Raw genomic sequence first — 56,314 nt, 5'->3', positions numbered from 1 at the left:
GCCGATCCTGCTCACCATTACCTCGTTCCTGGGCGGTGCCTACCTGGTGATGGACACCACCGCGGGCGAGCGTGAGCGGCAGTCACTGGAGCCGTTGCTGGCCACCCCGGCCCGGCGCAGCGCCATCGTCAGCGGCAAGATCGCCGCCGCCTGCGTGGTGGGCGTGGTGTCGCTGCTGCTCACGCTGGCGGCGTTCAAGCTCAGCGCGCAGCTGTCCACCGGTGCGGCGGCGCGGCAGCTCAACATGGGCCTGCTGTCGATGCTGCAGATGTTGTTCGTGATGATGCCGATCCTGTTCATCGGGACCTCGCTGCTGACCTTCCTCTCGGCAGCGGCCAAGAGCATGAAAGAGGCGCAGAGCCACATGACCTGGCTGATGCTGCTGCCGATGCTGCCCGGTTACGCGTTGATGGTGTACCCGGTGAAGTCCGAGCTGTGGCAGCTGGCGGTACCGTTCCTGGCGCAGAACCAGATGCTGCTGAAGATCATCCGCCACGAACCGATCAGCCCGCAGATGTGGGCGGTGTACCTGGTGGCAGGCTTCGGCCTGGCCGCACTGCTGTGGTTCGCCGCCGTACGCCGTTACCACCAGGAGCGCCTCGCGATCTCCGGTTGATTTCCGGGCGGCTGTGTACCGACCAACGGTCGGTACCTACCGCCACGGCAGCCGGTAGGTATCGACCGTTGGTCGATACGGCGGCAACAAAAAACCCCGGATCGCTCCGGGGTTTTTCTTTTTGCCCATCAATCGTGGATCAACCGCCCGGCGCGAACGACAGCGTGCGGCGGGTGGTGACCGGGGCGCTGACCGGTTCGAACTTCCAGCGCTTGACCGCGTTGAGCGCCTCGCGGTCGAAGATGCGTGCCGGGGTGGCGCGCAGCACGCGCGAGCTGGTGACAGAACCGTCGGTGCCCACGGTGATCTCCACCAGCACTTCGCCCGAGGTACCGGCGCGCAGTGCGTCGGTCGGGTAGCGCGGCGCCGGGGTGCTGATCGGACGCAGGGCGGCTGCGGCGGCCGGTGCGGCGGTGGGCTGGCGGGCAGCAGCGGCCTGGGCGGCAGCGGCAGCCTGCTGCCGCTGTTCGGCTTCGCGGCGGGCCGCTGCCTGGCGCTCGGTGTCCTGGCGCTCGCTTTCGCGGCGGGCGGCATCCTGCTGCGCGGCGATCTGCTTGGCCGCTTCAGCTTCGGTGGCCTGCTGCTGGCGCTGCTGGTCGGCCAGCAGCTTGACCTTGTTCTCAGCGTCCTTCTTGACCTTGTCGGTCTCTTCCTGGGTGCGCTTGAGGGCGGTCTGCATGCCGTTGGTGATGCCCGACTTCAGGCGCGGCAGCGCCGGTGCGGTGGGGTCCACCTTCTCGATCAGCGCCACCAGGCGCTGGCCTTCGGTGAAGTCCTCGCGGGTCAGGCTCTGCTCGGCGGCAATCAGCGTGTACGGCAGCAGGTCCGACAACGCGCTCTTGATCGAGGCATCGTCCGGGGTCTTCTCGCGCAGCGCCAGGTAGTACTCCATGGCGTTGTCGCCGGCCGGGCCGTACATGCGGTTCTCGCGCAGGGCCTTGCTGGCGAGGTCACGCAGTTCCTCGGTCCCCATTGACTGGACCTTGGCCGAAACCGCCGGAGCCGGCGGCGCGGCGGCAGGTGCTGCGGCCGTGGCAGCCGGTGCGGTCGGCGCGGCCGGAGCCGTTTCGTCCTTGCCCGAGCAGGCGGCCAGAGCCACCACCAGGGTCAGCGGCACCAGCAGGCGCGCCTTGGCGTTCGTGTTGACGTGCGACATCCAACTCCCCTTTGAAGAACGACGATACGTAAGGCCTGATGCGGTCAGGCCGACCGAAGCCCCGGTACGTTTCCCAGCGTCCGGCGCGGTGCAGCAGGTGCCCAATCTAGCATCCCCGCGCCCTGCTTTGCAGGGCCGGGGCGGGCAGGGCGGGCGCTTAGTGCGCCAGCGACTTGCTCGGGGTGTGGGCCATCAGCTTGTCGGTGTAGGCAATGCCGATGGCCGACAGGATGAATGCGGCGTGGATGATGGTCTGCCACATCACCCCGCTGCCGGTCATGGTGGAGCACTTGAACGAGGCTTCCACGGCCGGGCCGTACTTGGCCACGGCATCCAGCACCGCGGTGACGTACTCCGGGCTGTTGCACGCCGGCAGGCCGTCCAGGTTGCCGGCGCCGATGAAGGTCTTGAGCAGGTGGATCGAGGAGATGCCGATGATCGACAGCGCCAGCTTCACCTTCAGCACGCTGGCATTGACGTGGCTCAGCCACTCCGGCTGGTCAGGGTGGTTTTCCAGGCGCAGGCGCGAAACGAAGGTCTCGTAGCCGCCCACGATCACCATCACCAGCAGGTTGGAGATCATCACCACGTCGATCAGGCCCAGCACCAGCAGCATGATTTCCTGCTCGCCCATGGTGTTGGCCTTGTGGACCAGGTGCCACAGCTCCTTGCCGAACAGGAACACGTAGACGCACTGCGCCAGGATCAGGCCCAGGTACAGCGGCAGCTGCAGCCAGCGCGAGGCGAAGATCAGGGACGACAGGGGGCTGATGGGCTTTTCGGTCGAGCTCATGCTGGGATGCTGCGTTGCGGGGGACGCCGCAGAGTAGCGGGCCGGCATGACCCTGCCAAGCCAGCTGACGCACTAGACTCGGGATTCCTGAACCGCTGGGTCCTGTCATGATCGATCTGTACTACTGGCCTACCCCGAACGGCCACAAAGTCACCCTGCTGCTGGAAGAGCTGGGCCTGCCGTACACCATCAAGCCGGTGAACATCGGCAGCGGCGACCAGTTCAAGCCCGAATTCCTCGCTATTTCCCCCAACAACAAGATGCCGGCGCTGGTCGACCACCAGCCCACCGACGGGGGCGCGCCGCAGAGCGTGTTCGAGTCCGGGGCGATCCTGCTGTACCTGGCCGAGAAGACGGGGAAATTCCTGCCGGCCGACACCCGCGGCCGGGTGGCGGTGCTGGAATGGCTGTTCTGGCAGATGGCCGGGCTGGGCCCGATGAGCGGCCAGATGGGCCATTTCAACGTGTATGCGCCCGAGCAGATTCCGTATGCCATCGAGCGCTACGGCAACGAAGTGCGCCGCCTGCACGGGGTGATGGACAAGCGCCTGGCCAGCAGCGCCTACCTGGGCGGCGACGACTACAGCATCGCCGACATGGCCAGCTACCCCTGGATCGGTGCGTACGACAAGCTGCCGGTCGATTTCGCCGCGTTCCCGAACCTGAAGCGCTGGCACGACGCCATTGCCGCGCGCCCGGCGACCCAGCGGGCCTACGCGCTGAAGCATCAGGTCAACCCGGATGCCGGCAAGCCGCTGTCCGACGAAGAGCGCAAGCACCTGTTCGGCCAGCGGTAAACCAGGCGGCATCGCCGCCGATCTGCCCCCCGGCACCCGCCCCCCGGTTTTGGTTAGGATGGTCCGCTCCCAACCCGCCCCACCGGACCGGGAACGCCCAGCCGCCGCCGGAAGATTCCATGCGCCACTTTGTTGCCTCGCTCGCCCTCATGCTCGCCTCGACCACCATCGCCCACGCCGAAAAGCTCACCCTGGATGCCATCACCGGACCGCTGCCGCTGTCCGGCCCGACCCTGATGAAGCCCAAGGTGGCGCCGGATGGCTCACGCGTGAGCTTCCTGCGCGGCAAAGAGGCCGACCGCAACCAGCTGGACCTGTGGGCGTATGACATCGCCAGCGGCCAGACCCGCCTGCTGGTCGATTCCAAGGTAGTGCTGCCCGGCGATGAAACCCTGAGCGATGCCGAAAAGGCCCGCCGCGAGCGCCAGCGCATTGCCGCCATGACCGGCATCGTGGATTACCAGTGGTCGCCCGACGCGCGCACCCTGCTGTTCCCGCTGGGCGGCGAACTGTATCTGTACGACCTGGACAAGCAGGGCCAGGCCGCCGTGCGCCAGCTCACCCACGGTGAGGGCTTCGCCACCGATGCCAAGCTGTCGCCCAAGGGCGGCTTCGTCAGCTTCGTGCGCGACCGCAACCTGTGGGTGATCGACCTGGCCAGCGGTCGCCAGATCCAGCTCACCCGCGATGGCAGCGAGACCATCGGCAATGGCGTGGCCGAATTCGTCGCCGACGAGGAAATGGACCGCCACACCGGTTACTGGTGGGCGCCGGACGACTCGGCCATCGCCTTCGCCCGGATCGACGAATCGCCAGTGCCGGTGCAGAAGCGCTATGAGATGTACGCCGACCGCACCGAGATGATCGAACAGCGCTACCCGGCCGCCGGCGACCACAACGTCACCGTCAAGCTGGGCGTGATCGCCCCGCGCGCCGATGCCGCCGCGCGCTGGGTCGATCTGGGCCGCAACGCGGACATCTACCTGGCCCGCGTCGATTGGCGCGACCCGCAGCACCTCACCTTCCAGCGCCAGTCGCGCGACCAGAAGACCCTGGAACTGATCCAGGCCGACCTGGCCAGCGGCAAGCAGCGCACCCTGGTCACTGAAACGTCGCCGACCTGGGTGCCGCTGCACAACAGCCTGCATTTCCTCAAGCAGGGCGGTTTCCTGTGGTCGTCCGAGCGCAGCGGTTTCCAGCACCTGTACCGCGTGTCCGATGACGGCAAGAGCGTGACCGCACTCACCAGCGGCAACTGGCCGGTGGACGAACTGCTGGCCGTGGACGAAGACGCCGGCAAGGTCTACTTCCGCGCCGGGGTGGATTCCTCGCGCGAAAGCCAGTTGTACGCCGTGCCGCTGCAGGGCGGGGCGCTGCAGCGCCTGTCCAGCGAACCGGGCATGCACAGCGCCAGCTTCGCGAAGAACGCCAGCGTGTACGTGGACAGCTGGTCCAACACCACCACGCCGCCGCAGATCGCGCTGCACCGTGCCAATGGCGAAAAGATCGCCACGCTGGTGGAGAACAACCTGGAAGATCCCAGCCACCCGTACGCGCGCTACCTGGATGCGCAGCGCCCGGTGGAGTTCGGCACCCTCACCGCGGCCGACGGCCGCACCGCGCTGAACTACAGCCTGATCAAGCCCGCTGGCTTCGACCCGGCCAAGCGCTACCCGGTGGTGGTGTACGTCTATGGCGGCCCGGCCAGCCAGACCGTCACCGAAAGCTGGCCCGGCCGTGGCGACCACCTGTTCAACCAGTACCTGGCCCAGCAGGGCTATGTGGTGTTCTCGCTGGACAACCGCGGCACCCCGCGCCGTGGCCGCGATTTCGGCGGTGCGCTGTACGGGGTGCAGGGCACGGTGGAAGTGGCCGACCAGCTCAAGGGCGTCGACTGGCTCAAGCAGCAGCCGTGGGTGGACCCGGCGCGCATCGGGGTGCAGGGCTGGTCCAACGGCGGCTACATGACCCTGATGCTGCTGGCCAAGGCGTCGGACCAGTACGCCTGCGGCGTGGCCGGCGCGCCGGTTACCGACTGGGGCCTGTACGACACCCATTACACCGAACGCTACATGGACCTGCCGGCGCGCAACGCCAAGGGCTATGAAGAAGCGCGGGTGCTGGCCCACATCGACGGCCTGCGCTCGCGCCTGCTGCTGATCCACGGCATGGCCGACGACAACGTGCTGTTCACCAATTCCACCGAATTGATGAGCGCGCTGCAGAAGCGCGGCCAGCCGTTCGAGCTGATGACCTACCCGGGCGCCAAGCACGGCCTGTCGGGCAGCAACGCGCTGCACCGTTACCGCCTGGCCGAGGATTTCCTGGCCCGCTGCCTCAAGCCGTAACGCACGCTTCCGGGAGCCCCACCTGGCGCCGTCCGTGCCGGTGGGGCGCGGGCGGGGGCCCGCCGGGCGGCGGCCATGACCTCCGGCCGATTGCCGCTGCCTCCCCGAGTGCGTAGGGTCGCAGGCACCCGCTCACTGGAGTCCTGCATGAAGCCGCTTGCCCTTGCCGTCGCGTTGGCCCTTTCCGTCCCCGCCGCGCTCAGTGCGCCGCCGGCCTTCGCTGCCGCTCCTGCCGCCACCAAGGCCCCGGCCAGTGCGGCCTGGGTGACCCGCAGCAACGAACTGGCGCAGATCCTGCTCGACGCGCAGGGCCCGTTCCAGCCGGAAGAGACCGGCTTCTTCGGCGTGCCGGGCTACGACGACAAGGTGGCCGATTTCGGGCCGGACAACGCCAAGCGCTACCGCGCCGCGATGGCCAAGGCGCGCGACCAGCTCAAGGCCAAGCTGGCCACCGAGCGCGACCCGAACGTGCGCCAGGACCTGGCGATCATGATCGCCGCCGCCGACGAGAACATCGAAGGCAGCGAACTCAACGAAAAGTACCTGCTGCCGTGGAGCGATACCCCGCAGACGGTGTTCAGCGGCATCAACCTGCTGCTGTCCGACCAGGTGCCGGCCGAGCGCCGCGCCAAGGCGCTGGACCGCCTGAAGGCCTATGCCGGCCTGGCCCCGGGCAGCACCGCCATCACCACGCTGTCGCGCCAGCGCTATGAAGAGCGCCTGGCCGACAAGACGCTGCTGCAGCCGACGAAGATCGAGGTCGAGCAGTCGCTGGCCAACGTCGATACCTACATCACCGGCATCGAAAAGCTGTTCGACAAGTACAAGGTCGCCGGCGCCGACGAGGCGCTGAAGACCATCGCCACCCAGCTGCGCGAGTACCGCGACTGGACGAAGAGCGAGGTGCTGCCCAAGGCACGTGCCGATGCGCGCCTGCCCGAGCCGCTGTACGCCTTCCAGCTCAAGCGCGTGGGCATCGACATCGACCCCAAGCTGCTGATGCAGCGGGCGCAGCTGGAGTTCATGGAAACCCGTTCGGCGATGCGCCAGCTGGCGCCGCTGGTGGTCAAGGCCAAGGGCCTGAAGGTGGCCGACCCGACCGACCCGGTGGCGGTGATCCGCGCGCTGAAGGGTGACAAGATCGCCAACGACCAGCTGGAGCACCACTACCGCGGCGTGATCGATGCGATCGACCCGATCATCCGCGCCCAGAAGATCGTGGACGTGCCGCAGCGCCCGATGCAGATGCGGCTGGGCTCGGCCGCCGAAAGCGCTGCCTCGCCGGCCCCGCACTTCCTGCCGGCGCCGCTGGTGGGCAACACCGGCCAGCAGGGCACCTTCGTGCTGCCGCTGGGCAACCCGGCCGCCGGCGACAAGGCCGCGCAGTACGACGACTTCAACTTCGGCTCGGCCGCGTGGACGCTGAGCGCGCACGAAGGGCGCCCGGGCCATGAGCTGCAGTTCACCGCGATGGTGGAGCGCGGCGTGTCGCTGGCGCGCACCATGTTCGCGTTCAATTCGGTCAACGTGGAAGGCTGGGCGCTGTATGCCGAAGCCGAAATGGTGCCGTACGAGCCGCTGGACGGGCAGTTGATCGCCCTGCAGTTCCGCCTGCTGCGCGCCGCGCGCGCGATGCTGGACCCGATGCTCAACCTGGGCCTGATCGACCGTGCCAAGGCCGAGCGCGTGCTGATCGACGAAGTGGGCCTGTCGCAGGCGATGGCCACCCAGGAACTGGACCGCTACATGGTGCGGTCGCCGGGCCAGGCGGGCAGCTACTTCTACGGCTACACCCGGATCCTGGAACTGCGCATGCAGACCGAACTGGCACTGGGGGCGAAGTTCGACCGCCTGGCGTTCAACAACTTCCTGCTCGACCAGGGCCTGCTGCCGCCGAACCAGCTGGCCAAGGCGGTCAACGAGGTCTTCATCCCGCGGTACACGGCAAAGTAATCAACTCCGCGTGGGCCACGACCAACGGTCGTGGCCTACCGACCATTCGAACCGACCATTCGAACCGACCATTCGAACCGACCATTCGATCGGCTGTTGGGTAGGTCACGACCGTTGGTCGTGACCCGCTTTCACCGGGTCGGCGTGATCGTCTGCACCGGCAGGCGGTCCGCCGGTGGCGGGTTGGGAACCCAGATTGCCACGCCGGCCGCGCGCTTCTGCGTGGTCGGAATGCCGATGCCCACGCCGCCGCCACTATGCGAACCGTAGCTGCCGCCGCCTACGGACAGGCCGCCGCCTGAGCTGCTGGACTCCACGCCCATCAGGATCACCCCGTTGGCACCGAGCGCGGCCGCTTCCTTCTTCAGCCGCATCACCGCCGCATCGGTCTGGCCCTGGGTGCCGAAGCCTGCCGCACTGGTGGACTCCAGCTGGGCGATTTCAATCGAACCCGGCGGTGGCGTGGAATAGATCTGCACCAGCGCCGGATCGGTCGGTGCACGGCTCTGGCCCAGCATCACCTTGGAGGTGCTGGCGCAGCCGGTCACGGCCAGCAGCACGCCGAGCAGCGGAAGGAGTCGAATGTTCATGGGTTCACCCTTGTTCGGCCTGGTCGGCCTGCGCCTGGATCATCCGGGCCGGCCACTGAATCGGCGCCAACCCCGTTCTGGCGAACGTTAACACCGCCGGGGTGAGCCTGCCGCATCCCGATCTTGCCGCCGCCATCACGCGCCACTGGCACGGGGGTCGCTACGCTGCCGCCAGCATTTTCAGGTTAGGGGAGCGGGGCATGGGATTGATCAGTTTGTTGTGGGGCGTCGTGGCCCTGTTGTGGATGATCCTGGCCCTGATCCCGCTGCTGGGCTGGGGCAACTGGTTCCTGATCCCCTTCGCCGCAGTCGGTGCGGTCATCGGCGCGCTCGGCATCCTGTTCACCCACCCGACCAAACGCGGCCGCGCGTGGACCGGCCTGCTGCTCAACGCGGTCGTGGTGGTGGTGGGCATCGTGCGCCTGTCCATCGGCGGCGGGATCCTCTGACTGCGACACCCCGTCGCACCTGCCGGGTTGCCGCACCCGAGGGCGTAGAATGACCGCCCCATGATCATTCGTCCCCGCCCTCACGGCTGGCAGCTGCTGTACATCCTGCGCGGCTCCATCGTGCCTGCCATCGCGCCGAAGGTGGCCGCCATCTTCGTGCTGGCCGTCGCGGTCGCCACCTTCGCCGAACTGGCCCACCCGCCGGGCATCGAGCGCGTGTCGGTGGCGCCGTTCACGCTGCTGGGCCTGGTGCTGTCCATCTTCCTGAGCTTCCGCAACAACGCCTGCTTCGACCGCTGGTGGGAAGGGCGCAAGCTGTGGGGCCAGCTCATCTATGAATCGCGCAGCCTGGCGCGGCTGTGCAGCACGCTGCTGGCCGGACAGCCGGCACGCGCCGACCGCATCTGCCGCCTGGCCATCGCCTTCGCGCATGCACTGGCCGCACGCCTGCGCGGGCAGGACGCCGCGCTGGCCGGGCTGCCCTGGGTACCCGAGGCCGACCGCGAGCGCTACGCGCAGCGCCAGAACGTGCCGGACCAGCTGCTGGCGATGATCGCGGTGGAAACCACCGCCGCGCTGCGCGCCGGTGAGATCGACAGCATCCTGTATGCCCAGTTCGAAACCCGCCTGCATGCGCTGTCCAGCATCCAGGCCGGCTGCGAGCGCATCCTGCTGACCCCGCTGCCGTTCGCCTACACCCTGCTGCTGCACCGCTGCGCGTGGATGTTCTGCGTGCTGCTGCCGTTCGGCCTGGCCAGCTCGCTGGGCTGGGCGACCCCGGTGGTGTCGGCGGTGCTGGCCTATGCCTTCTTCGGGCTGGACCAGCTGGGCGAGGAAATGGAGGAACCGTTCGGGCTGGAACCCAACGACCTGCCGCTGGATGCGATGGTCCGCACCATCGAAATCGACCTGCTCGACAGCCTGGGCGTGCGCCCGCTGCCGGAACCCCTGCAACCGCAGCGCTACCTGCTGCAGTAACCGAATACCGTCTGGAGCATCCCATGGCCCACCCCGACTATCGCCCCCGCCGCATGCGCCACGACGAGTTCTCGCGCCGGCTGATGCGCGAAAACACGCTGACCACCGACGACCTGATCTACCCGGTGTTCGTGCACGAGCTGGCCGGCCGAGCGCCGGTCGCTTCGATGCCGGGCGTGGAACGGCTGTCGATCGATGAGCTGCTGAAAGTGGCCGAGGAAGCGCTGGAACTGGGCATCCCGGTGATCGACCTGTTCCCGGTGATCGACCCGGCCGGCAAGAGCCTGGATGCAGCCGCCGCGTGGGACGAGAACGGCCTGGCACAGCGGGCGATCCGCGCGCTGAAATCGCGCTTCCCCGAGCTGGGGGTGATGACCGACGTAGCGCTGGATCCGTACACCACCCACGGCCAGGACGGGATCATCGACGACAAGGGCTACGTGCTCAACGACATCACCGTGGCCGCGCTGGTCAAGCAGTCGCTCTCGCACGCCGAAGCCGGCGTGGACATCATTTCGCCGTCGGACATGATGGATGGCCGGATCGGCGCGATCCGCCGCGCGCTGGACGCCCAGAACCACGTCAACGTGCGCATCATGGCGTACTCGGCCAAGTATGCCTCGGCGTTCTACGGCCCGTTCCGCGACGCGGTGGGCAGCTCGGCCAGCCTCGGCAAGGCCGACAAGAAGACCTACCAGATGGACCCGGCCAACGGCGACGAGGCCATGCGCGAAATCGCGCTGGACCTGGAAGAGGGCGCGGACATGGTGATGGTCAAGCCGGGCATGCCCTACCTGGACCTGGTGCGCCGGGTGAAGCAGCAGTTCGGCGTGCCCACCTTTGCGTACCAGGTCAGTGGCGAGTACGCGATGATGAAAGCGGCCTTCGCCAACGGCTGGCTGGACGAACGCGCCTGCGTGCTGGAGTCGCTGATCGGCTTCAAGCGGGCCGGTGCCGATGGCGTGCTGACCTATTTCGCACCGCAGGTGGCGCGTTGGCTGCGCGAACGCTGACAATACGCGTCAACACGCAGACAGGAGCAGGATGATGCAGACGATGGGATGGGTGCAGTGGCTGACCTGGGGCACCGGCGTGCTGGTGTTCGCGGTGGTGATCGGCCTGGTCATCCGCGGCGTGCTGCGTGCCGCCCGCCGCGCGCCCGAGCAACCCTCGGCCGCCGCCCGCCTGGCCCGCGAAGCCAACCTGCCGCCGGCCGTGCAGGCCCAGCTGGCCGCGCTGAACCAGCGCAAGGACAACGGCGAGATCAGCGAAACCGAGTACGAGCAGCAGCGCGCCGCCTTGCTGCGCGCGTACTGAAGGAAAAGCGTACCGACCAACGGTCGGTACCTACCATCCTTACCGGCAGCCAGCCACCGTTGGTGTGCGCAACCTGTACAGGTCCAACCCGCCGGCCTTCGGCGACTTTGCCTGCCCAGCCACCACCAGCTCGCTCGGCTTGGATGCATCCACCACCGGCGCGCCGGTCTGCCCGTCGGCGGTATTGAACGACAGCCCCAGCGGCACCGCCGCCGCGCCGTAGTCGCAGCCCACCTGCCACACCTGCGAATGCCCACCCGCCACGCGGGTGAACACAAGCGCCCCGCCATTGCCCAGCCAATCACCGCCCAGCTCGTCGGCCGCGCTGTTGAGCGGCGCCGGCAACGGCGTCGCCGCGTTGAACCCGCGGCCCTGCGCGGTCGCCACGAACAGGTCGAACCCACCCTGGGTGCCCTTGCCATTGCGCGCGAACAGCAGCACCTGCCCATCCGGCCGCAGCGCCGGGCGGCGCTCGTCGGCCGCCGTGTTGACCGTCACCGGCATCGCCAGCACGGTGCCGAAGCTGCCGTCCTCGCGGATCATCACCCCATACAGGTCGAACCCACCGCGCCCGCTGCCGCCGTTGGAGGCGAAGTACAGCCAGGCCCCGTCGTGGCTGAAGAACGGATCCACCTCATCCCCGGCAGTGTTGAGCGCCAGCGGCGCCGGATCCTGCCAGCGCCCGTCGCGCAGCGTGGCCTGCCACAGGTCCCAGCCGCCGGCGCCGCCGGGCCGGTCGCTGGCCCAGATGATGCGCTTGCCATCCGGCGCGATGGTCGCCTGGGCCTCGTTGGCCTTGGTCGACACCACCCCCATGCCTTCGATGCCGAACTCGGAAAGCGCCATCGCGCCCGGTGCGGAGAGTAAACTCAGGCTCAGCGCGAGCAGAGACAAGGGAGTGCGCATAGTCGCTTCCATTGGGGTTTGCGTTTCAATCCAGGCCCGGAGTTTAAGACACCCATGACCGCCCGTTACGCCGTATTCGGCCAGCCCATCGCCCACTCGCAGTCGCCGCACATCCATGCCGCGTTCGCCCGCCAGGAGGGCATCGCGCTGGATTACCGCGCCATTGAAGCGGCACCGGCCGATTTCCCGGCGGCGCTGGAGGCGTTCGCCGCCGACGGTGGCGTCGGTGCCAATGTCACCGCGCCGCTGAAGGAAATCGCCTTCGGGCTGTGCAAGACCTTTACCTCCCGCGCCATGCTGGCCCAGTCGGTCAACACGCTGCTGCGCAAGGGTGACGGCTGGCACGGCGACACCACCGATGGCGTGGGCCTGGTGCGCGACCTCACCGACCGCCACAGCCTGGACCTGCGCGGCCGCCGCGTGCTGCTGCTGGGTGCCGGTGGTTCGGCGCGCAGCGTGGCCCCGGCGCTGCTGGATGCCGGCATCCGCGAACTGGTGGTGGTCAACCGTACGCCCGAGCGTGCCGACGAGCTGAGCGATGCGATCGGCGAGCCCGGCCGCGTGCTGACACAGTACTGGGACCGCATGGACGAACTCGGCGACTTCGAGCTGATCGTCAACGCCACCTCTGCGGGCCGTGACCGCAATGAAGAGTTCAAGCTGCCGCTGTCACTGGTCAACAGCATGACCACCGCCGTGGACCTGAATTATGGCGAGGCCTCCTTTGCGTTCCTGGCCTGGGCCCGCGCGGCACAGTGCCGCAACATCGTCGACGGCCTCGGCATGCTGGTCGAACAAGCCGCCACCAGCTTCCAGCAATGGCACGAAGTGCGCCCGGAAACCGATCCGGTCTACGCCGAACTGCGCGCCCGCAACGCCCTGGCGGGTGAAGAGTGAGCAGCAGCATGGATCTGCTGCTCAGCCTGCTGGGCATGGTCGCGATGCGCCTGCCGGTGCTGATCGCGCTGGCGGTGTCGCTGGTGTGGGTGGTGGATACCCCGCGCGGTGCCATCCGCAGTGTCGCCCTGTGGGCGCTGGGCCTGCTGCTGGCCGGCACCCTGGGCGGGCTGGCGCTGAACATCGTCCCGACCTGGCTGGTCCAGACCGGCGACTACGGCAACGTACAGATGCTGTCGTACTGGCTGCGCGGCGGCCACTTCGCGTTGGGCCTGGTGGATGCCCTGGCCACGGTGCTGCTGGTGTGGGCGATGACCCGTGCGCTGCGCAACCGCGCCGCCCCGGCGGCCTGACCGGGCGACCCCGGTCACGGATCTGAACCGGCGCGGAAAAATCCGCGCCGGTCCGGGCCCCGGAGCATGAGAAAATACCCGCCTGATCCAGGCAGGACCTCCCCGTCGTGACCGAAAAAGTTGAAGCCCCGCGTGCGCTGAACGACGAGCTCAAGACCGTCATCCGCGATGCCTACGCCAAGCTGCAGGCCAATACCCCCGGCTTCAGCACGCGGCGTTCGCAGAGCCAGATGATCGGCGTGGTCTCGCGTGCGCTGTCGCAGAGCGGCGGGGTAGGGGTGGTCGAGGCCCCCACCGGCGTGGGTAAGAGCCTGGGCTACCTCACCGCCGGCGTGCCGATTGCGCTGGCCACCAAGAAAAAGCTGGTGATCAGCACCGGCACCGTGGCGCTGCAGTCGCAGCTGGTCGAGCGCGACATTCCCAACTTCCTCAAGGCCACCGGCCTGGAGGCCACCGTGGCGCTGGCCAAGGGCCGCACCCGCTACCTGTGCACGCGCAATGCCGCTGAAGCGCATGGCGATGGCGCGCAGGAAGGCATGTTCGAGGACGAACAGCCGCTGTTCGACCGCCCGCTGGCGCCGATTGAAATGGACCTGGCGCAGAAGCTGAGCAAGGATTTCGTCGAAGGGCGCTGGAACGGCGACCTGGACAACGCGCCCGACACCATCAGCCCCTCGCTGCGCTCGCGCATCACCACCCCGGCCTCCGGCTGTGCCGGGCGCAAGTGCGCCTACTCCGCCCAGTGCGCCGTGCTGCGCGCGCGCAACACCGTGCGCGACGCCCAGATCGTGGTCACCAATCACGCGTTGCTGCTGTCGGCCCTGTCCATTGGCGAAAGCGACAACGGTCAGCCGCTGATCGCCCCGCCCTCGGACATGCTGCTGGTGCTCGACGAAGGCCACCACATCGGCAACGTGGCCATCGACCAGGGCGCGGCCAGCCTGGCCCTGGATGAGATGGCCAAGCGCACCGGCCGCCTGCAGATCCTCATCGCCGCCGCCTACCGCGCGGTGGACAAGGACAAGCTGGGCAACCTGCTGCCCAACGAAGCCATCGACGTGGCCGCGCGGGTCAGCAAGCAGCTGCGCGCGTTCCGCGATGTGATCGACCGCAGCTGGCAACCGGACCCGACCGCGCAGGAGCCGATGTGGCGCGCGCCGAACGGGCGGCTGCCGGACATCTGGATGGCCGATATCGAGGCGCTGGCTGATGACACCCGCGCGCTGTTCAACTGGGCCCACGCCGCGCAGTCGCAGGTGGCCAAGGGCAAGCCCGAAGACGCCGCGCGCGAGCGCCTGCAGCGCACGCTGGGCATGGCGCTGGAAATGATCGAACAGCAGCACAACCTGTGGACCGCCTGGCGCCGCGAAGACAAGGAAGGCCAGCCGCCGTTCGCGCGCTGGGTGACGCTGTCGCGCGATGGCGACCTGATCCTGCACGGCTCGCCCGTGTCGGCCGCCAACGTGCTGCGCAAGCTGTTGTGGGATGAAGTGGATTCCGTGGTGATGACCTCGGCCACCCTCACCGGCGGTGGTGATTTCCAGGCGCTGGCGATCGACAACGGCATTCCCAACGAAGCAGAGATGGTCTCGCTCGCGTCCCCGTTCGACCTGCCCAACCAGGCCGAGCTGATCGTGCCCAACTTCCCGGTCACCCCGGACGACCGCGACCGGCACCCGAAGGAAGTGGCCAAGTACCTGGTCAAGGAACTGGACTGGAGCAAGGGCAGCATCGTGCTGTTCACCTCGCGCTGGAAGATGGAAAAGGTGGCCGAACTGATGCCCGCCGCGCAGCGCAAGCAGGTGCTGGTGCAGGGCGAAACGGCCAAGCAGAAGATGATCGACGAACACCTGCGGCGCACCTCGGCAGGCGAGGGGTCGGTGTTGTTCGGGCTGAACTCGTTCGGCGAAGGCCTCGATCTGCCCGGTGAAGCCTGCACCACGGTGGTGATCACCCAGGTACCGTTCGCGGTGCCGACCGATCCGCAGACCTCCACCCTGAGCGAATGGTTCGAAAGCCGCGGGTTGAACGCCTTCAACCTGATCGCCATCCCGCACGCGCTGCGTACGCTGACCCAGTTCGCCGGCCGCCTGATCCGCACCTCCACCGACACCGGCCGCGTGATCATCCTCGACTCGCGCCTGATCAGCCGCCGTTACGGCAAGCGCATCATCGATGCGTTGCCGCCGTTCAAGCGCGTCATCGGCTGACGAGCACCCCGTGGGACACGCATGGCGTGTCGCTACGCACCTTCGCCGGGCGTGGGGGATGCTGATCGCGACGGCGCGTAGGGACACGCCATGCGTGTCCAGCGCAGTGTCAGCTATGCGCGACGCATCGGCAGGCGCTGCCCATCGCTCAGGCTGCGCCACAGCCACTCCGCCGGGCCGAAGTAGTACCGTCGCAGCCACCACGCACTCAGCCACAGCTGCAGCGGAAACACGATGGCCGCCACCAGCAGCACCGGCCACAGGCCCTGCGATGGCCCGATACCGAGCCCGAACCCGGCAAACAGCGGCACGCACACCAGGCTCTGCAGCAGGTAGTTGCTCAAGGTCATGCGCCCGGCCGGCACCAGCACGCGCAACCCGCGCTCGGCCCACGGCCGCAGGTACAGCAGCGCGAACCCGCAGGCGATGGCGATGCCCAGCGCCAGCGGCGCCACCCGGTAGCTCACCCGCAGCAGATAGCCCGGTACCCCATCGCGCAGCAGCGGCCAGTGCGCCTTCAGCGCGGGCGCAGCGGCCTCGATGCACAGGAACACCACGCCAACCATCGCGCCGCCAACGCACAGGCCCCACAGCAGCGGCAGGTGCTGTTCGGGCCGCTGCAACAGCCCCCGGCGCCCCGCCCAGTAGCCCAGCAGGAAGCGGCCCAGCACGAACAGCAGCAGGGCCCAGTTGGTCAGCCGCACCCAGCCGCCCAGCACCAGGTTCTGCCACCACGCCTGCCAGAGCGTGCCGCCGGACAGCGCATCCAGCGCATTCCCATACATCTGCGTGCGCGGCGTCAGCGTCAGCACCCACTCGCGCATCCACGGGGCCAGCAGCGGTGGCAGGAACAGCGCCGCCACCAGGCCGGCCACCAGCAACCCGCGGTTGCCCAGGTGCCGGAACAGCGGCAGCAGCAAGCCCACCACGGCATAGGTCAGCAGGATGTCGCCCCACCACAGCACCGTGGCATGCAGCAGCCCGATCAGGGCCAACGCCCCCATCCGGCGCAGATGCGGAACCAGCCCAGGGCGCATTTCCATCTGCATGGCAAAGCCCATGCCGAACAGCAGCGAGAAGATCGTCACCGCCTTCATATCCACCAGCCACCCCATTCCGGTGCGCACCGCATGATCCAGCGCGGCACTCGGCAGCGCCTGCTGCGCGGCCTCATCCAGCAAGGCATCCAGCGAATAGAACCGCAGGTTGACCAGGAACACGCCCAGCAGCGCGAACCCGCGCAGCGCATCGATCAGCGGTTGGCGCGGGGGTCGCGGCGGCGCATCGGTCAACAATTGGCGGGGTGCCCCCATGGCGTAGAGCCACGCCATACGTGGCTGCGTATCAACAGGCCCCCAGTAGAGCCGGGCCCAGCCCGGCTGTCCAGCTACAGCTTGCCCACATCCCGCACCGCGCCCTTGTCCGCGCTGGTCGCCAACAATGCGTAGGCCTTGAGCGCCCCGGTCACCTTGCGCGGCCGCGCCTCCCGTGGCTTCCACCCCAACGCATCCTGCTCCGCACGCCGCGTCGCCAAGGTAGCGGCATCCACCAGCACATCAATCCGCCGCGCCGGAATGTCGATCCGGATCCGGTCGCCATCACGCACCAATCCAATCGTGCCGCCCGCTGCCGCTTCCGGTGACGCATGCCCGATCGACAGCCCGGACGTACCACCCGAAAACCGTCCATCGGTCAGCAGCGCACACTGCTTGCCCAGCCCCTTCGATTTCAGGTAGCTGGTCGGGTACAGCATCTCCTGCATGCCCGGCCCGCCACGCGGGCCCTCATAGCGGATCACCACCACGTCGCCGGCCTGCACCTCGTCGGCCAGGATGCCCTGCACGGCCGCGTCCTGGCTTTCGAACACCTTCGCATTGCCTTCGAACACGTGGATGGACTCATCCACGCCGGCGGTCTTCACCACGCAGCCATCCTCGGCCAGGTTGCCCCGCAGCACCGCCAGCCCACCTTCGGCCGAGTACGCGTTCGCTACATCGCGGATGCACCCCTCGGCGCGGTCCAGGTCCAACGAAGGCCAGCGCGTCGCCTGGCTGAAAGCCACCTGGGTCGGAATGCCGGCAGGGCCGGCACTGAAGAATTCATGCACGCCCGCGTCGTTTGTCACCGCTACATCCCAGCGCGCAATGGCATCGGCCAGGGTGCGGCTGTGCACGGTCGGCACATCGACATGCAGCAGCCCGCCGCGTGCCAGTGACCCGAGGATCGCGAACACGCCACCGGCGCGGTGCACATCCTCCATGTGGTACTTCGGCGTATTCGGCGCCACCTTGCACAACTGCGGCACCCGTCGTGACAGCGCGTCGATAGCATGCAGATCGAAGTCCACTTCGGCTTCCTGCGCGGCCGCCAGCAGATGCAGGATGGTGTTGGTGGAACCGCCCATGGCGATATCCAGCGTCATCGCATTCTCGAATGCCGCACGCGTGGCGATCCCGCGCGGCAGCGCGCTGGCATCTTCGCCGCCATACCAGCGGTGGCACAGCTCCACCACCAGCCGACCGGCACGGCGGAACAGCTGCTCGCGGTCGGCGTGGGTGGCCAGGGTCGACCCGTTGCCTGGCAGCGACAGGCCCAGCGCTTCGGTCAGGCAGTTCATCGAGTTCGCGGTGAACATGCCCGAACACGACCCGCAGGTAGGACAGGCGCTGCGTTCGTACTCGGCCACCTTTTCATCGGAGGCGCTGGCATCTGCGGCGATCACCATTGCATCCACCAGGTCCAGCTTGTGCTCGGCCAGCCGGGTCTTGCCCGCTTCCATCGGCCCACCGGAAACGAACACCACCGGGATGTTCAACCGCAACGCGGCCATCAGCATGCCGGGGGTGATCTTGTCGCAGTTGGAAATGCACACCAGCGCATCGGCGCAGTGCGCGTTGACCATGTACTCCACCGAGTCGGCGATGATCTCGCGGCTGGGCAGCGAATACAGCATGCCGTCGTGGCCCATGGCGATGCCGTCATCCACCGCGATGGTGTTGAACTCCTTGGCCACCCCGCCGACCTGTTCGATCTCGCGCGCCACCAATTGGCCCAGGTCCTTGAGGTGCACGTGGCCGGGCACGAACTGGGTAAAAGAATTGGCGATGGCGATGATCGGCTTGTGGAAGTCCGCATCGGTCATGCCGGTGGCGCGCCACAGGGCGCGGGCGCCGGCCATGTTGCGGCCGGCGGTGGAGGTACGGGAGCGGTATTCAGGCATGGGGGCTGGCAGGATCTGGCGGGCCGTGGGGGCGCGTTGCCACTCGATTCTGCCCAAAAATTCCGGTTGCTGTTGCAACCGTCGGGATTGCCGATCCTGAAACGCCGTTCATCTTTCCCACTTTGCCGGTTTTGGTTGTTGGCGGCTATCAGGCATGATTGAGGGGATACCGAAAGGGGGGCACACCGCCATGAAACGTTCCAGGACCACCGCACTGCTGCTGATGAGCGCCGCACCGCTGCTGTTCACCGCCTGCCAGAAGGATCAGGCCGTGCAGGTGCAGGAGGGGCTGTACACCTCGGTGCAGGCCTGTACCGACGCCACCGGTGACCCGTCCGCGTGCCGCACGGCATTCGCCGAAGCGCAGAAGCAGTCCGCCGACGCCGCCCCCAAGTACGCCTCGCGTGCCGAATGCGAAGCCGAGTACAACGCCGAGCAGTGCGTGGAACAGAAGACCTCCACCGGCCACTCGTTCATCGGCCCGATGATGATGGGCTTCTTCATGTCGCAGATGCTCAGCAACCGTGGCGCCGGCCTGGCGCAGGCCCCGGCCGCGAGCCCGGCCTACCAGGACAAAGCGAAGGGCTGGGCACGCCCGGCCCCGGGCGGCAGCGGCGGGCTGAACACCGCCAGCGGCATCGGCGCCGGCAAGGCCGGCCTGGCACCGGTCACCAGTACCCCGAACCGCGCCGTCACCGCCAGCCGTGGCGGCTTCGGCAACACCAGCAGCAGCCGCAGCAGCTACGGCGGTTGATGCAATGAAGCGTGTGCGAATCGACGAGCGCAGCCAGTGGCGCGCGCGTGCCGCCGAGTCCGGTTTCCGCTTCCACACCATCGACGGCCTGCCGTACTGGGATGAAACCGCGTACTACGCCTTCACCCTGCGCCAGATCGAGCAGGACATCGAAGACCCCAGCGCCGAGCTGCATGCAATGGCGATGGAACTGGTGGACGAGGTGGTGCGCAGCGAACAGCTGATGGACCAGCTGGCGATTCCGCCCGCGTTCCGCGACTGGATCGCCGACAGCTGGCGCCGCGGCGAGCCGCACCTGTACGGACGGCTGGACTTCGCCTATGACGGCACCGGTCCGGCCAAGCTCTACGAGCTCAATTACGACACGCCGACTTCGCTGTTCGAGGCCTCGTTCTTCCAGTGGCAGTGGCTGGAAGACCAGCGCAACCAGAATCGCCTGCCGCCGCACGCCGACCAGTTCAACGCCATCCACGAGGCGCTGGTGGAGCGCTTCGGGCAGCTGTCGGCGCAGTTGCCGCCGCCACTGTACTTCAGTGCCGTGGGCAACTCCGAAGAAGACCAGGGCACCGTGGCCTACCTGCGCGACTGCGCGGCCCAGGCCGGGCTGCGTGGCGAAGCGATCGCAATCGAAGACATCGGCCTGTCCGAAGACGGGCGCTTCACCGCGCTCGATGACACGGTGATTGGCAGCCTGTTCAAGCTGTACCCGCTGGAAGACCTGATGACCGAATCGTTCGGGCAGGCGCTGCCGGGTTCGGGCGTGCAGCTGCTGGAACCGGCGTGGAAGGCGATCCTGAGCAACAAGGGCGTGCTGCCGCTGCTGTGGCAGCGCCACCGTGGCCACCCGAACCTGCTGGCGGCCGAGTTCGATGACGGCAGCGCGCTGCCGGCCGGCTGGGTGCGCAAGCCGCTGTTCTCGCGCGAAGGTGCCAACGTGGCCATGCATTTGGCGGACGGCAGCTGGCAGGAGAGTGAAGGCCCCTACAACGGCCCGGCGATCCGCCAGGCCGCGCATCCGCTCACGTCGTTCGACGGCGGTTACCCGCTGATCGGCAGCTGGATCGTGGGCGACCAGGCCTGTGGCATGGGCATCCGCGAAGATGACAGCCGGATCACCCGCGACAGCGCCCGGTTCGTCCCGCACGCGATCATTGACGAAGCCCCGACGCGGATTTACGTCTGACGGGTTACCGGCGTCACGACCAACGGTCGTGACCTACCGGCGCACACCAACCGTTCAACCCGGTCGCGTAACGTGGCCGGTAGGTATCGACCGTTGGTCGATACGTGCCTACAGCAACCCGTCGCGTTTGACGGCGAGGTACCGCTCCACCAGCGCCCCGGGCAGCGCATCGGCCGTCACGTCCAGCACCATCACCCGGTGGCTGCGCAGTGCTTCATGCGCGTCGTTGCGCTGCTGCAGGTAACGCGCGATGGCACCGGCCTGGGTCGCGTCCTGCAGCGTCTCCACTTCCTGCTCCAGCGCCACGTCCAGCTCGCGCTCGCGCAGGCTGGCCACGCACACCAGGTGTTGCCGCTGCAGCAGGCGTACCGCCACCAGCAGGTCTTCGATGTCCTCATCGCGCACGTTGGTGACCAGCATCACCAGCGAGCGCCGGCGCTGGCGCAGGCTGAGTTCGGTGGCAGCAGCCAGATAGTCGGTGGCCACCGGCTGCGCCTGCAGGTCGTAGCTCGCGCGCAGCAGCGCGTCGATCGCGCCCATGCCGCGCTGGGGTGCCACCCAGCGGCTCTCGCCACCACTGGCGAACAGGCCCACGCCATCGCCCTGGCGCAGCGCCAGGTAGGACACCACCAGCGCCGCGTTGAGCACATGGTCGAAGTGCGACAGCCCGCCTTCGCTGGCCATCATGCGGCGGCCGGTGTCGATCATCAGCACCAGCTGCTGGTTCTTTTCATCCTGGTACTCACGCGAGATCAGCTTGCGTGCGCGCGAGGTGGCTTTCCAGTCGATCTGGCGCAGGCTGTCGCCGATGCGGTACTCACGCATCTGGTGGAAATCGGTGCCCTCGCCACGGCGGCGCTTGAGGTGCGCACCGACCAGGCGCGAGGCCTGTTCGGCACTGAACAACGCGAAGCGGGTGAGCGGGGCGAAGTTGGGGTACACGCGCACGGTCAGCGCCGGCGGCAGCAGGCGGCGCTGACGCCACAACCGCCACGGTGCGTGCAGGCGAAGGTGCACGCCGTCGAACACGAAGCGGCCGCGCGCGGTCGGGGTCAACGTGTACTCCACGCTGCTGGCCACCAACGGCTTGAGCGTCAATGCACGCGGCAGGCCCTGCAGCGACCACGCTCCCGGCACCAGGTCGAACACCTCCACGCGTTGGCGGCGGCTGGACTCGAAGCGCAGCGTGGTGCGCCGCTCGACGTTCAACGCCAGCGCCTCCGGCAGTTCGCGCTGCACCGTGGGCGAAGGCTGCGCGCGCAGCCGCAGCAGATCCACCAGGGCCAGCACCGCGATCGCCGCTGCGGACGCCCACCACGCCGACACCGGCAGCAGCCCGAACGCCACCGGCAGCCCGAGCAGCGCCCAGCCGACCAGCAGTATCAGCAGCAGCGGGCCTGGCCTCATTTGCGCGGGGCTTCCACCTTGGCCAGCAACGCGGTCAACGCATCGTCGGCCGACTGGCCTTCGATCTGCAGTTCCGGGGCCAGCGCAATACGGTGGCGCAGTGCCGGGCGGGCGATCTCGCGCACGTCATCGGGGGTGACGAAGTCGCGGCCGGCAAGCACCGCCTGCGCACGCGCCGCACGCACCAGCGCGATGCTGCCGCGCGGGCCGGCGCCGAGCGCGATGCCAGGGAACTGGCGGGTGGCCGCCACGATGCGCACCGCGTAGTCCACCACTTCCGGATCCACCGTGATCGCCGCGGTCGCCTGCTGCAACGCGATCACCTCGGCGGCGTTGAGCACGCGCGGTACCTGCGACAGGTCAAAGTCGGCCGCGCTGCGGCCGGTGGTGATTGCATCGACCATCCGCTTCTCGTCCTCCAGCGCCGGGTAATCGATGATGACCTTGAGCAGGAAGCGGTCCAGCTGGGCTTCGGGCAGCGGGTAGGTGCCTTCCTGTTCGACCGGGTTCTGCGTGGCCAGCGCCAGGAACGGCGGGGTCAGCGCGAACGCCTTGCCTTCGATGGTGACCTGGCCTTCCTGCATCACTTCCAGCAGGGCCGACTGGGTCTTGGCCGGGGCGCGGTTGATTTCATCGGCCAGCAGCAGGTTGGTGAACACCGGGCCGCGGCGGATCTTGAAGCTCTCCGATTTCGGGTCGTACACCGCGTGGCCGCTGACGTCGCTGGGCATCAGGTCCGGGGTGAACTGCACGCGGCCGTAGTCCAGCTCCAGTGCCTGCGCCAGGGCGCGCACCAGCAGGGTCTTGCCCAGCCCGGGCACGCCTTCGATCAGCACATGGCCACCGGCCAGCAGCGCGATCAGGATCTGGTCGAGCACCTCGGGCTGGCCGATGAAAGCGCGGCCGACGGCGTCGCGCACGGCATCGACGCGTTCAACCAGGCTCTGCCCGGTCAGCGCGGGCGGGGACAACGGCGGCGGAGCGGAGTGGTCGGTCATAGCAGGTTTCTCATCTGGATCAGCAGGCGGATGCGCTCACGCAGGGCCACCACATCCTTCGATGGCGGCACCTGCAAAGCGGTCTGGACACGGGAATGCGGCCACTGCAGCAGGCTGGCGATGGCGTGCACCTGCGCCTCGCCGCTGAGCGCGGCAGCGGTGGGTGCGCGCCGCCGCAGCCGGGCCAGGAAGGCGCGGCGGGTGGCGTCGTACAACAGCGGTGCCTTGCCATAGCGCAGCAGGTGCTCGCCACTGGCACGCACGTGTTCGAGCAGCGAACGGCGTTCTGTGGCGGGTGCCGGCAGCAGGCTGCCCAGCCGCTGCGCGCGTTGCCACAGCCATGCCAGCAGGGCCAGCAGCAGGGGCACCCACACCGGCCAGCCCTGGTAGAAGATGCGTGACCACAGCGTGGGCGGGCGTGAGCCGTAGATCAGCCACACCGTGCCTTCGGCGTAGTTCGGGTCGAGCACATGGCGGGTCAGGTCGCGGTGCGCGAGGTCGTGCAGGCCGTCGGCCAGGCTGCCCTTGGGATCCTCGGCGTTGAAGATCCTCGGCGTGCCCTTGAGGAACTCCATGTCCGACAGCACGTCCACGCTTCCTTCGCCCTTGCGCAGCCGCGCGAACACCAGGCCCTCGTCATCGCCCCATTCGCGTTCGACACGCACGCCGTCAGGCACGTCCACGCCGAAACGGCGGCCACTGCAGAACTCGGAATGGCCCGGGTCGTCGGCAATGTGGAAGGCCTTGCAGTTGCTCTCGTAGTACTCGGTATCCACGCCCAGCGCGTCCAGCAGCGGCCCCTGCGCGGCGTCTTCGTCCTTGAACGGCGGCGGCGTGCGCAGCAGCAGGTGGCCGCCGCGTTCCACCCACGCCAGCAGCGCCTGCGCGGTGGGGGCGGGCACATCGGCGGTGTCCTGCAGCAACAGCACGGTATCGGCCGGCTTGAGCTGCATGCGCGGCAGGTCGAGGCGCGGGCTGGAATGCACGGTGATGCCGTCGGCACGCAGCGCCTGGCCCAGCACGTACAGCGGGTTGTAGCTGGCCTCGCCCTGCGGCGGCAGGTGCTCGGTATGGACCACGCGTTCATGGCTGCGCAGGAACAGGATCGCCAATGGCACGCCCACCACCAGCAGCACGGCCAGCACCACCAACCAGCGCAGACGGGCACTCATGCGCGCCACCGGAACTGGGTCTGCAGGGTGGTGGCCAGATCGTCGAACGCGTCCGGCTCGGGCAGGCGGCCGGCGTACGCGGCGTACTGCCAGACCCGCACGATGCGGGCGAACAGGGTGCGGTCAGCCTCGACCGGCATGCGCCGCGAGGCGCGCAGGCACTGTGCTTCGGTCGCGCCCGGTGGCAGCACCACCTCGGCGCGTTCGCTCATCGATTCCACGCTGGCCCGGTACAGCAGCGCCAGCGCCTGGCGCGGCCGGCCCTGCTGCCACAGGTCGCGCGCGCGCGCGGCGGGATCCGGCGGAATCACTTCGGGCAGTTCCACCGCTTCCTCGACCACCGGATCGGTGGCCTTGCGCCGCCTCACCCCGGTGCCGCGCAGCCAGCGCAGCCACCACGGCGCGGTGGCGATCAGCCCCAGCACCAGCAAACCGACCAGGCCCCACAGGATCCATTCGGCAATCTGCGCGGGCAGGCGCGGGCCGCGCCCGAGCGTATTGCGGTTCTTGTCCGCATCGTCCTTCTTCTTGTTCTTCTCGGCCTCGCTCAGGGTGCGCTCCCAGCGTTTCACTTCGCGGGTAGGCGCCACCAGGGGATCTTCGTACGCGCGCTGCACGGCCTGGCGGAAGCCGGCGGTGTCGGGCGTGCCACCGAAGATCACGGCCGGAGTGTTCGACGGATCGTCGGCGGGTACTGCATCAGCCGCTTCTTCTTCCTCATCACCAGCATCGTCATCCATGCCAGTGGGCGCAGCGCAGCTCGGCGCCTGCGCAGGTTCTTCCGCATGCAGCCCACTCATCGGCCAGCACAGCACCAGCGCCAATACCAGCAGCGGCGCGGCCTGCTGCAGCCGATCACGCATGCGCCGGAACGCGATCTCCACGTCCCAGGCTTCCATTTCCGTGCGGCGGTTGAGATACAGCGCGAAGCCGGCGCCGGCGTAAAACGGCCCGATCAACGTGGCGGCGAGCCAGAACAGGGCATTCACCCCCAGCTGTGCCCACGCCGGCATGGTTTCGCTGACCATTTCCCACGCCGCGCGCCAGGAATCGGACAGCAGTTCCAGCGGCACGAACAGGAAGATCGCCGCGATGCCGCCGCTGACAATTACCAGCTCGAACACCATGCACATCAGGGTGAGCAGCACGGCATGCCCGAACGTGCCGCTGAGCACGGCGCGGCGGCGCACGCTGCGCTGCGAGGCATCGCTGCCTTCCAGCAGGTTCACCGGCAGCAGCAGCGAGCGGAACGGGCTGAAGCGGCGCCAGCCCAGGTAGCCCCAGAACCCGCTCCAGCCCCAGTGCCGCTGCGCGCGCAGGGTCTGCAACGGACGTGGTTCGTCGCCGAACACGCCGCGTGAGATCACATACAGCGCGATCCGGTCCGATACCGGCTTGAGCCACCACATCAGCAGCCAGGCCCAGCCGAACGCATCGGCCCACCATGCAGCGGCATTGATCACGGCGAACAACGGCAGCGACACCGCGATCAGCGGCAGCCAGATCGCCCGCGCGTGCCGGCGCACCAGGGCGGTGCCCAGCTCCATCGCTTCCCATTCGGAGCGCGCGCGCAGGGCGACGTTGAGCTGGTCAATCCGCATGACCGCCCCCCCGACCACCGCGCCACAGCCACACGAACACCAGCGTCCACAGCACTGCGGCCACGCTGTACTTGCCCCAGGCCGGGATCGCGGCGATGGACGACCAGAACGCTTCGATGAAGGCGGCGATCAGCAGCATCGCGGCGATGCCCAGGCAGAGTTTTGCGCCAATCACCCCGCCCTCGACGAGTGCATCGATGCGTCGGCGGCGGCCTGGCGCCAGCAGCTTCATGCCCAGCTGCAGGCCGGCACCGCCGGCGATGACGATCGCAGTGAGCTCGAACGCGCCATGGCCGCAGACGAAACGCCAGAACGGGTCGCCATGGCCGATGTGCTGCAGGTGGCCGGCCGCCGCACCGATGGTGAGCCCGTTGAACAGCAGCACCAGCACCGTGCCCAGGCCGGCCAGCAGCCCGCTGGCGAACGTACGCAGGCCGATGCTGATGTTGTTCATGATGTAGTAGCCGAACATCATCCAGTCCGTGCCGCTGTCGCGGCCCAGGTTCGGCGATGCCGGGTTGTACATGCGCTCCAGCGAGGCGATCGCGCCGTTGTCCATCAGCATGTGGATCACGTCCGGGTGCCACTGGATGACCGCGAAGCTGCCCACCAGCGGCAGCACGAACAGCGCGGTGGCCACCCACATGCTGCGCGCCTGGCTGCGCACCAGCTGCGGGAAATCGGCCAGCAGGAACTCCAGCGCGCGGCGCCAGCGCGGCGGCGGCGTGCGGTACAGCAGGCCATGGCCCTGCTGCATCAGCAGCTGCAGGCGTGCCACCAGCTGCGGGCTGTAGCCGCGCTTGCGCGCAAGCGCGAGCTGCTGGCACAGCCGGCGGTAGTGCTGCGGAATGTCTTCATCGTTGAGCGCGGACGCATCGGGCGAACGTCCCGCATGCCGTGGCCGGTCGCCGCGCAGCGCCAGCCAACGTTCCAGCGCCTGCCATTCGGCCTGGTAGCGGGCAACGAACTGTTCCTGCCTCATCGGCGCCCCAGCAGCCAGTTGGCCATGGCATACAGGCGCAGCACGCCCACCTGGCCCTGGCCACCGCTGATCGGCGCGGCCACTGCGGCCAGCTCCTGCTGGCGCGGGCCGGACAGGCGCGGCGCACGTTCGGCGAAGGCAATGATCGCCGCCTGTTCGGCCGGCTGCAGCGGCTGCGGCGGGGCCAGCACGGTATCGATGGCCACGCTGGCCGACCACGGCCGGCCGCTGTCATGCACCACTACGGTGCCGGCCACCAGGTCGCCCAGGCGCCGGCCATTGCGGTCGAACAGGCTCGACAGCAGCCCCAGCGCATAGCCGAACGGCAGCATGTCCACGGTGCGCAGCAGGTTGCGGGTGATGGAGGCCATCCAGCCGATCGGTGCGCCGTCCTGGGCCACCACGCGCAGGCTCATCACCCGCTTGCCCAGGGTGCGGCCCCAGCAGGCCTCCTGCACGATGGTGTACGCCCACATCAGCAGGAACATCAGGCCCAGGTAGAGGCCCTGGCCGAATTCGCCCAGCAGGGTGAGCGGAATGCTCAGCAGCATCAGCGCCGCCACGCGGATCATGAAGTCGATGGCCCAGGCCAGCGCACGCGGCACCGGGCCGGCTGCCGGCAGGTGCAGCGGCACGCCTTCGGGCGTGATCACTTCACGGTAGGTGTCCAGCATGGGTGCGCTCATGCGCACGCGTCCCTCCGGACGGCTGCCAACGGCATGCGGTTCTCGACTGCTTCCTGGGTCGGAGACCGACTTTACCGTGTGCGGGGTCACATCCCCAAGTACTTGTCCTTCAACCGCACGTAGTGGTCGGCCGAGTAGTGCAGCGACTCGATCTCCTGATCGCTGAGCGTACGCACCGGTCGGGCCGGGTTGCCCACCCACAGCTCGCCTTCGCCCACCACCTTGCCCGGCCCGATCACCGCGCCGGCGCCGACAAAGCTGTGCCGGCTCACGGTGGCGCCATCGAGGATGCACGCCCCCATCCCGATCAGACTGTACTCGCCGATGGTGCAGGCATGGATGATGGTGCCGTGGCCGACGGTGACGCCCTCACCGATCAGGGTCGGGTAACCGCCCTTGTTGTAGGGGCTGTGGTGGCTGACATGGATGATGGTGCCATCCTGGATGTTGCTGCGCGCGCCGATCCGCACATGGTTGACGTCGCCGCGGATCACCGTGCCCGGCCACACCGACACATCGTCCCCGAGCACCACGTCACCGATGATCGTGCAGGCCGGGTCGATCCAGGCGCGCTCGCCAACGACGGGGAAGGTATCGAGGAAGGGACGAAGGGGGGACATGGTGACGCTCCACAAGGCAGGCCACCATGATACCGCCGTGGTTACGCCACCCGGCTGCGCCGGGCGCGTTCCAGGTGCACCAGCAGCAGCGAGATCGCCGCCGGGGTCATGCCCGGGATGCGCTGGGCCTGGCCGATGGTCTGCGGGCGCACCCGCTCCAGCTTCTGCTGCACTTCGGCCGACAGCCCGCGCACGCTGGCGTAATCGAACGCCGCATCGATGGCGGTGTTCTCATGGCGCTGCTGGCGTTCGATCTCCTCGCGCTGGCGGTCCAGGTAGCCGGCGTACTTCACTCCGATCTCAACCTGCTCGGCCACCTTCGCATCCGCCACGCCCGGGCCCAGCGAGGGCACCTGCATCAGCTTGGCGTAATCCAGTTCCGGGCGCTTGATCAGGTCCAGCACGTTGGTTTCGCGGCTGACCGCCACGCCCAGCGTGGCGTCCACTTCGCGGCCCAGCGCGTTGGCCGGGGTGGCCCACAGCGCACGCAGGCGCGCCGATTCCTGCGCCACCGCCTCCTGCTTGGCCTGGAAGGCGGCCCAGCGCCGGTCGTCGACCACGCCCAGCTCACGGCCGATGCCGGTCAGGCGCACGTCGGCGTTGTCTTCGCGCAGCTGCAGCCGGTACTCGGCGCGGCTGGTGAACATGCGGTACGGCTCGGTGGTGCCATGGGTGATCAGGTCATCCACCAGCACGCCCAGGTAGGCCTCGTCGCGGCGCGGGCACCAGCCCGCCTCGTCGCGCACGCGGCGGGCGGCGTTGAGGCCGGCCAGCAGGCCCTGCGCGGCGGCCTCTTCATAGCCGGTGGTGCCGTTGATCTGCCCGGCGAAGAACAGCCCGGACACCGCCTTGGTTTCCAGCGTGTTGTTCAACCCGCGCGGGTCGAAGAAGTCGTATTCGATGGCGTAGCCCGGCCGCGTGATGTGCGCGTTCTCGAAGCCACGGATGCTGCGCACCAGCGCCAGCTGTACATCGAACGGCAGCGAGGTGGAAATGCCGTTGGGGTAGATCTCCACCACGTCCAGCCCTTCGGGCTCGACGAAGATCTGGTGGCTCGCCTTCTCGGCAAAGCGCACCACCTTGTCTTCGATGGACGGGCAGTAGCGCGGGCCGATGCCTTCGACCTGGCCGCTGTACAGCGGCGAGCGGTGCAGCGCGCTGCGGATGATCTCGTGGGTGTGCTCGCTGGTGTGGGTGATCCAGCAGCTCACCTGGGCCGGGTGCTCGGCCACGCTGCCCAGGAAGGACATCACCGGGCGCGGGTCGTCGCCGGGCTGCTCGTCCATCACGCTGTAGTCCAGCGAGCGGCCATCGATGCGCGGCGGGGTGCCGGTCTTGAGCCGGTCGATCGCGAACGGGCGCTCGCGCAGGCGCGCGGCCAGCGTGGTGGCCGGCGGGTCGCCCATGCGGCCGGCGGCGTACTGGGTCTGGCCGACGTGGATCTTGCCGGCCAGGAAGGTGCCGGCGGTAAGCACCACGGCCGGGGCGTTGAACTGCAGCCCGGTCTGGGTGATCACGCCACGCACGGCGTCACCTTCGATGACCAGGTCATCCACGGCGGCCTGGAACACGGTCAGGTTGGGCTGCGCCTCGACCATCGCCCGGATGGCCATCCGGTACAGGTTGCGGTCGGCCTGGCAGCGGGTCGCGCGCACGGCCGGGCCCTTGGAGGCATTGAGCGTGCGCCACTGGATGCCGGCGCGGTCGGCGGCATGCGCCATGGCGCCGCCCAGGGCATCGATTTCCTTGACCAGATGGCCCTTGCCGATCCCGCCGATGGCCGGGTTGCAGCTCATCGCGCCGATGGTTTCCACGTTGTGGGTCAGCAGCAGGGTGCGTACGCCGCTGCGGGCAGCTGCCAGCGCGGCTTCGGTGCCGGCATGGCCGCCGCCGATCACGATGACGTCGTAGCCGTAGAAAGAATCGGTCATGGGGTGCTCTGGGGCAGGGCCGGTACGGCCCGGAACCGCCCTGGGACAGGGCGCGGTGGTCATTTTAGCGCCGTTCGCGCCGGGTCCGTGAACGGGGGCCTGCAAAAAAATTCGCACGCAACCCTAAAGTTGGCACGTTCTCTGCAGATAACCCAATAGCACCCAGGATGGCAGGCGCCGAAAGGCGCTACGGATCGGAATTGGAACAGGGGCCGATCCATGCGCATCCCGGGGAAGCAGAAGGGCCGGCAGTCGGGGGACTGTCGGCCCTGTTTTTATCCCCCGGAAGACAAAAGGCCCCGCCATTGGCGGGGCCTTCTGCGTTGTAGGTGCCGACATCCGACAGGGCCGGAACAGGGGGGATCCAGATGTTCCTGTCGGATATCGACATAGAGCTCAATGTGACGCCGTATGTCGTTTTTGTCACTTTTCGACCGAGGCCGTCACTGCCCGGCTAGATTGAACTGCCAGGCGGGTGAAAATCAAGCGTTCTCAATTCTCATTTGTGCGCTGGTTCAACTTATTCATATTTCGCCAGGGAGAGCCATTGCTGCGCTGGGCCGGCGGGCTGGGCCGGGACTGCGGCGCGCTCACCGGGCGCTGCTGCTGCTGAGGCTGCGGGCGCTGCTGCGGCGGGCGGTCCGGACGCGGTGGGCGCCCCACCGAATCCATGTTCCGCCACGGCGAACCGCCGTTGTAGGGCGGGCGCGGACGGTCCGGCGGGCGCACCTGGCCACCATTGCCGTTGCCCGGGCGGGGCGGCGGGCGGTGGTTGTGCGGCGGGCGGTAGTTCGGGTACGGCCGATAGATCGGGTAGTTGCTGTAACCACCGTAGCCGCCATAACCGTAATAGCCGCCACCACCGTAGTAGCCGCTGCCGTAGCCGTATGGATAGCCGGCCGGATAGCGGTACTCCACCGACGGGGCGCCATGGTAGTAGCCGTTGCCACCACCACCGCCGCCCACGTAGTCGTAAGTCGCGCAGCCAGACAGCGTCAGCAACAGGCTGCCGGCAAGCATGAGGCGCATTTTCATGGAAGGGTCCCCCTAGGGTATGGCCCAGCTTCAGGCCGCCGCATTGAATCGGCCCTTAACTTTGCCCGGGCCGGATGAACGGTTGCCATCGTGGCACGTTAATCTTGTGTCATGACCGATTCATCCTTGCCCTGCGTCGATGACCTGCTGGCTGCCGCCGCGCGCATCGCGCCGCATGCCAGCGTCACCCCGGTGCTGCAGTCGCAGGTGCTGGACGCGTTGAGCGGGGCGCGGCTGGCGTTCAAGGCCGAGCATCTGCAGCGCGGCGGTGCCTTCAAGTTCCGTGGTGCCTGCAACGCGGTCTGGGCGCTGCCCGAGGCCGTCGCCGCACGCGGGGTGGTCACCCATTCGTCGGGCAACCATGGTGCGGCGCTGGCGCTCGCCGCGCGCACCCGGGGCATCGCCTGCCACGTGGTGGTGCCCGAAGGCGCCGTGGCCGCCAAGCTGGCCAACATCGTGCGTCATGGCGCCACCCTGTGGCGCTGCGAACCGACCATCGCCGCGCGCGAGGCGATGTGCGCCCGAGTCGAGGCCGAGACCGGCGCCACCCTGGTCCATCCCTATGCCGATTCCCACGTCATTGCCGGGCAGGGCACGGCGGCGCTGGAGCTGCTGGGCAGCCACGGTCCGTTCGATACGCTGGTGGTCCCGGTGGGCGGCGGTGGCTTGGCGGCCGGAACCCGGCTGGCGCTGCAGGCGGTGAGTCCGGTCACGCGGCTGGTACTGGCCGAACCGGAGGGCGCCGCCGATACGGCCCGTTCGCTGGCCGCTGGCGAGCGCCGGCTGGACTTCACCCCCGACACGATCTGCGATGGCCTGCGCGGCACGCTCGGCGCGCCGAACTTCGCGCTGCTGCAGGGCGCGGCCGAGGTGATCACCGTGGACGATGCGGCCACCGTCGCGGCCATGCGCCTGCTCTGGCAGGTGCTCAAGCAGGTGGTGGAACCGTCCTCGGCGATTGCGCTGGCCGCGATCCTGTCCCAGCCCGCGCGGTTTGCCGGGCAGCGGGTGGGCGTGGTGCTGTCCGGCGGCAACGTCGACCTGGACGCCCTGCCCTGGGCCGCGGCATGACCCGGCGCGCACGGGTCGGGCTGGGGGGCTGGCTGTGGCGGCTGTGCATGCTGTTGGCGGCCTGGCTGCTCTGTGTCACCGCATGGATCGTCTGGGTCGGTGAGCGCGACCAGGCGGCCAAGGCCGATGCGATCATCGTGCTGGGCGCGGCGGCCTACGACGCCAAGCCGTCGCCGGTGTTCGAAGAGCGCATCCGGCATGGGCTGGATCTGTACCGCCAGGGCTACGCGCCCTTGCTGATCTTCACCGGCGGCTACGGCGGCACCGGCGCGCGCTTTTCCGAATCGCAGGTCGCGCGCCGTTACGCCTTGAAACAGGGCGTGCCGGACGACGCGATCCTGATTGAAACCGCCTCGCGCACCACCCGCCAGAACCTGGCCGAAGCGCGGTTGTTGATGGACCAGCACAAGCTGCACCGGGTGATCATCGTCAGCGACCCGCTGCACATGGCGCGCGCGCTGCGCCTGGCCCGCGAACTGGGCATCGATGCACTGGCCTCGTCAACGCCGAGCACGCGGTTCCGCAGCTTCCACACCAGCTGGAAGTTCCTGGCGCAGGAAATCTATTTCTTCCATCGGGACATGTTCCCGTCCGCGAACGGTTCCTGACCGATATTTCTGGTTGGTCAGGTGGTCTTGCGCCGGATCGGAATCGCCGACACCGGCACGCTGGCCACATCCTGCCCGCGCTCGCGGATCGGCGCGCCCGCATCCGGCGCCCACGCGTGCGCGTAAATCACTTCCCAGCTGCTGGGCAGCGTGCCGTCCTCGCGACGCAGCGGTTCATAGGCGGCGCGCGCTGCAGCGAACCTGCCGCGCCCGGTCAACGTATGCCGGCGATCCTGGCGTGCATTGGTTGCGCCAATGGCGCGCAGCTCGCGCATCAGTGCATCCATGTCGGCATAGGTGAGCGTGAACAGGTCGCGGTCCAGCACCGGGTCGCGGAAGCCGGACATCATCAGCGCGTCGCCGAACTGCGCAATCGGCGGGAACCGGCTCACGTGCGAGGTGTCATCGGCGCTGGCGAACGCGTCGCGCAGCTCGATCAGCGTTTCCGGGCCGAACGTGGAACACACCAGCAGCCCGCCCGGCTTGAGCACGCGGCGGAACCCGGCGAACACCGCGGGCAGGTCCTCCACCCACTGCAGGCACAGGTTGCTGTAGATCACATCCACGCTCTGGTCGCGCAGCGGCAGCGCCTGCGCATCACCGCACACCCGGGTGAAGGGCTTCCACCAGCCGGCCTGCTTCTTGGCTTCGCGCAGCATCGGCTCGGCCATGTCCAGTGCGATCACCTGCGCCTTCGGCCAGCGCTTCTTCATCGCCGCACTGGCGTGGCCGGTGCCGCTGCCCACGTCCAGCACCACCTCCGGCTGCCGGCTTTCGAGATAGTCCAGCGATTCGAGCAGCCGCTTCTCCACCTCGCGCTGCAGCGCAGCGGCGGCGTCGTAACTGCTGGCGGCGCGCGAAAACGCGCGGCGGACGTGCTGGGGATCAAAGCTGGCGGTCATGTAAGGCTCACTATGCGGTAGCGCACGACCGTGGGTCGTGCGCCGGAAACTCAGAACGTACCGGGGTAAGCCCCGCCATCAATCAACAGGTTCTGCCCGGTGATGTAACCCGACTGCGCACTGCACAGGAACGCGCAGGCCGCGCCGAATTCATCGGCGGTGCCGAAGCGCCCGGCCGGGATGTGGGTGCGCTTGCGCTCGGCGATCTGCCCCGCATCCACGCCCTGCTGCTGCGCCATGTAGGCGAAGTTGCCGCGCAGCCGGTCGGTGTCGAACTGGCCCGGCAGCAGGTTGTTGAGCGTGACGTTGTGGGCCACGGTGCGGCGCGCCAGCCCGGCGACGAAGCCGGTCAGGCCCGAGCGCGCGCCATTGGACAGGCCCAGGATGTCGATGGGTGCCTTCACCGACGAGGAGGTGATGTTGACCACGCGCCCGAAGCCACGTTCGATCATGCCATCCACGGTGGCACGGATCAGCGCGATCGGCGCCAGCATGTTCGCGTCCAGCGCAGCGATCCAGTCCTCGCGCTCGAACTGGCGGAAGTCGCCCGCCGGCGGCCCACCGGCGTTGTTGACCAGGATGTCCACCTGCGGGCAGGCGGCCAGCGCCGCCGCGCGGCCGGCCTCGGTGGTGACATCGGCGACCACCGTGATCACCTTGCCGGCGCCCGGCAGCGCCCGGAGTTCTTCACCGGCGTGGGCGAGGGCTTCCTCCCCCCGGGCGGCGATCACCACGTTCACGCCCTCGCGCGCCAGCGCGCGGGCGCAGCCCAGTCCCAGGCCCTTGCTGGCAGCGCAGACGAGGGCCCAGCGGCCGGCGATTCCAAGGTCCATGCATCAGTTCCGTAGTGGGGGACAGGCGTACATGATCGGCGATGCGCGCGCCGGTGGGTCAGGAAAGCGAGGCAACAAAGTGTTGCAGCTGCGCCGCCACCTCGTCGGTGTGGCCGAGGAACGGCGCGTGTCCGCCATGGGCCACTACATGCACGCTGGAACGCGGTGCCAGCGCGGCAGCGGCCTGCATCGCCCGCGCCGACACCAGCCGGTCGCGCTGACCGGCCAACCACAGGCTGGGCACGGGCAGGCGGGGCAGGGCGCCACGCAGGTCAGCGTTTTCCAGCAGGCGAAGGCCTTCCTGCAGGGCACGCGGGGCGGGCTCACCGCGCGCTACCAGCGTCGCGCGCAGGCTGCGCAGTTCCTGCCGGGCGTGTTCGGAGCCCATCGCATCCAGGGCCAGGAAGCGCTCCAGCGTGCCGCGATAGTCCTGCGCCAGGTCCTGGCCGAACTGTTCGAAGACGGCGGTTTCCACGGCGTATGGCCAGTCCTCGCCACGCACGAAGCGCGGTGTGGCCGCGATCATCGCCAGCCCACGCACCTTGGGCAGCGTGGCCGCCGCATGCAGCGCGAACAGCCCACCCAGCGACCAGCCACACCACACGGCCGGCGGGGTCGCGGCGGCAATCGCACCGACCACGAACGGCAGGCGCAGCGGGGTGGCATCGTCGCGGCTGTTGCCGTGCCCGGGCAGGTCGACCAGGTGCAGCTCGAACTGCGCTGAGAGCCGCTCGACCAGCGGCGCGAACACACCGCCATGCAGGGCCCAACCGTGGATCAGTACCAGCGCCGGCCCGCTGCCGACCACCTCGATATGCATGCTCACACCCAACCGCCGTGCATCACGCGCTCAGCGCATCCAGTGCCTGCTGGCGCAGCACCTGGTCGCGTGCGTGGGCGATGGCATCGGTGAGCGCACGTACTTCCGGCACCGTGTGCAGCGCCGACAGGGTCACGCGCAGGCGTGCCTTGCCCTCGGGCACGGTCGGCGGACGGATCGCGCTGACCAGGAAACCAGCCGCTTCCAGCGCGGCCGACAAGCCCATCACCGTCGATTCGGCCCCGCACAGCAGCGGCTGGATCGGCGTATCGGAGGGCATCAGTTCCAGCCCATGCTGGCGCGCGCCGGCACGGAACACGCCGACCAGTTCGGCCAGCTTCTCGCGGCGCCAGTCGTCGCGGCGTGCCAGCTTCACGGCGGCCAATGCCGCAGCCGCCTGCGCCGGCGGCACCGCCGTGGTGTAGATGTAGGGGCGTGCGGTTTCGGCCAGGTGCTGGATCATCGCCTCGTCGCCCACCACCAGCGCGCCACTGCCACCCAAGGCCTTGCCCAGCGTGACCAGCTGCAGCGGCACATCGGCCACGCCCAGCCCGGCGTCGGCCACGCAGCCGCGGCCGTGCTCGCCGATCACGCCCACGCCGTGTGCGTCGTCCACGTACAACACCGCTTCCTGCATGCGCGCCACCAGCGAGAGCGAGCGCAGCGGGGCGATGTCGCCATCCATGCTGAAGACACCATCGGTGACCAGCATCGCCGCGCCGTCGGGCGCGTGCTTGAGCTGGCGCAGCGCACCTTCGGTATCCAGGTGCGGGTAGCGGCGCAGGCGGCAGCCGGCCAGGCGCGTGGCATCGAGCAGGCTGGCGTGGTTGAGCCGGTCCTGCACGCACACATCGTCTTCTTCGCTGAGCAGTGCCTGCTGCACCGCCAGGTTGGCGGCAAAGCCGCTGCCAAACAGCAGCGCACGCGGGTAGCCCAACCAGTCGGCCACTTCCTGTTCCAGCGCTTCATGCAGCGCATGATGGCCGCAGATCAGGTGTGAAGCGCCCGCCCCGGCACCTTCGCGCGCGGCGGCATCCTGCAGCGCGCTGACCACGCCGAATTGCTGGGACAGGCCCAGATAATCATTGCTGCAGAAGCCGGTGAGCCACTGGCCATTGACCTCCAGGCGCACGCCATCGCGCCGGGTTACCGTGCGGCGCACGCGGATACGGCCCTGCGCTTCGCGAAGCTTGCGCTGGGACTGGATGCGGTCGTGCAGGTCGGTACGGGCCATGGTCGTCAATGTCATGGGCAGGCAGGGCAGCTAGCGTACCCGGTTGCCGGGCGCTGCGCTGCACCGCCCGGGGCAGGGCTCAGGCCGCTTGTCCGCAACCACCGCCACAGGTGATGTCGGCATGCACGGTGCCGGGGTGGTCATGCCCGGCCGCATCCACCTGCACCGCCATCGGGCGCAGACCCAGCCGGCTGAACAGGGCCAAGTCGCGCTCGGTATCCGGGTTGCCGGTGGTCAGCAGTTTTTCGCCGTAAAAGATCGAGTTGGCCCCGGCCAGGAAGCACAGCGCCTGCAGCTCATCGCTCATTGCTTCGCGCCCGGCCGACAGCCGCACCATTGCCCTGGGCATCACGATGCGGGCCACCGCGATCATCCGCACGAACTCGAACGGGTCCAGTTCGGCACTGCCATGCAACGGCGTGCCCGCCACCTGCACCAACCGGTTGATCGGCACCGAATCGGGGTGCGCCGGCAGGTTGGCCAGCGCCAGCAGCAGCCCGGCGCGGTGCGCGCGGGTTTCGCCCATGCCGACGATGCCGCCGCAGCAGGTCTTCAGCCCGGCCTCGCGCACGTGTTCCAGCGTATCCAGCCGGTCCTGGTACTGGCGGGTGTGGATGATCGAATCGTAGTAATCCGGCGCGGTATCCAGGTTGTGGTTGTAGTAGTCCAGCCCGGCCTCGCGCAGGGCCACGGCCTGCGCGCCGTCGAGCATGCCCAGCGTGGCGCAGGTTTCCAGCCCCAGTGCCTTCACCTCGCGGATCATCGCCGCCACCTTGGGGATGTCGCGGTCCTTGGGCGACCGCCACGCCGCGCCCATGCAGAACCGCGACGCCCCGGCCGCCTTGGCCTGGCGGGCCTTGGCGACCACGTCGTCGGTTGCCATCAGCTTCTGTGCGCTCACCCCGGTGTCGTAGCGCTGGGCCTGCGGGCAGTACGCGCAGTCCTCCGGGCAGCCGCCGGTCTTGACCGAGAGCAGGGTCGAGACCTGCACCTCGGTAGGATCAAAGTGCTCCCGGTGCACGCCCGCCGCCCGGTACAGCAGCTCCGGGAAGGGCAGCTCGAACAGCGCCAGCAGCTCCTCGGGGTGCCAGTCGTGGCGGATGACAGAAGCCATGGCAGTGTCCTGACAGATTTGGGAGCGAAGGAGCGGCAGTCTGGTGAGGTTGCGAGTGACTGTCAACCATGTTGGAGTTTGTAAAGTTTACGGTGTGGAGTGTGCGCTCACGCCACAAATCAATGCTGGATGTCACTTAAAATCATCAGTAGCCGGCCAAGTGATGTTTTAAACCTACATGGCGAAGAGAATTCCCCCCGTTCACCTGCATCATGCGCGGCAAATTGAAGCGCTGGGTCAGCGCCTCCGTGTGGCTCGAGTCGCTCGAGGTATGACACAAGCGAACCTGGCTGAAAGGGTGGGGGTGGACCGCACCACGATTGGAAAGCTGGAGTTCGGTGAACCCGGCACCAGCCTTTCCACGGTTCTGCGTGTCTTGTCCGCATTGGGAATGGGCGGAGATATAGATAGCCTTGCCGCTACCGATACCGTTGGGGCGCAACTCGCCGTTAGGCGATTGCGGCGGCCGTCGCAAAGAACTTTGGCCAGTCATCGACAGCCGAACGAAGAAGGGAATCCAATGGATCAAGGCGGCACCGGGAGCATCGAGCAGACCCCCGACCGATATGCGCTACGCGCAACTCGCAGGCCGGATCCCATCGTGCCGCTCCAGGTAGATGGACGCAAACTGCAAACAAAAAAGAAATAAGCTACTTCGTAAGGCCACGGCGCACCCAGTGATTACAGAATCGCCAGTCGTCTCCTGATAGATGTTGAAGCATGGGCGTAGCAATCTGGTCTCATGCAAGATTCATCCAGTTGGCTTAGCGGTGGCTAACCTCTGCAACGCATTGCTATGGCTCAGTCATCAATGTCTTCCCCTACGCTGCCTGGTCTGCGCCAATCCGGGAAATGACGGGCTGGATCTGTGTGCCGCCTGCTACGCCGAGCTTCCGTGGAACGACCATGCCTGCCCGTTGTGCGCGCTGCCGCTGCCGCCCGATGAACCGGCCAAGGTGTGCGGTGCCTGCCTGGCCGAGCCGCCGCGGCAGGACGGCGCGGCGGCGACCTTCCTGTATGCGCCGCCGATCGACCGGCTGGTGCTGCGCTTCAAGTTCCACCAGGACCTGGCCGCAGGGCGGCTGCTCTCGCAACTGATGCTGCACGCCGTGCCGGACTTCGCGCAGCACCCGCTGCTGCCGATGCCGCTGCATGGGCGCCGGCTTCGCGAGCGGGGCTACGACCAGGCCCGGGAATTGGCCCGTCCGTTGGCGCGGGAGCTGCGGTTGCCGCTCTGGACCGGACTGTGCCGCAGCCGGGCGACCCTGGCCCAGTCCACGCTGGACGCCGACGCGCGTCGCCAGAACCTCAAAGGAGCCTTCGCCGTGCGGGCCACCCCGCCGGCCCGGCTGACCCTCGTGGACGATGTGATGACCACCGGCGCCACCTTGGACGCCGCCGTCCGCGCGCTGCGCCGGTCTGGCCTGCAGGAGGCCACGCTGTGGGTCTGCGCCCGGGCGCCGTGACACTTTGCCATGGCCTGCACAGGGCGCGGGCCTAGCATCGCGGTTGACTCTCCTCCCAGGAACACCGTCATGAGCCAGGCTCCGGAACTGCGCACTACGTCGCTATTGTCGCTGGTGGGCCGCAGCTGGTGGGTGGTGCTGCTGTATGGCCTGATCGCCATCGGCTTCGGCCTGATCGCCATCGCCCGGCCGCTGTCGGCCGCCGCCGGGCTGGCCTGGGCCATCGGCGTGATGGCGCTGGTGGAAGGACTGGTCAGCCTGTTCGCGGTATTCAGCGGCAACAGCGGCGCGCCGCGCGGCTGGGCACTGGTCTACGCGCTGGCCTCGATCGGTTTTGGCGCGCTGGCAGTGATCAACCCCCTGGTGACGGCCAAGGTGCTGGTGCTGCTGTTGGCGATCTGGCTGATCCTGGCCGGTGTGTACCGCATCGTGTTCGCCGTTCGCGTACGCAGGCAGATCGAAGGCGAATGGCTGCTGATCGTCAGCGGCCTGCTGGCCATCGTGCTGGGCGTCATGATGTTCGGCAACCCGCTCGGCGGGGTGGCGGTGACCACGCTGTGGATCGGCATCGGCAGCCTGATCTACGGTGTGCTGCAGGTCGTGGTGGCATTCCGGCTCAGGAAGTTGCGCTGACGGCTCCGGTTCGGGCCACAATGCTTCAAACAACGGGAGTACTGTAATGCGCAACGGATGGCGATGGAGCCTGGCGGCAGCGAGCCTGCTGCTGGTCACGGCATGCAACCAGCACAACGACGCAGCGTTGAACCCTGCAGCGCAGGGCAACCCGCCGCTCGCCGATGTACGCATCGAAATGCGCCCGGTCGCGGAGGTCGGCGAGCCGGGCGTCGAGGTCCGCTTCGCACACGGGGAGACCGTCAAGCTGGCCAACCCGCCCGTGTTCACGACCGGCGCGATTGCCAGCGTGCGCCAGGTGGTCAACGAGGACGGAAAGGCCAACGTGTACTACGCGTTCACCGACGCCGCCGCGCCCCGCATCCACAGCGCCACCGAGCGCCTGGTCGGACGGACGATGGTGCTCACCGTCGATGGCGAACCGATCTCCCGGGCGAACCTCAGCGGCCCCTTCGGCGAGAGCATGATGACCTCGGGCCTTGAGGCGGACGAAGCCACCGCGCTGGTTACCCGGATCACCGGGCGACCGTAGCGCTGTCTAGCGGAACCGCGCTTCGATCTCCTCCAGCGTCTTGCCCTTGGTTTCCGGCAGCAGGAACGCGGCCACCAGGAAGTACAGCAGCGTGCAGCCGGCCCAGAAGAAGAACATGCTGGCGTAGCCGTGGTGGCCCACGGTCGGCAGGAAGATCGCGGCGATCACCGTGGATACGAACTGGTTGATCAGCAGCGCGATGCTCATGCCGTTGGAGCGGATGCGGGTAGGCATCAGCTCCGACAGCGCCAGCCACACGCAGACGCCCGGGCCCACCGCGAAGAACGCCACGAACAGCAGGATGCAGCCGGCCACCAGCCAGCCGTGCGTGGGCGAGGGCACCGGGCCGATGACCGCGCGCTCGATCACCAGCGGTGCCTGCACGGCGGCGGCCGGATCCGGGAACGGGTTGAGGTTGAGGCGGCGGAAGAACGCGCCGATCACGCTGTCAGCCGACACCGCGTCTTCGCGGCGGATCTGCAGCGTGGCGTCGATGGGGTTGTCGCTGCGCAGCGAACGCACGTTGCTGAAGCCGCCGTAGGCGTAGGACACCGTGAGCTGCAGCGGTTGACCGTCGGCGTTGCCATCCAGCCGCCGCCACTGCGCGGCATCCATTGGCAGCGACAGCGACTGCCCGTACACCTGCTGCTGCAGCGCGGGCTGTACATCCAACCGCCCGTGTTCGCTGCGCACGAACAGCAGCGCGGCGCCCAGCAGCGCGATGGTGATGCCGCCGGTGCCCAGCATCAACAGGAACCTGCGGCCCTTGCGATCCACCAGCACCAGCGCGACGATGGTCATCAGCGCATTGAGCAGCTTGATGGAGACATCGGCCCAGTTGGCCACCGCGCCGGGCAGCCCGGCCTGGTGGAGGATGTTCACCGCATAGGCCAGTACCGAGTTGATGCCGGTCGCCTGGGTGAAGGCCAGCACCAGGCAGGCCAGCACGAACGGCCACACATAGCGGCGGCTCAGCAGCGGATCGCGCCTGGCCGGGCTGCCATCGCTGGCCGGTGCATCGGGTGCCTGCATGCGCGCCAGCGTGGCTTCCACCTCCGCCGGCGCCACCGTGCGCTGCAGGGCGCTGCGTGCTTTCTCAATGCGGCCGCGCCGCACCAGCCAGCGGGGCGACTCGCTGATCAGCAACGCGCCGCCGGTGAACAACAACCCGGGCAGCAGGCAACTCCAGAAGATGGTGCGCCAGGCGTGGTCCTTCACCGCGAACAACAGGCGCTGCTGCTCCTCGCCCGGCAGGTGGCGCACGGCGGCACTGGCGGCGTCCACGCTGTGGGCGTGATACAGCCCGATCACCGCCGCCAGTACCAGCCCGATGGTGAGCAGCAGCTGGAACATCGCCGCGCCACGCCCGCGCCGTTCGGGACTCAACACTTCGGCGAGGTACAGCGGCACCACCACGCCGATCAGGCCACCGCTGATGCCCTGCAGCAGGCGCCCCATCAACAGCGGTCCATAGCCTTCGGACAGCGCCATCACCGGAATGCTGGCGGTGAACAGCACGCCGGCCAGCACCATCGCGCCGCGCCGGCCGATCAGGTCGGCCACGGCGCCGGCAAACAGCGAGGACAGCACGCTGCCCAGCAGCACCGCAGCCACCACGAAGCCAAGCTGCTGGGTGGTCAGGTGCCAGCTGGCGGTGGCCGTGGCTTCAAGGTAGGGCAGGGCGCCGGCGATGATGCCGATGTCGATGCCGTAGAGCAGGCCGCCCATGCCGCCGATGAAGAGCAGATAGCGCACCGGCCAACGCGGCGCATTGGCGGAAGCGGGCACGGGCATCACGGCGGAAGCGTCGTTCATGGTGCGGTCCTGTCTACGTTGGAACGCGCCGCACGGGGCGCGGAATCACTCAGTCAAGCGTGATGCGTTCGCCTTCCACCATTACCTGCTGCACGCGCAGGTCATGGTCGAGCATGACCAGGTCCGCCCACGCGCCCGGTTGCAGGCGGCCGCGGTCATCCAGGCCCAGATAGTCGGCGGGGTAGCGTGAAACGCGGTTGGATGCGTCATCCAACGCCAGACCCAGCGCAACCAGGTTGCGCAGTGCCTGGTCCATGGTCAGCGCGCTGCCGGCCAGCGAGCCACTTTCCAGGCGCACGCAGCCCAGGCACTTGTGCACGCGCTGCACGCCGAGCGCGTACTCGCCATCGGGCATGCCGGTGGCCGCGGTGGCGTCGGTCACGCAGTACAGGCGCGGAATCGCGCGCAGCGCGGTGCGGATCGCGCCGGGGTGCACGTGCTGGAGGTCGGGAATGAGTTCGGCGTACTCGGCATGCGCCAGCGCCGCCGTGGCGATACCGGGGTGGTAGTGGTCCACGCCGGTCATGCCGTTGAACAGATGGGTGAAGCCGGCGGCGCCTGCCTCCAGCGCGGCCACGCCCTGCTCGTAACTGCCTGCGCTGTGTCCCAGCTGCACGCGGATGCCGAGCGCGTTCAATGCGGGGATCAATGCAAGGTGCTGGCCGATTTCCGGTGCCAGGGTCAGCACCTTGATCGGTGCGATGGCGTGCAGGCGGCGCACATCCTCCAGCGTGGCTTCCACCACCAGCGGCGGCTGCGCACCCAGGCGCTCGGCGCTGATGAACGGGCCTTCCAGGTGAACGCCCAGCACGCGCGCCATGCCGGTATCGCGCTGCGCAATCGCGGTGGACAGGCCCTGCAGCGCACGCACGATGTCGCCTGTCTCGGCGGTCATGGTGGTGCCCAGCAGCGCGGTGGTGCCATGCCGCGCGTGCGCGCGTGCCACCGTCTGCGCGGTATTTCCGCCCTGCATGATGTCCACCCCGGCACCGCCATGCACATGCAGGTCGATGAAGCCGGGCAGGATCAGCGGCACCTCGTCATCGCCACGCGGGTCAGCGTGGTCGCTGCTGATCGACACGATGCGCTGGTTAAAGGCAATGTCGCCGCGCACCCACCCGGACGGGGTCAGCACGCGGCCATGGAGGGTGGAAACCGGGTTCAAGGCGGCGACTCGGCAATGATCACTTCGATGCCCAGCTTCTGCAGCCCTTCCAGGTACTCCGCATCGATGCTGGCGTCGGTGATGATGGTATGGACCTGGTCCAGGCGGGCGATGCGGTGCAGGCTGACGTGGCCGAACTTGGAGGCGTCGGTGAGCACCACCACGCGCCGTGCGCGCTCCACCATGCGGTGGTTGAGGCGGGCCTCGGCTTCATGGTGGGTGGTGAGCCCGAACTGCAGGTCCAGCCCGTCCACGCCCAGGAACAGGGTGTCGAAGCTGTAGGTATTGAGGCTGGCCTCGGCCTGGCTGCCCTGCAGCGACAGTGACTGCTTGCGTAGCAGGCCCCCGGTGAGCAGCAGTTCCACGCCCGGTGCATTGGCCAGCTCCCAGGCGATGTTCAGCCCGTTGGTCATCACCGTCACGTCGCGGTGTTCGCGCAGGTGGCGCGCCAGCGTCATGGTGGTGGAACCGGAATCGATGATGATGTTGTCGCCGGCGCGCACCAGCCGCGCGGCATGCGCGCCGATGCTGTCTTTCAGCGGCAGGTTCAGCGTGTCCTTTTCGTGGATGTCCTGCTCCAGCGGGGGCTTGCGCACCAGGGTGGCGCCGCCGTGGGTACGCGTGGCCAGGCCCTGCGCTTCGATGTGGGTCAGGTCGGCGCGGATGGTCACTGCCGAAACGCCGAAGCGCTCCACCAGTTCGCTGACCTGCACGTTGCCAAGCTCGACCAGCAACTGCAGGATCTGTTGGCGGCGCTGCCGTGTGTTGCGCATGGGGCGATTCCATTCGGAAGGAAAGCCGAAGCTTACCGTTCCGAAAGCTCCATGGCAGAAAAAGCTTCGTTATCCGCATCGAATGCATTGCGAGCGCAAGCGCGGGCGTATTCCGCCAGGCGCAGCCCCACCTTGTGCCGGATCAGCGCCAGCGGTTCGGCCGCCAGCTCACCGGCCTGCACCGCGCGCAGCTGCTCGGGCAGGTACTGGCTGAGCAGCATGAGCGGCGGGGCATGGCGGGTGAGGTTGTCGACCAGGGTGGCCAGTGCAGCCTGCACGGCCGGTTCGCCCCAGTAGTAGCGGCTGCGGTCGCTCAGGGAATAGGCGCGCAGCAGGCGCTGTTCGTGCGCATCGCCCTGGTAGTAGCTGGCCCAGCTGGCCGGCTTGTCGAGCATGCAGCGGTCCAGCACCTCGATGATCCGTGACGCTTCCGCAACGGGAAGGAGCTCGCGTTCGATCATCGCCAGCGCGAACACCGCCTCGCGGAACGCGTAGGTCGCCGCCGGGCCCACCTTGAGGATGGCGAAGTGGTCGCGCACCAGCGCATGCAGGCCGGCCTCGGTCTGGTAATCGGTGGAATGGGCTTCGAACACGATGCGCGGCTGGGTTTCCACGAACGCCGAGAGCTCGCGGGCGGCGGCCGGGTCGTAGTGGTGCACGCTGCTGTGGTCGAAATCCACGCCGGGCTGCACCACCATGGCGATCACGCGCTCCCAGGCCGGCAACAGGTCCGGTGCAGAAAATGCCTCGCGGTGAATCGCCAGCGTGACGGCGGCAGCGGTGGGCGTGGTCACGGCCAAGCCACCTTCCAGGGAGGCTTCGCCACCGGGAACAGGCACTTCGGTACCGATCACGTAGACCGGTGGCGGCAGTCCGTTCTCCGCGGCCGTGCGTTCGGCAATGCGCGCCAGTTCGGCCGAGCGCGCGGCCACGACCGCATCCGGCAGCGGGGTCGGGTCGTCGGCGCAGGACATGCTGCAGTCCAGGTGGATCTTGTGGAAGCCGGCGGCCACGTAGGCGGCAACCAGCGTGCGCGCGTTGGCCATCGCAACGTCGGCCGGCCCCTTCTGCCAGGCGTTCGGGCCGAGATGGTCGCCGCCCAGAATCAGCCGCTCCGCCGGGAAGCCCTGGCTTCGCGCCAGCTGCAGCACGTAATCGCGGTACTGCGGCGGGGTCATGCCGGTGTAGCCGCCGAACTGGTCCACCTGGTTGGAGGTGGCTTCGATCAGCAGCACCGTGTCGTGTTCGCGCGCGACCTGCATGGCGGCCAGCAGCACCTGCTCGTTGCTGCAGCACACGCTGTACAGGCCAACGGGCTGGCCCTGGCGATGGGCGGCGATCAACGATTGGACGGCAGACATGGCAACACTCCAGGTGCAGCGGAACGGAAAGAAGGGATTCAGGGCGCGGGATGGTGCTGGCGCGCCAGCAGCGCCGCGCCGCGTGCACCGCCGGCATCGCCGAAGGCTGGGGGCAGGATCGGCGGTACGCGCACCCCGTTGAACAGGTAGGGCGCAATGGCGGCAGGCAGGTCGCGGTACAGCTGCTCCAGTTTCGACAGCCCACCCCCCAGCACGATCACGTGCGGGTCCAGCGCCAGGATCAGGCTGGCGAAGCTGTAGCCGAGAAGGTCGCGGTGGATGGCCAGCGCCTGCAGCGCGATCGGATCGCCGGCCTGCGCCTGCTCCACCACGGCGGTGGCGTCGCAGGCCAGGCCGCCATGGCGTTCATGGATCAACGCCAGGCCGCTGCCGGAGACATAGCGCTCCAGGCAGCCGCGCAGCCCGCAGCCGCAGTCCAGCAGCGGCAGGTCATGGCGCAGCTGCAGCGTGGCCGGCAGGCTCCAGTGGCCCCACTCACCGGCAATGCCGTTGTTGCCCGCGACGAGCTTTCCGCCCAGGCAGTAGCCACCGCCCGCGCCGGTGCCGAGGATCACCCCGAACATGCTGGGGTAGCCGGCGGCGGCGCCGTCGTGCGCTTCGGAAAGGGCAAAACACTGCAGGTCGTTACCCAGTGCCAGCGGGCGCTGCAGCCGTGCTTCCAGGTCATGCCCCACCGTGTGGCCGCTCAGCGCGGGCACGTTGGCGCTCAACTGGCGGCCGCTGTCCCGATCGCGCACACCGGGCAGGCCCAGGCCTACCGCGACCGCGCGCGTGCCAACGGCTGCATCGGCGTCATCCACCAGCTGGCCGACCGCCGCCACGAACGCGGCGTAGTCATTCGTGGGCGTCGCCACGCGCTGGCGATAATGCACGTTCAGCGCAGCGTCGCAGGCCACCAGTTCAATCTTGGTGCCGCCGATATCGATGCCGTACCAGGTCTGCATGCGCTGCTCAGCCATGGTCGTGGATCGTCACGCCCTGCACCACGCGGTTGACCGTGCCATCCGGGAACGGGTTGTCGGGGGTCAGGCCGAGCGCGGCCGAACGCTGCAGCGCGAAGCACTGCGCCATCACCAGCCACAGCGGGGCCAGCCACGGATCGGGCAGGGCAGGTACCTCAAGCAGGAAATCGCCATCGGCACTGTCGCTGCCGGCCGGGCCGACCGAGATCACGCGGGCGGCGATGCCATCGCGGCGCAGCTCTTCCAGCAGGTCCTGCTCGTAGCGTCGCGCCAGCGGCTGCGCGCTGCGCAGCACCACCACCAGCGTGGTGCCGTTGAGCGTGGATTTCGGCCCGTGGCGGAACCCGAGCGGGGTGTTGGCCAGCGCCAGCACCCGGCCGGCAGTGAGTTCCAGCACCTTCAGCGCCGCTTCGCGCGCGGTCGCTTCCAGCGGGCCACTGCCCAGGTAGATCACCCGCGAGATATCGGTGCGCGCGAGCGCTGCGACCGGCGCGTCCCAGTTGCTTACGGCCTGCGTACCGCGCTCGGCCAAGCTGCGCAGGCGCGCGATGCGCTCGGCCCACGGCGCGCCATCGAACACGCTCAACGCGGCCAGCAGCATGCAGCTCAGGCTGCTGGTCATGGCAAAGGCGCGGTCGCAGCTGGCGGGCGGCATCAGCAGTGACAGCGTGTCGCTGCGGCCCTGGCCGCGCTGTGCCAGCGCGCCATCGGCATTGCAGGTGATGTCCAGGAAGCGCGCGTCGTCCACCTGCGCCCGCACCAGGTCCACCGCCGCCACGCTTTCCGGGCTGGAGCCGCTGCGCCCGAACGACACCAGCAGGGTCGGGCGGTCGCGCTGCAGGTACAGCGCCGGGTGGGTGAGCAGGCTGGTGGTGTGGATGGCGCGGACGTCTGCGGGCCACTGCGCATTGATCTGGTCGGCGACCATCTCGGCGATGAAGCCCGAACTGCCCGCGCCGGTGAAGATCACGCGCTGGCCCGGCTGGCGCAGCGTGTCACCCAGGAACGCGTCGATGCGCTCGCGGGCGGCCTCCAGCACGTCGGCCAACGCTGACCAGAGGGCCGGTTGCTGCGCGATCTCTTCTGCGGTGTGCGCGCCACCCAGGCGCTGCCAGGCGGGCATATCGGGGAGCAGAGTGACGTCCATTCGCTATTCCTGTTGGGCGACCGCACGATCAGCGTTTTCTTTCGAAATGTCAAATATCGAAAGATTAAAATAAGATATATGGATCACATTCCTCACTATTGCTGTCGGTTCTTGCGCGATTGACCGTGTCTATCTGCGCGTTCTGCAACGGAAAAATCATCGCATTCAGCCGGCAGAAAGAAAGTGGTGCTTTGCATCATCTTTCGTTTTGATAGAATTCCTAATCTTTTTTCTTTTCAATTTCTTGACATCTTTCGATCGCCTGCTCCATAGTCGGCCGCACTGGTTTCGGACACCCGCCGAACGCGGGCTTTGGGGGCGAAGTGGTTACCCGTTGTCGACGCACCGTACTGGCCATCTCTCTTCTGTCGCTGCTGGCCGCCACGCCGGCGCTGGCAGCGCCGTTGGGCAACCTGAGCGCACTACGTGCCGAGCCGGCCGCGTCGGCCACTGCCTGGACGCTGACCACCGATAACGGCATGACCGTGCGCGTGGACCTGCTGCGCCCCGACCTGCTGCGCGTGCAGGCCAGCCGCACCGGCAAACTGCTGCCGGCCGGCGACAAGGCCGCCCCCATCGTGCTGCCGCAGGCTACTGCGGCCGTGCCATTCCAGCTGGAAGAAGACGGCAACGAAGTGCGCATCCGCACCGATGCGCTGGTGCTGCACATCCAGCGCCAGCCGCTGCGCCTGGCACTGGACCGGCGCGAGGCCGGCAAGGACGTGCCGCTGTGGCGCGAACTGCAGCCGCTGGACCTGGATACCGCACAGAGCGTGCAGGTCCTGAGCAGCCAGGCCGACGAACAGTTCGTCGGCGGTGGCCAGCAGAACGGGCGCTTCGCTTTCAAGGGGCGTGAGCTGGAGGTCTCCTACTCCGGTGGCTGGGAAGAGGGCGACCGCCCCAACCCGGCGCCGATGCTGCTCAGCTCACGCGGCTGGGGCATGCTGCGCAACACCTGGAGCGATGGCAGCTACGACCTGCGCCAGGCCGACCAGGCCACGCTGCTGCACCGCGAAGACCGCTTCGATGCCTACTACTTCGTCGGCGCCGGCCTGCCCGCGCTGCTGGACCGCTACACCGCACTGACCGGGCGCGCCGCATTGCTGCCGCGCTGGGCGTTCTCGTACGGCGATGCCGACTGCTACAACGATGGCGACAACATCAAGAAGCCCGGCAGCGTGCCCGAAGGCTGGAGCGATGGCCCCACCGGTACCACCCCGGACGTGGTCGACAGCCTGGCAAAACAGTACCGCGAGCACGACATGCCCGGCGGCTGGATCCTGCCCAACGACGGCTACGGCTGCGGCTACAAGGCCTTGCCGGAAACGGTGAAGGGCCTGGCTGGCTACGGCTTCAAGACCGGGCTGTGGACCGAGAACGGCGTGGACAAGATCGCCTGGGAAGTCGGCACCGCCGGCAGCCGCGTGCAGAAGCTGGACGTGGCCTGGACCGGCAAGGGCTACCAGTTCGCGATGGATGCCAACCAGTCCGCGTTCAACGGCATCCTGCACAACTCCGATTCGCGCCCGTTCCTGTGGACGGTGATGGGCTGGGCCGGCATCCAGCGCTATGCGGTCGCCTGGACCGGCGACCAGAGCAGCAGTTGGGATTACATCCGCTGGCACATTCCCACCCTGGTGGGATCGGGCCTTTCGGGCATGGTCTACGCCAGTGGCGATGTGGATGCGATCTTCGGCGGCAGCGCCGAAACGTTCACCCGCGACCTGCAGTGGAAGAGCTTCACCCCGGTGCTGATGGGCATGTCGGGCTGGTCGGGCAGTGCGCGCAAGCACCCGTGGTGGTTCGACGAGCCCTACCGCAGCGTCAACCGCGATTACCTCAAGCTGAAAATGCGCATGACCCCGTACATGTACGGGCTGGCACACGACGCGGCGATGACCGGCGCGCCGATCCTGCGCGCGCTGATGTGGGATTACCCGCAGGACCCCAACGCCTGGAACGAAACCTGGAAATACCAGTTCCTGCTCGGCCGCGACCTGCTCGTGGCGCCGGTGTACCGCAGCCAGGCCGCCAGCCGTGGCTGGCGCCGCGACATCCACCTGCCGCAGGGCCGCTGGATCGATTACTGGGATGGCCGCGCGCTGCAGGCCGGTGCGGAAGGCCGTCAGCTGGACCGGCCGGTCGATCTGGCAACAATCCCCGTGTTCGTGCGGGCCGGTGCCATCGTGCCGATGTACCCGGAGATGCTGTACGACGGCCAGAAGCCGCTGGATGAGGTCACCTTCGACCTCTACCCGCAGGGCAGCTCGCAGTACACGCTGTACGAAGACGACGGCAACACGCGCCGCTACGAGAAGGGCGAATCCAGCCAGCAGCAGGTCACCATGCATGCCCCGGCACAGGGCAGTGGCCGGGTGCAGGTGAACATCGACGGCGTGCGCGGTCAGTACCAGGGGCAGCTGGCACAGCGCCGTTACGCGCTGCGCATACTCAGCCGGCAGAAGCCGGCAGCGGTCAGTCTTGACGGCCGCGTGCTGCCGATGCTCACAGATGCCGCCGCGTGGCAGGCCGCGCCGGAAGGCTGGTACTTCGATGCAGGCGAACGCCGCGGCACCGTGCATGTGCGTACCGTACCCACCGATATCCGCCAGCCGCTGGCCTTCCAGCTCGATATCGCGCAGGCACCGGCAGCTGCCGATGATGTGTTCCCCGCCGCACCGGTGCTGGGCCGCGCATTGCCGGCCGACAGCCTGCTGGTGGTCAACCGCCCGGCCGAAGAGCGCGGCTACGAACTGGAAAAGGCATTCGACGACGACCCGGCCACCTGGTTCCGCACCGTGCGCAACCAGGCCGTGCGCACCGGCGCCCACGAATGGGTGATCGGCTTCGGCGAGCGCCGCCTGATCGACGGCATCGCACTGGCACCCCGCAATGACCAGCACTGGAAGAGCGGGCAGATCCGCGACTACGAAATCTACCTGGCCGACACCAATGGCGAATGGGGCGAGCCGATCAAGCGCGGCCGCCTGGCGCTGAAGCAGGATCTGCAGCAGATCGACTTCCCCGCCCGTGCCGGCCGCCTGCTGCGCTTCCGCGTGCTCAGCGTGCAGAACCCGGACGGCGATGGGGCCGCTGGCAGCGACCCGATGGTCACCGCCGCGCAGGGCAACGTCGCGCGTGCGGTGGATGCACTGCAACCGCGTGATGTCGGTCCGATCACCCTGTCCACGTTCCAGATCCTGGAACACCAGGTTGCAGAGCGCCCGGCGCAGCAGCGCTACCTGTCCGAACTGACCTTGCCGGCCGCGGCCAACGCACAGGTGCGCGCCGACCTCGCCTTCCAGGGCGGGCAACCCATGCGCATGAACGGCCTGCTGTTCCGCCGTGGCCTGGGCGTGGGCCCAGCCAGCCGCATCGACCTGCAGCTGCAGGGCCAGTGGCGCCTGCTGCGCGCGGACCTGGGCATCGACGATGCGTGCCGCAGCGCCGGCGGCATGCAGTTCCAGGTCTGGGGTGATGACCGCCTGCTCTACGACAGCGGCCTGGTGAAGGCACCGGGCGTGGTCAAGCCCGAACTGGACATCCGCGGCCTGCAGCGCCTGAGCCTGCGCACGCTGGGCGCACAAGGCATGCAGCCCGCACAGGTGTGTGGCAACTGGGCCAACGCCGCACTGATCGGACAGGAGGGCGATACCGCCACCATCGTGTCGCCGTAACCCAGGGACGTACCGAAAAACAGAATTCCCCACCGTTTCCCGACTACGGCCCGCCGGCCGTGGTGCGGGTGACTGTTGCCCGAAAAAACCCACCCAGGCAGCCCCACGCTGCGGAAGCACAAGGAGCCAAAGATGTTGAACGAACGCCATCGCCATCGCCGCATCCCCGCTACACCCTTGTCCGTCGCGCTGGGGCTTGCCCTGGCCGTGAGCGGTCCGGCGTTTGCCCAGGACGACGACACGCCCGTTGATGCAAAGGCGAAAGCCAACGCCACCGAACTTGCGCGCGTGCAGGTCACCGGCTCCAACATCCGCCGCAGCGATGTGGAAACCTCCTCGCCGGTGCAGGTGATCAGCAAGCAGGACATCGAGAACATGGGCGCGCGCACGCTGCTGCAGGTGCTCGACAACCTGCCCGCCGCACGCCCGGGGCAGCAGGATTCGCGCTCGCTGTTCACCGGTTCCGACGGCGCTTCGCAGGCGAACCTGCGCGGCCTCGGCGCGCAGGGCACGCTGGTGCTGCTCAACGGTCGGCGGCTGTCGTATTACGGTGCGCCGGCCGGGTTCCAGACCCAGTTCGTCAACATCGACGCCATTCCAGCCGCTGCCATCGAACGCATGGAAGTGCTGACCGACGGCGCCTCGGCCGTGTACGGCACCGACGCGGTGGCCGGCGTGATCAACGTGATCACCAAACGCTCCTACCAGGGCGCGGAGATCAACATCACCGCCGACAAGTCCTCGCGCATCGATTCCTACGGCGAGCAGCAGGGCAGCATCACTGCCGGCTTCGGTGATCTGGACGAAGACCGCTACAACGTCTACGCCTCGGTGAACCTGTATCGCCGCAACGCGATTCCGATCAGCGACTTCTACGACAAGCGGCCCAGCCAGTTCTACGTCAACAACCCCAATTACATCAGCAACTTCCGCCTGGGCGTCGGCAGCCGACCGGGTGAGTTCAACCCGGGCACCTACTTCGCGTTCGATCCGGTGACCAACGCGCGCCGCCAGGAAGCGGCGCCCGGCTGCACCACTCCCATCACCCAGGCCGCCGGCACAAGCTGCGCGTGGGAACAATGGATGAACCGCGAAGTCGACGCGGGTGCAAAGACCGAGCGCGCCACGGCGTACATCAGCTCGCACTTCCTGATCGGCGACAGCACCGAAGCCTTCGCCGAGGTCACTTACACCGACATCGACCTGACTGCCAACGGTGGTACGCCCTCTGCCTACAACACCACGACCGGCAATCCGTCCAGCTGGTACTCGCGCAACACCGGCAACGTGGTCAACCAGTTCCGCACGCCGTATCTGGGACCGAACAACGTCTACAACCTGGCCAGCCCGGAACTGAAGGCGCTCATGGGCGGCGTGGTGGGCCTGAACTACCTGATGCAGGATGTAGGCGATGGCCACTTCGGCCAGCGCAACACCGACCAGAGCTACCGGGTGCTGGCCGGCCTGCGCGGTGCCCTGGGCGACGACTGGAACTGGGAAACCGCGTTCGCCACCGCCGGAAGCCATTCGGTCACCTACCAGACCGTCAACGTGAACCTGGAAGGATTCGAGCGCGCGTTTGGACCCTACACCATCGACCCGGGCACCGGGCGGGTGATCATCTCCGACAATCCGGCCTACCAGTTCGGCGTCATCAGTGACGCCAACGCCAAGCTGATCCGCGAGGCATACCCCACCTTCGACATCCAGTCGTGGACGCGCCTGCATACGTTGGACGGCAAGATCGAAGGCCCGCTCTTCAGCATGCCGGCCGGCGACGTGCGCGCCGCGTTCGGCTTCAATGCCACCCGCGAAACGTTCTACACCCCGGGCAACGAAGACGCCGCCAATGGCCTGATCACCCAGCAGGGCGGCTCGTGGTTCGATGGCAAGCGCAACACCTACGCGCTGTTCGCCGAAGCCGTGGCCCCGCTCACCGACAAGCTGGAACTGGATGCCGCGCTGCGCGTGGACAAGTACCCGAACTTCAGCGCCAACCTGGCCCCGAAGATCGGCCTGAAGTACCAGGTGCTGCCGCAGCTGTTGCTGCGCGGCACCTATTCCGAAGGCTTCCGGGCGCCCAGCCTGGCCGAAGCGGGTACCGGCGGCGTGTTCGCCCAGCTCGGTGGCTTTGAAGACGACATCCGCTGCGATGAGACCAATGCCATCGCCAACCTGCTGCGCCAGTCCAACCGCCCGGGGGACGTGGACCTGGGCAACTCGCTGCTCAACGCCGACTGCAGCCGTACCGTGGCGCGCATGACCCAGCCCAATCCGGACCTGAAGCCGGAGAAGGCCAAGATCTCCACGCTGGGTTTCGTGTACGAGCCGGCGAGCTGGATGTCGATCTCGGCCGACTATTGGTTCATCTACCGCCGCAACGAGATCGCCGCGCCGGACTACAGCAAGGAACAGGACATCCTGTCGATGACCCGCAACCCGATCAGCGACTCCGATCGGGCGGCCGAGGCTGCGCTTGCGCAGATGTGCGCCGACCCGGCCAGCGGCGTGAGCTGCCCGGGCGCGTTGCCCGGTTACAGCGTGGGCAACGTGGCCGCCGTGGTGGGCCAGTACAAGAACCAGGGCCGCACCCTGGTGGACGGTTTCGACATCGACGCGCGCGGTCGCTTCATGCTCGGTGAGTGGGGCGCGCTGAACATTGGCGTGGCCGCCACCATCGCGCGGCGCAAGGAAGCCTACATCGACGACACCGATCGCTGGTACTACGGCAACACCATCGGTTACTACGGCAACCCGCGCATGCGTGCCACGCTCAATGCCGACTGGTCCTACAAGCAGGTCACCACCAGCTTCTTCGTCAACTATGTGGGCGGCACCAAGTGGGCGTGGGACCGCGTCGATGCCGAAGACAACAACCCGGACACCTGCACCGCCGGCTCGCTGCCGGTGAATCCGGCCCAGTGCGATGGCGTGCCGTCGTGGTGGACCGCCAACCTGAGCGTCGGCTGGCGCCCGGATGACCACTGGAGCCTGGGCTTCACGGTCAAGAACCTGTTCAACCGCCTGCCGTTCTACGACCCGAACAGTTTCCTGGGTGACTCCAGTGACTATGCCAGCATCTTCGGCCGCAGCTACAGTCTGCAGGTCGGCTACAAGTTCTGATTGTTCCAGCGCGCCGGTCCCGGCCGGCGCGCTTCCAAAGGGAGTAACGTTCCATGAAGCGTAGGGAATTCATTGCCGCCGGTGCGGCCCTGGCCGCCACCAGCCTGCTGCCGGAAACGCCGGCCTGGGCACGCGGGCGCACGCTGCGCCTGGGCCTGATCGGCACCGGCATGCGTGGCCAGGTGCTGCTGAAGGAGCTGGTCCGCCGCGACGACGTTGACGTGGTCGCGCTGTGCGACATTGAACCGATCATGCTCAAGCGCGGCATGGACATGGTGGCCAAGGCCGGCAGGAAGGCGCCCACCGCCTACGGCCAGGACGGCGACCGCAACGCGTGGAAGCGCCTGCTCGAACAGCGCGGCCTGGATGGCGTGATCATCGCCACGCCGTGGGAGTATCACGCCCCGATGGCGATTGCCGCCATGCAGGCCAAAATCGCGGTGGGTTGTGAAGTGGTCGCCGGCATCACCCTGCAGGACCACTGGGACGTCCTCAAGACCCAGCTTTCCACGGGCACCCCGTACATGCTGCTGGAGAACGTCTGCTACCGCCGCGACGTGATGGCGACCCTGCAGATGGTGCGCAACGGCCTGTTCGGTGAGCTGGTGCACCTGCAGGCCGGCTACCAGCACGACCTGCGTGGGGTGAAGTTCAACTCCGGCGATCCCGCCCAGCCGTATGACAGCGGCGTGGAATTCGGCCCGCATGCGTGGTCCGAAGCGCGCTGGCGCACCCAGCATTCGGTGGACCGCAACGGCGAGCTGTACCCCAGCCACGGCATCGGCCCGTGCGCCATGTATACCGGCATCAACCGCGGCAACCGTTTCACCCATATCAACGCGTTCTCCAGCAAGGCGCGCGGCCTGCACGAATACACCGTGGCCAAGAGTGGCGGCACCACCCACCCCAGCACCAAGGTGAACTTCAAGCTCGGCGACATCGTCACCACCACGCTGGCCTGCGAGAACGGCGAAACCATCCTGCTGCAGCACGACACCTCGTTGCCGCGCCCGTACTCGATGGGCTTCCGCGTGCAGGGCACCAAGGGGTTGTGGATGGACGTGAACCAGTCCATCCACATCGAAGGCCGCAGCCCTCCGCACAAGTGGGAACCGTTCAAGGCCTACCAGGATCAGTACGAACACCCGCTGTGGAAGCAGCACGCCGACACCGCCGCCAGCGCGGGCCACGGCGGCATGGACTGGTTCGTGATCCACGCCTTCGTCGAAGCTCTGAAGGCCAAGGCGCCGATGCCGATCGACATCTACGACGCCATCACCTGGAGCGCGATCACCCCGCTGTCGGAGCAGTCCATCGCCAACAGCTTCCAGACCCTGGAGTTTCCGGACTTCACCGCCGGCCTGTGGAAGCAGCGCAAGCCGATCTTCGCGTTCGACGGGACGTATTGACCCAACGCGTGGAGCCGGGCTCTGCCCGGCTATGCATTACCCGCATCACGCAGCGCGTGACCTAGCGCGTGGAACGAACCGGCGTCAGGCGCCCAAGGGGCGCCCGCAGATGCGGCACTTTGAAGATGCTGCCGGGGGCGGCGTCCTCCGCCTTGCGCATCATCTCGGGCCACCATTCAAGCAGGCGCGCAGCAGAATGGTAGAGATCAAGCGTGTTCCAGCCTTTGGAAAGCACGAAGACGATCAACCCAAGATGCTGGATGGCGTCGCGCTCTTTCGTGCGCCGATGGTGTTGATCCAGGGTGACGTGGACCTGGACGCCTTGTTCCACCGCGATGTGGAACAACGCGATATCCGACGTTCCAGCACTGATGAAGTCCCGCACATGAACCACCTCGTGGTCGTGTTCACGCGCGACAGGGTCTATCGATCTTGCCAGGGAAGAGGGGAGATTCACGTCGACCTGTGCTTTCAAGACGCGATCTGCCGCTCGTAAGCCACTGCCACATGCACGGCGGCCTCCGGAATCTCGTAGATCCGGGCGACATGTCGGGCGTTGCTGCCCCTTGGCCTGAGTGAATCCACGATCGCAGCGGTGGGCACCCCGAAGCGGGTCAGAATGGGTTGTCCGAGCCTGCGGTCAGGATCCAGCACGACCTCGCGCGAGCCGTGCACCGGGAACCATCGCGCTGCCAT

At 68.0% G+C, this 56,314-nt stretch carries 49 protein-coding genes and 1 pseudogene (1 of these 50 cut by a window edge); 22 read left to right on the top strand and 28 right to left on the bottom strand.

The window, feature by feature from the left end; all coding sequences use genetic code 11:
• A protein-coding gene (locus KVS69_RS11940; RefSeq protein ID WP_068854387.1) for an ABC transporter permease crosses the window boundary here: on the top strand, positions 1 to 616 show its 3' portion. The gene continues 569 nt to the left of window position 1, outside the view; the window shows 616 of its 1,185 coding nt (coding positions 570-1,185); its start codon lies beyond the left edge, outside the window; it ends in the stop codon at positions 614 to 616.
• Positions 617 to 755: 139 nt separating this feature from the next.
• On the opposite strand, the gene KVS69_RS11935 is transcribed toward KVS69_RS11940, so the two are convergent.
• Positions 756 to 1,772 (bottom strand): energy transducer TonB, encoded by a 1,017-nt coding sequence (locus KVS69_RS11935; protein WP_068854386.1) that lies wholly within the window; start codon positions 1,770 to 1,772, stop codon positions 756 to 758.
• 157 nt (positions 1,773 to 1,929) lie between these two features.
• Positions 1,930 to 2,565 (bottom strand): TIGR00645 family protein, encoded by a 636-nt coding sequence (locus KVS69_RS11930; RefSeq protein ID WP_068854385.1) that lies wholly within the window; start codon positions 2,563 to 2,565, stop codon positions 1,930 to 1,932.
• Positions 2,566 to 2,672: 107 nt separating this feature from the next.
• Between KVS69_RS11930 and KVS69_RS11925 the strand changes: the two genes are divergently transcribed.
• The 3 genes from KVS69_RS11925 to KVS69_RS11915 all read left to right on the top strand — a co-directional run bounded on the left by KVS69_RS11925 (position 2,673) and on the right by KVS69_RS11915 (position 7,663).
• Positions 2,673 to 3,362: a glutathione S-transferase N-terminal domain-containing protein gene (locus tag KVS69_RS11925; protein ID WP_217538202.1), complete on the top strand. Its 690-nt coding sequence runs from the start codon at positions 2,673 to 2,675 to the stop codon at positions 3,360 to 3,362.
• 119 nt (positions 3,363 to 3,481) lie between these two features.
• Entirely contained in the window at positions 3,482 to 5,710 is a 2,229-nt protein-coding gene (locus KVS69_RS11920) for a S9 family peptidase (protein WP_217538201.1), read from the top strand.
• 147 nt (positions 5,711 to 5,857) lie between these two features.
• Positions 5,858 to 7,663 (top strand): DUF885 domain-containing protein, encoded by a 1,806-nt coding sequence (locus KVS69_RS11915; RefSeq protein ID WP_217538200.1) that lies wholly within the window; start codon positions 5,858 to 5,860, stop codon positions 7,661 to 7,663.
• A 131-nt stretch (positions 7,664 to 7,794) separates the two neighbouring features.
• Here KVS69_RS11915 and KVS69_RS11910 read toward each other — a convergent pair whose 3' ends face one another.
• On the bottom strand, positions 7,795 to 8,253 hold the full coding sequence (locus KVS69_RS11910) for a hypothetical protein (RefSeq protein WP_217538199.1): 459 nt from the start codon (positions 8,251 to 8,253) through the stop codon (positions 7,795 to 7,797).
• 200 nt (positions 8,254 to 8,453) lie between these two features.
• Here KVS69_RS11910 and KVS69_RS11905 point away from each other — a divergent pair, with 200 nt between their 5' ends.
• From KVS69_RS11905 to KVS69_RS11890, 4 genes are read left to right on the top strand one after another with little or no spacing between them, the layout of a single operon-like run.
• Positions 8,454 to 8,702, top strand: a complete 249-nt coding sequence (locus KVS69_RS11905) for a hypothetical protein (protein WP_184125975.1) — start codon at positions 8,454 to 8,456, stop codon at positions 8,700 to 8,702.
• Between the two features lie 60 nt (positions 8,703 to 8,762).
• Positions 8,763 to 9,680 (top strand): bestrophin family ion channel, encoded by a 918-nt coding sequence (locus tag KVS69_RS11900; protein WP_217538198.1) that lies wholly within the window; start codon positions 8,763 to 8,765, stop codon positions 9,678 to 9,680.
• A gap of 23 nt (positions 9,681 to 9,703) precedes the next feature.
• Positions 9,704 to 10,693 carry a porphobilinogen synthase gene (hemB, locus tag KVS69_RS11895; RefSeq protein WP_068854378.1) on the top strand — a complete coding sequence of 330 codons (990 nt, stop codon included), beginning with the start codon at positions 9,704 to 9,706 and terminating at the stop codon, positions 10,691 to 10,693.
• A 31-nt stretch (positions 10,694 to 10,724) separates the two neighbouring features.
• A complete protein-coding gene (locus KVS69_RS11890; RefSeq protein ID WP_184125973.1) occupies positions 10,725 to 10,997 on the top strand; it encodes an SHOCT domain-containing protein in 273 nt (90 codons plus the stop codon).
• A gap of 39 nt (positions 10,998 to 11,036) precedes the next feature.
• Here KVS69_RS11890 and KVS69_RS11885 read toward each other — a convergent pair whose 3' ends face one another.
• Entirely contained in the window at positions 11,037 to 11,903 is an 867-nt protein-coding gene (locus KVS69_RS11885) for a TolB-like protein (RefSeq protein ID WP_217538197.1), read from the bottom strand.
• A 54-nt stretch (positions 11,904 to 11,957) separates the two neighbouring features.
• Here KVS69_RS11885 and aroE point away from each other — a divergent pair, with 54 nt between their 5' ends.
• From aroE to dinG, 3 genes are all read left to right on the top strand, one after another.
• Complete coding sequence (gene aroE, locus KVS69_RS11880; RefSeq protein ID WP_217538196.1) at positions 11,958 to 12,800, top strand: shikimate dehydrogenase; 843 nt, start codon at positions 11,958 to 11,960, stop codon at positions 12,798 to 12,800.
• An 8-nt stretch (positions 12,801 to 12,808) separates the two neighbouring features.
• Positions 12,809 to 13,153 carry a hypothetical protein gene (locus tag KVS69_RS11875; protein ID WP_093532689.1) on the top strand — a complete coding sequence of 115 codons (345 nt, stop codon included), beginning with the start codon at positions 12,809 to 12,811 and terminating at the stop codon, positions 13,151 to 13,153.
• A gap of 107 nt (positions 13,154 to 13,260) precedes the next feature.
• Positions 13,261 to 15,363 (top strand): ATP-dependent DNA helicase DinG, encoded by a 2,103-nt coding sequence (gene dinG / locus KVS69_RS11870; protein WP_210131278.1) that lies wholly within the window; start codon positions 13,261 to 13,263, stop codon positions 15,361 to 15,363.
• Positions 15,364 to 15,476: 113 nt separating this feature from the next.
• Here the strand turns inward: dinG and KVS69_RS11865 are convergent, their stop codons facing one another.
• Both KVS69_RS11865 and ilvD read right to left on the bottom strand, forming a co-directional pair.
• A complete protein-coding gene (locus tag KVS69_RS11865; RefSeq protein WP_217538195.1) occupies positions 15,477 to 16,676 on the bottom strand; it encodes a DUF418 domain-containing protein in 1,200 nt (399 codons plus the stop codon).
• Between the two features lie 74 nt (positions 16,677 to 16,750).
• Positions 16,751 to 18,583 carry a dihydroxy-acid dehydratase gene (ilvD, locus tag KVS69_RS11860; protein WP_217538194.1) on the bottom strand — a complete coding sequence of 611 codons (1,833 nt, stop codon included), beginning with the start codon at positions 18,581 to 18,583 and terminating at the stop codon, positions 16,751 to 16,753.
• A gap of 190 nt (positions 18,584 to 18,773) precedes the next feature.
• On the opposite strand from ilvD, the gene KVS69_RS11855 reads away from it, so the two are divergent.
• Positions 18,774 to 19,337 (top strand): DUF1190 domain-containing protein, encoded by a 564-nt coding sequence (locus tag KVS69_RS11855; protein ID WP_093532693.1) that lies wholly within the window; start codon positions 18,774 to 18,776, stop codon positions 19,335 to 19,337.
• Between the two features lie 4 nt (positions 19,338 to 19,341).
• Positions 19,342 to 20,520, top strand: a complete 1,179-nt coding sequence (locus KVS69_RS11850) for a glutathionylspermidine synthase family protein (protein ID WP_217538193.1) — start codon at positions 19,342 to 19,344, stop codon at positions 20,518 to 20,520.
• A gap of 108 nt (positions 20,521 to 20,628) precedes the next feature.
• On the opposite strand, the gene KVS69_RS11845 is transcribed toward KVS69_RS11850, so the two are convergent.
• The 9 genes from KVS69_RS11845 to KVS69_RS11805 form a co-directional block, all read right to left on the bottom strand.
• Positions 20,629 to 21,927, bottom strand: a complete 1,299-nt coding sequence (locus KVS69_RS11845; RefSeq protein WP_217538192.1) for a DUF58 domain-containing protein — start codon at positions 21,925 to 21,927, stop codon at positions 20,629 to 20,631.
• Positions 21,924 to 22,925, bottom strand: coding sequence for a MoxR family ATPase (locus KVS69_RS11840; protein WP_068854367.1), 1,002 nt, complete (start codon positions 22,923 to 22,925; stop codon positions 21,924 to 21,926). The genes KVS69_RS11845 and KVS69_RS11840 overlap by 4 nt, the downstream gene beginning before the upstream one ends.
• Entirely contained in the window at positions 22,922 to 24,097 is a 1,176-nt protein-coding gene (locus tag KVS69_RS11835; protein ID WP_217538191.1) for a DUF4350 domain-containing protein, read from the bottom strand. The genes KVS69_RS11840 and KVS69_RS11835 overlap by 4 nt, the downstream gene beginning before the upstream one ends.
• Positions 24,094 to 25,698, bottom strand: a complete 1,605-nt coding sequence (locus KVS69_RS11830) for a DUF4129 domain-containing protein (RefSeq protein ID WP_217538190.1) — start codon at positions 25,696 to 25,698, stop codon at positions 24,094 to 24,096. The genes KVS69_RS11835 and KVS69_RS11830 overlap by 4 nt, the downstream gene beginning before the upstream one ends.
• Positions 25,688 to 26,680: a stage II sporulation protein M gene (locus tag KVS69_RS11825; RefSeq protein ID WP_184125961.1), complete on the bottom strand. Its 993-nt coding sequence runs from the start codon at positions 26,678 to 26,680 to the stop codon at positions 25,688 to 25,690. Before KVS69_RS11825 ends, KVS69_RS11830 begins: the two co-directional genes overlap by 11 nt.
• The gene (locus KVS69_RS11820; protein ID WP_068854364.1) at positions 26,677 to 27,366 is read right to left on the bottom strand and encodes an RDD family protein; all 690 of its coding nucleotides are present in this window, start codon (positions 27,364 to 27,366) and stop codon (positions 26,677 to 26,679) included. The genes KVS69_RS11825 and KVS69_RS11820 overlap by 4 nt, the downstream gene beginning before the upstream one ends.
• A gap of 86 nt (positions 27,367 to 27,452) precedes the next feature.
• On the bottom strand, positions 27,453 to 27,986 hold the full coding sequence (locus tag KVS69_RS11815; protein ID WP_068854363.1) for a gamma carbonic anhydrase family protein: 534 nt from the start codon (positions 27,984 to 27,986) through the stop codon (positions 27,453 to 27,455).
• 41 nt (positions 27,987 to 28,027) lie between these two features.
• Positions 28,028 to 29,917, bottom strand: a complete 1,890-nt coding sequence (mnmG, locus tag KVS69_RS11810; RefSeq protein WP_217538189.1) for a tRNA uridine-5-carboxymethylaminomethyl(34) synthesis enzyme MnmG — start codon at positions 29,915 to 29,917, stop codon at positions 28,028 to 28,030.
• 492 nt (positions 29,918 to 30,409) lie between these two features.
• Positions 30,410 to 30,952: a hypothetical protein gene (locus KVS69_RS11805; protein WP_217538188.1), complete on the bottom strand. Its 543-nt coding sequence runs from the start codon at positions 30,950 to 30,952 to the stop codon at positions 30,410 to 30,412.
• Between the two features lie 111 nt (positions 30,953 to 31,063).
• On the opposite strand from KVS69_RS11805, the gene KVS69_RS11800 reads away from it, so the two are divergent.
• Positions 31,064 to 32,023, top strand: coding sequence for a pyridoxal-phosphate dependent enzyme (locus KVS69_RS11800; RefSeq protein ID WP_217538187.1), 960 nt, complete (start codon positions 31,064 to 31,066; stop codon positions 32,021 to 32,023).
• Positions 32,008 to 32,631 carry a YdcF family protein gene (locus tag KVS69_RS11795; RefSeq protein WP_068854872.1) on the top strand — a complete coding sequence of 208 codons (624 nt, stop codon included), beginning with the start codon at positions 32,008 to 32,010 and terminating at the stop codon, positions 32,629 to 32,631. Before KVS69_RS11800 ends, KVS69_RS11795 begins: the two co-directional genes overlap by 16 nt.
• 17 nt (positions 32,632 to 32,648) lie before the next feature.
• Here the strand turns inward: KVS69_RS11795 and bioC are convergent, their stop codons facing one another.
• From bioC to bioB, 5 genes are all read right to left on the bottom strand, one after another.
• On the bottom strand, positions 32,649 to 33,533 hold the full coding sequence (bioC, locus tag KVS69_RS11790; protein WP_217538186.1) for a malonyl-ACP O-methyltransferase BioC: 885 nt from the start codon (positions 33,531 to 33,533) through the stop codon (positions 32,649 to 32,651).
• Between the two features lie 50 nt (positions 33,534 to 33,583).
• On the bottom strand, positions 33,584 to 34,366 hold the full coding sequence (locus KVS69_RS11785) for an SDR family oxidoreductase (RefSeq protein WP_068854358.1): 783 nt from the start codon (positions 34,364 to 34,366) through the stop codon (positions 33,584 to 33,586).
• Positions 34,367 to 34,424: 58 nt separating this feature from the next.
• The gene (bioH, locus tag KVS69_RS11780; protein ID WP_217538206.1) at positions 34,425 to 35,186 is read right to left on the bottom strand and encodes a pimeloyl-ACP methyl ester esterase BioH; all 762 of its coding nucleotides are present in this window, start codon (positions 35,184 to 35,186) and stop codon (positions 34,425 to 34,427) included.
• Between the two features lie 22 nt (positions 35,187 to 35,208).
• On the bottom strand, positions 35,209 to 36,420 hold the full coding sequence (bioF, locus tag KVS69_RS11775; RefSeq protein WP_068854356.1) for an 8-amino-7-oxononanoate synthase: 1,212 nt from the start codon (positions 36,418 to 36,420) through the stop codon (positions 35,209 to 35,211).
• A gap of 79 nt (positions 36,421 to 36,499) precedes the next feature.
• Entirely contained in the window at positions 36,500 to 37,534 is a 1,035-nt protein-coding gene (gene bioB, locus KVS69_RS11770; protein WP_217538185.1) for a biotin synthase BioB, read from the bottom strand.
• 178 nt (positions 37,535 to 37,712) lie between these two features.
• On the opposite strand from bioB, the gene KVS69_RS11765 reads away from it, so the two are divergent.
• From KVS69_RS11765 to KVS69_RS11750, 4 genes are all read left to right on the top strand, one after another.
• Positions 37,713 to 38,183 carry a helix-turn-helix domain-containing protein gene (locus KVS69_RS11765; RefSeq protein ID WP_302675369.1) on the top strand — a complete coding sequence of 157 codons (471 nt, stop codon included), beginning with the start codon at positions 37,713 to 37,715 and terminating at the stop codon, positions 38,181 to 38,183.
• Positions 38,184 to 38,304: 121 nt separating this feature from the next.
• Positions 38,305 to 39,000: a ComF family protein gene (locus tag KVS69_RS11760; RefSeq protein ID WP_217538184.1), complete on the top strand. Its 696-nt coding sequence runs from the start codon at positions 38,305 to 38,307 to the stop codon at positions 38,998 to 39,000.
• A gap of 69 nt (positions 39,001 to 39,069) precedes the next feature.
• Entirely contained in the window at positions 39,070 to 39,633 is a 564-nt protein-coding gene (locus KVS69_RS11755; RefSeq protein ID WP_217538183.1) for a DUF308 domain-containing protein, read from the top strand.
• Between the two features lie 46 nt (positions 39,634 to 39,679).
• Positions 39,680 to 40,165, top strand: coding sequence for a hypothetical protein (locus KVS69_RS11750; RefSeq protein ID WP_217538182.1), 486 nt, complete (start codon positions 39,680 to 39,682; stop codon positions 40,163 to 40,165).
• 6 nt (positions 40,166 to 40,171) lie between these two features.
• Here KVS69_RS11750 and KVS69_RS11745 read toward each other — a convergent pair whose 3' ends face one another.
• Genes KVS69_RS11745 through KVS69_RS11720 form a run of 6 tightly spaced genes read right to left on the bottom strand, consistent with a single transcriptional unit; the run spans position 40,172 to position 47,409 of the window.
• Complete coding sequence (locus tag KVS69_RS11745; RefSeq protein ID WP_217538181.1) at positions 40,172 to 41,980, bottom strand: MFS transporter; 1,809 nt, start codon at positions 41,978 to 41,980, stop codon at positions 40,172 to 40,174.
• Between the two features lie 49 nt (positions 41,981 to 42,029).
• Entirely contained in the window at positions 42,030 to 43,145 is a 1,116-nt protein-coding gene (gene nagA, locus KVS69_RS11740; protein WP_217538180.1) for an N-acetylglucosamine-6-phosphate deacetylase, read from the bottom strand.
• Positions 43,142 to 43,918 (bottom strand): DeoR family transcriptional regulator, encoded by a 777-nt coding sequence (locus tag KVS69_RS11735; RefSeq protein WP_217538179.1) that lies wholly within the window; start codon positions 43,916 to 43,918, stop codon positions 43,142 to 43,144. The genes nagA and KVS69_RS11735 overlap by 4 nt, the downstream gene beginning before the upstream one ends.
• A gap of 32 nt (positions 43,919 to 43,950) precedes the next feature.
• Entirely contained in the window at positions 43,951 to 45,279 is a 1,329-nt protein-coding gene (locus tag KVS69_RS11730; protein WP_217538178.1) for a D-tagatose-bisphosphate aldolase, class II, non-catalytic subunit, read from the bottom strand.
• Between the two features lie 38 nt (positions 45,280 to 45,317).
• A complete protein-coding gene (locus KVS69_RS11725; RefSeq protein ID WP_068854347.1) occupies positions 45,318 to 46,259 on the bottom strand; it encodes an ROK family protein in 942 nt (313 codons plus the stop codon).
• Complete coding sequence (locus KVS69_RS11720; protein WP_217538177.1) at positions 46,252 to 47,409, bottom strand: SIS domain-containing protein; 1,158 nt, start codon at positions 47,407 to 47,409, stop codon at positions 46,252 to 46,254. Before KVS69_RS11720 ends, KVS69_RS11725 begins: the two co-directional genes overlap by 8 nt.
• Before the next feature lie 323 nt (positions 47,410 to 47,732).
• On the opposite strand from KVS69_RS11720, the gene KVS69_RS11715 reads away from it, so the two are divergent.
• From KVS69_RS11715 to KVS69_RS11705, 3 genes are all read left to right on the top strand, one after another.
• Positions 47,733 to 51,086, top strand: coding sequence for a TIM-barrel domain-containing protein (locus KVS69_RS11715; RefSeq protein WP_217538176.1), 3,354 nt, complete (start codon positions 47,733 to 47,735; stop codon positions 51,084 to 51,086).
• 132 nt (positions 51,087 to 51,218) lie between these two features.
• Positions 51,219 to 54,209 carry a TonB-dependent receptor gene (locus tag KVS69_RS11710; protein WP_217538175.1) on the top strand — a complete coding sequence of 997 codons (2,991 nt, stop codon included), beginning with the start codon at positions 51,219 to 51,221 and terminating at the stop codon, positions 54,207 to 54,209.
• A 53-nt stretch (positions 54,210 to 54,262) separates the two neighbouring features.
• The gene (locus KVS69_RS11705) at positions 54,263 to 55,618 is read left to right on the top strand and encodes a Gfo/Idh/MocA family oxidoreductase (RefSeq protein WP_217538174.1); all 1,356 of its coding nucleotides are present in this window, start codon (positions 54,263 to 54,265) and stop codon (positions 55,616 to 55,618) included.
• Positions 55,619 to 55,679: 61 nt separating this feature from the next.
• On the opposite strand, the gene KVS69_RS11700 is transcribed toward KVS69_RS11705, so the two are convergent.
• Together KVS69_RS11700 and KVS69_RS11695 are read right to left on the bottom strand one after the other, a co-directional pair.
• Complete coding sequence (locus KVS69_RS11700) at positions 55,680 to 56,093, bottom strand: DUF5615 family PIN-like protein (RefSeq protein ID WP_217538173.1); 414 nt, start codon at positions 56,091 to 56,093, stop codon at positions 55,680 to 55,682.
• Positions 56,090 to 56,314: pseudogene (locus KVS69_RS11695) on the bottom strand (hypothetical protein); the annotation flags it as partial. The pseudogene KVS69_RS11695 and the gene KVS69_RS11700, both read right to left, overlap by 4 nt.

The sequence above is a fragment of the Stenotrophomonas sp. GbtcB23 genome, from assembly GCF_019091045.1.
In the GTDB taxonomy this organism is placed as follows: domain Bacteria; phylum Pseudomonadota; class Gammaproteobacteria; order Xanthomonadales; family Xanthomonadaceae; genus Stenotrophomonas; species Stenotrophomonas rhizophila_A.
Note: the sequence above shows the minus strand (reverse complement) of the source record. Positions and strands in the feature narration are given on the sequence as shown.

What these genes read in the sequence shown, in the direction of transcription:
- KVS69_RS11935 (WP_068854386.1), bottom strand. Translation starts at nt 1,772, where the DNA reads ATGTCGCACGTCAACACGAACGCCAAGGCGCGCCTGCTGGTGCCGCTG.
- KVS69_RS11930 (WP_068854385.1), bottom strand. Translation starts at nt 2,565, where the DNA reads ATGAGCTCGACCGAAAAGCCCATCAGCCCCCTGTCGTCCCTGATCTTC.
- KVS69_RS11925 (WP_217538202.1), top strand. Translation starts at nt 2,673, where the DNA reads ATGATCGATCTGTACTACTGGCCTACCCCGAACGGCCACAAAGTCACC.
- KVS69_RS11920 (WP_217538201.1), top strand. Translation starts at nt 3,482, where the DNA reads ATGCGCCACTTTGTTGCCTCGCTCGCCCTCATGCTCGCCTCGACCACC.
- KVS69_RS11915 (WP_217538200.1), top strand. Translation starts at nt 5,858, where the DNA reads ATGAAGCCGCTTGCCCTTGCCGTCGCGTTGGCCCTTTCCGTCCCCGCC.
- KVS69_RS11910 (WP_217538199.1), bottom strand. Translation starts at nt 8,253, where the DNA reads ATGAACATTCGACTCCTTCCGCTGCTCGGCGTGCTGCTGGCCGTGACC.
- KVS69_RS11905 (WP_184125975.1), top strand. Translation starts at nt 8,454, where the DNA reads ATGGGATTGATCAGTTTGTTGTGGGGCGTCGTGGCCCTGTTGTGGATG.
- KVS69_RS11900 (WP_217538198.1), top strand. Translation starts at nt 8,763, where the DNA reads ATGATCATTCGTCCCCGCCCTCACGGCTGGCAGCTGCTGTACATCCTG.
- hemB (WP_068854378.1), top strand. Translation starts at nt 9,704, where the DNA reads ATGGCCCACCCCGACTATCGCCCCCGCCGCATGCGCCACGACGAGTTC.
- KVS69_RS11890 (WP_184125973.1), top strand. Translation starts at nt 10,725, where the DNA reads ATGATGCAGACGATGGGATGGGTGCAGTGGCTGACCTGGGGCACCGGC.
- KVS69_RS11885 (WP_217538197.1), bottom strand. Translation starts at nt 11,903, where the DNA reads ATGCGCACTCCCTTGTCTCTGCTCGCGCTGAGCCTGAGTTTACTCTCC.
- aroE (WP_217538196.1), top strand. Translation starts at nt 11,958, where the DNA reads ATGACCGCCCGTTACGCCGTATTCGGCCAGCCCATCGCCCACTCGCAG.
- KVS69_RS11875 (WP_093532689.1), top strand. Translation starts at nt 12,809, where the DNA reads ATGGATCTGCTGCTCAGCCTGCTGGGCATGGTCGCGATGCGCCTGCCG.
- KVS69_RS11865 (WP_217538195.1), bottom strand. Translation starts at nt 16,676, where the DNA reads ATGGGGGCACCCCGCCAATTGTTGACCGATGCGCCGCCGCGACCCCCG.
- ilvD (WP_217538194.1), bottom strand. Translation starts at nt 18,583, where the DNA reads ATGCCTGAATACCGCTCCCGTACCTCCACCGCCGGCCGCAACATGGCC.
- KVS69_RS11855 (WP_093532693.1), top strand. Translation starts at nt 18,774, where the DNA reads ATGAAACGTTCCAGGACCACCGCACTGCTGCTGATGAGCGCCGCACCG.
- KVS69_RS11850 (WP_217538193.1), top strand. Translation starts at nt 19,342, where the DNA reads ATGAAGCGTGTGCGAATCGACGAGCGCAGCCAGTGGCGCGCGCGTGCC.
- KVS69_RS11845 (WP_217538192.1), bottom strand. Translation starts at nt 21,927, where the DNA reads ATGAGGCCAGGCCCGCTGCTGCTGATACTGCTGGTCGGCTGGGCGCTG.
- KVS69_RS11840 (WP_068854367.1), bottom strand. Translation starts at nt 22,925, where the DNA reads ATGACCGACCACTCCGCTCCGCCGCCGTTGTCCCCGCCCGCGCTGACC.
- KVS69_RS11835 (WP_217538191.1), bottom strand. Translation starts at nt 24,097, where the DNA reads ATGAGTGCCCGTCTGCGCTGGTTGGTGGTGCTGGCCGTGCTGCTGGTG.
- KVS69_RS11830 (WP_217538190.1), bottom strand. Translation starts at nt 25,698, where the DNA reads ATGCGGATTGACCAGCTCAACGTCGCCCTGCGCGCGCGCTCCGAATGG.
- KVS69_RS11825 (WP_184125961.1), bottom strand. Translation starts at nt 26,680, where the DNA reads ATGAGGCAGGAACAGTTCGTTGCCCGCTACCAGGCCGAATGGCAGGCG.
- KVS69_RS11820 (WP_068854364.1), bottom strand. Translation starts at nt 27,366, where the DNA reads ATGAGCGCACCCATGCTGGACACCTACCGTGAAGTGATCACGCCCGAA.
- KVS69_RS11815 (WP_068854363.1), bottom strand. Translation starts at nt 27,986, where the DNA reads ATGTCCCCCCTTCGTCCCTTCCTCGATACCTTCCCCGTCGTTGGCGAG.
- mnmG (WP_217538189.1), bottom strand. Translation starts at nt 29,917, where the DNA reads ATGACCGATTCTTTCTACGGCTACGACGTCATCGTGATCGGCGGCGGC.
- KVS69_RS11805 (WP_217538188.1), bottom strand. Translation starts at nt 30,952, where the DNA reads ATGAAAATGCGCCTCATGCTTGCCGGCAGCCTGTTGCTGACGCTGTCT.
- KVS69_RS11800 (WP_217538187.1), top strand. Translation starts at nt 31,064, where the DNA reads ATGACCGATTCATCCTTGCCCTGCGTCGATGACCTGCTGGCTGCCGCC.
- bioC (WP_217538186.1), bottom strand. Translation starts at nt 33,533, where the DNA reads ATGACCGCCAGCTTTGATCCCCAGCACGTCCGCCGCGCGTTTTCGCGC.
- KVS69_RS11785 (WP_068854358.1), bottom strand. Translation starts at nt 34,366, where the DNA reads ATGGACCTTGGAATCGCCGGCCGCTGGGCCCTCGTCTGCGCTGCCAGC.
- bioH (WP_217538206.1), bottom strand. Translation starts at nt 35,186, where the DNA reads ATGCATATCGAGGTGGTCGGCAGCGGGCCGGCGCTGGTACTGATCCAC.
- bioF (WP_068854356.1), bottom strand. Translation starts at nt 36,420, where the DNA reads ATGGCCCGTACCGACCTGCACGACCGCATCCAGTCCCAGCGCAAGCTT.
- bioB (WP_217538185.1), bottom strand. Translation starts at nt 37,534, where the DNA reads ATGGCTTCTGTCATCCGCCACGACTGGCACCCCGAGGAGCTGCTGGCG.
- KVS69_RS11765 (WP_302675369.1), top strand. Translation starts at nt 37,713, where the DNA reads ATGGCGAAGAGAATTCCCCCCGTTCACCTGCATCATGCGCGGCAAATT.
- KVS69_RS11755 (WP_217538183.1), top strand. Translation starts at nt 39,070, where the DNA reads ATGAGCCAGGCTCCGGAACTGCGCACTACGTCGCTATTGTCGCTGGTG.
- KVS69_RS11750 (WP_217538182.1), top strand. Translation starts at nt 39,680, where the DNA reads ATGCGCAACGGATGGCGATGGAGCCTGGCGGCAGCGAGCCTGCTGCTG.
- KVS69_RS11745 (WP_217538181.1), bottom strand. Translation starts at nt 41,980, where the DNA reads ATGAACGACGCTTCCGCCGTGATGCCCGTGCCCGCTTCCGCCAATGCG.
- KVS69_RS11735 (WP_217538179.1), bottom strand. Translation starts at nt 43,918, where the DNA reads ATGCGCAACACACGGCAGCGCCGCCAACAGATCCTGCAGTTGCTGGTC.
- KVS69_RS11730 (WP_217538178.1), bottom strand. Translation starts at nt 45,279, where the DNA reads ATGTCTGCCGTCCAATCGTTGATCGCCGCCCATCGCCAGGGCCAGCCC.
- KVS69_RS11725 (WP_068854347.1), bottom strand. Translation starts at nt 46,259, where the DNA reads ATGGCTGAGCAGCGCATGCAGACCTGGTACGGCATCGATATCGGCGGC.
- KVS69_RS11720 (WP_217538177.1), bottom strand. Translation starts at nt 47,409, where the DNA reads ATGGACGTCACTCTGCTCCCCGATATGCCCGCCTGGCAGCGCCTGGGT.
- KVS69_RS11710 (WP_217538175.1), top strand. Translation starts at nt 51,219, where the DNA reads ATGTTGAACGAACGCCATCGCCATCGCCGCATCCCCGCTACACCCTTG.
- KVS69_RS11705 (WP_217538174.1), top strand. Translation starts at nt 54,263, where the DNA reads ATGAAGCGTAGGGAATTCATTGCCGCCGGTGCGGCCCTGGCCGCCACC.